The sequence below is a fragment of the Nocardiopsis sp. MG754419 genome, from assembly GCF_018207095.1.
Taxonomy (GTDB): domain Bacteria; phylum Actinomycetota; class Actinomycetes; order Streptosporangiales; family Streptosporangiaceae; genus Nocardiopsis.
In genome coordinates this window covers 1-56,624 of record NZ_QOCZ01000059.1, presented here as the reverse complement: position 1 = coordinate 56,624, position 56,624 = coordinate 1, and the positions used below count along the sequence as shown (strand labels likewise).

Sequence of the window (56,624 nt, the reverse complement as noted above, 5' to 3'; positions counted from 1 at the left end):
CCTCGTGTGCGGGTGTCGCGTGACCCGGGGGCGGGCACGGCGTGGGCGCCGACGCGAGCCTCGGGTGTCTCTCTCGGACGGCGGCGCCGACAGCACCACGGATATCAGGAGTCACACCGCGTCGTCACCCCGCCGGCCCCATCCGGTCACGCGGCGGCCCCGGTCCGACCGCGACTGTCCGAGAGACCTCGGTGACGGACGCGTCGCGGTCCCCACCGTCCGCAGGGAACCACCGGGAGCGCGCGCACGCGTACCTCCCCTCCGAGAAAGGCCTCCGATGCCGATCCCGCACCCCCGCGAACCGTTCGGATCGTCCGGGCGCGAACGCTCCTCCACAGCCGAACGCTCCGGCCCCGACCTGACGCCGGAGGACCTGGTACCGCATCTGCGGGGACTCGCCCGTGATCTGAGGGAACGCGGCACCGGACCGGGCACGACCCCCCGCGAGGGGCGGGTGTGAGACCCGCGAGCACGGTCGGCTCCCACCCCGTCCACCGGGTGGGAGCCGACTCCTGCGACGGCGGTGGTGCCGCCGCGGTCCACACCGGCCCCCGCCCTCCGTCCTCGGGCGGGAACCGGCGGTCTGGGGGTCAGTCGAACAGGGTCCCGCCGAACTCCTCGGCGTCGGCCGCGACGGCGGCGGGCGCGCCGCCCACCCTTCGGGCGCGGGCCCGCCGGACCCGATGCGCGCCGTGCCCGGCCCGGGGCGCGGGCACCTCGACCGTGGTGCGATCGGTCGTCACCGTGTCCACCCGGACCATGCCGAACCCCTGGGCGGTGTACTTGCCGATCCCGGTGAGTTCGAGCAGTGCCAACAGGGTGGCGAAGGTGTCGGTGGGGCTCGGTGTCGCGGCGGTGAGTTCCAGGCGCATCCCGCCCAGCCAGCCGAGCACGGTGCGCTTCTCGGCGTGGTGGTGCTCGGTCAGCCGCACCTCCTCGCCCGGCAGTGGGGAACGCCGGATGAGGGAGAGGGCGGGCAGGGCGCGCTCCAGCCAGGGTTCGGCCAGATCCGGCGGTGCGAACCGGGCCACCGCGCCCACCGCGCCACTGCCGCCGACGATCCCTCCGCCGGAACGGTGCACCGCGCCGAAGAGCCGTCGGGGGGCGGGCCAGATGTGCGGGATGCGCTCACCCGTGGTGTCGCGGATGGTGGTCACCACCGGGGTCAGGGCACGCAGTTCGGCCGTCCGTACCCGGGACCGGCCCTGTTCCCCGGTGAGCATCTCGGTGTAGGTGCGGTCGAAGGTCGGCGTGACCGACAGCGGCTCCAGGAGGTGGTCTCCGATGCGCTGGGGGACGCCGACCAGGTCGACCGGGTCCAGGGCCGGGGGCGTCACGTCGTCCAGCCAGGTGAGGGTCCAGTGGTGGAGCCGGTCCCCCAGGGGGCGGGGCCACCCGTGCATCGCCCAGCGCTTGGCCGCGGTGTGTTCGCGATCGGACTGCGGCCACCAGTGGTTGAGCAGCCCGTGGCAGTCCTCCGGCCGGATCGGGCGCGCCGCGTCCGCCCGGTCCCTCAGGATCACGGTCCACCGCCTGGGCACCGACCCCACCCCTCTTCCGTGGTCGTGACGACGGTCGCCCGCCGCGCTCTCACCGGATACATCTCTCGGACAGTCCGCGCCCTCACCCGGACCTCAGCCGTCCTCGGCCATCTCCAGCAGGCGCAGGACCGTGCGCCAGTTGCGCCCGGTGGTGACGCCCGGCAGGCGCCTGGCCAGCAGGTCCGGGTACTTGGCGTACCGGAGACCGTCACGGTGACGGGTGTAGGCCACATCCGGCCCCAGCGCGACGACCTCGTCCGGTCGGTCGGCGGGGTCCACGTCGGCGAGCACGTCGGGGTCGATGGGATCGGCGGCGAACAGCACCAGGAAGCGGGCGGGGTCCGGTACCTCCAGGGGGTTGTCCGCCACCGTGGCACGCCACCGTTCGACGGTGCGCACCACGATGCCCACGTCCAGGCCCCACGCCTCGGCGATCGCCGTGCGGATCCGCGCGGCCGCGTCCTCGGGTGCGGCCGCCATCCCCTCCGGGGCAGTGAGGACGGCGTTGCCGCTCTGGACGTAGGTGGCCACGTCGGTGTAGCCGAGCCCGGACAGCAGCGCGCGCAGATCCGCCATGCCCACCTTCCGGTGACCCCCGACGTTGATCCCGCGCAACAGCACGATGAGTCTCGTCATGGCCCCTATGGTGCCCGCCCGACGCGCGCTCGGGCACCCGTGCCCCTTCCGTGTCCGCCCCGAACTTGTCCACCGCCGCCTCCGGAGACCACAATGAGCGGGCCCGCACCGATCCACCAGCCGAAGCGGAGGGGACATGCCCCGCCTGAGCCACACCCTGGACCTGGACGCGTGGGAACGTGAGGACGTCGTCGACGCGGTCGACGGTGTGCACCGGGTCCTGCGCAGCGCACGGTTCGACGACGCCGGGGTGCTGGTGGTCCCCGACGAGGCGGAGCTGGAGCGGTTGGAGCGGCGAGCCGAGGAACTCGGTGTGGTCGATCCGCAGGCGCGGAGGGAGCAGGAGGAGCAGCGCGGCGCCCGGGCCGAACGCCTCGCGGAGGAGTTGCGGGAGCTGGAGCGGCAACGCGCCGCCCAGGTGGCCGAGCACGGGCGCCCGAGCACCGAGACCGAGGTCTCCGTCGAGGAGCGCTCCCTGGAGCTGCGCCTCATGGACACCGAGAGTTCCCTGCGCCTGGTGTCGGGCGAGCACCTGACACCAGGCGCCCACTACCTCCTCAGCACGGTCGACGAGGACGGGACGCCCGCCTTCTCCGAGGGCGCCGAGGGGTGGGTGGGCACGGACCTGGCCCTGACCTCCTGGGAGCCCGAGGGCGACTGCACGGTCGACTTCGCCATGCGCGAGGACCCCGAGGCGACCGGTTTCGAGGACCCGGTGACGCGTGGCACCGTGACGCACGACCGGGCCGCCCGGACCCTGACGGCGCGGGGCCGGATGCGCTTCCCGACACCGGTGGGCCTCCTCGGGAAGGACTCCTCCCTACTGCGGGTGGAGGTGAGCGCCCACATCGACCTACCCGGGTGGTACGCGCGGCTGTCGGGGACCGAGGGCCCCGCCCCCGCCCGGTTCGAGGTGAGGCATCCCCTGGTGCGCGCCGTCGGCGAGGCACTGCCGTCGCCCGGACCGAACGGCCGGTGGTCGGTCGCCACCTCGCTGGAGGTGCGCGGCCGCGGGCTCGCCCGCCCGTTGGTGGCCGTCGCCGCCTGGGCCCTGCTGCGCTCGCTACGCCGTTCGCAGGAGATGTCGGTGGAGGCGTGGGTGGCCGAGGTCGAGCGTTCCTGGGCGCGGACGGCGCGGGCGCTGCCCGCCCTGCCGGGTCTGTTGGACGAACTCGCCGTGTCCATGGAGAACGCCCGCCCCCACCGGACCTGAGACCGCCCCCGCCCGTGGCCGGGACCGCCCGTGCGTGTCCGACGGCCCCGTCGCGGGTACCGCACCGGTGGTGTCGGTCCCGCGCCGCGGCAGGGCTCGACCGTCGGCCGAGGCGAACGACACCGTCTAACCCCGGTCGACGCCCCAACCGGTGAGCGAACGCACCCGGAGTTCGGTGAAGCGGGCGTTGTTGCGCTCGGGCGAGAGCAGGCTGCCGATGACGGCGAAGGCGAAGCCGAGGGGAACGGCCACCAACGCCGGGTTCTCCATGGGGAAGAACTGGATGTCGATCCCGGCGGGCAGCACCGACAGGTTCTCCCCCGTGACCGGGTGGGTCTTGCCGGACACCACCGGGGAGAAGAGCATCAACAGCAGGGTGGCCGACAGGCCGCCGTAGATGCCCCACTCCACGCCCCTGGTGTTGAAGCGACGCCAGAAGAGCGTGAGCACGATGACGGGAAGGTTGGCCGCCGCGGCGATCGCGAAGGCCAGACCGACCAGGAAGGCGACGTTCTGTTCCTGGGCCTGGACCGCCAGGGCGATGGAGACGGCGCCCACGAGGCAGGCGGCGAAACGGGCCACGCTCACCTCCTGGGACTCGCGCGGACGCCCCCACATGAGAATGTGGCCGAACAGGTCGTGTGCGATGGAGGTCGAGGAGGCCAGGGTGAGGCTGGCGATGACCGCCAGGATGGTGGCCAGGGCGACCGCGGAGATCAGCGCCAGCAGCACGGCCCCGCCCACGGGGCCGGCCGCGAGCCGGCCCAACTCCTCGGCGAGCATCGGTACCGCCGAGTTGCCCGAGGGGTCCAGGGACATGATCCGTTCCGCGCCCACCAGCGCGGCGGCGCCGAACCCCAGGGCGAGGGTCATCAGGTAGAAGGCGCCGACCATCACGATGGTGCGGTTCACCGACGAACGCGCCGCCCGACCGTCGGGCACGGTGTAGAAGCGCATGAGGATGTGCGGCAGGGCCACGGTTCCCAGGACCAGGGCCAGCCCCAGACTGATGAGGTCCATCTTGTTGAAGAAGGTGCGGGCCGCCTCCCCGGGCACCTCGACGCCGAAGCGCAGGCCCGGTTCCAGGAAGGCCCGCCCCTGACCGCTGGCCTCGGCCGCCTCGGACAGCAGGGCGCGCGGGTCGAAGGAGAACAGGGCCAGCACCATGACGGTGAGCAGACCGGTGGCGGCCAACAACAGCACGGCCTTGACGATCTGCAACCAGGTGGCGGCCTTCATCCCCCCGCACACGACGTAGACGATCATCAGCACGCCCACGAGCACGATCGCGGCGGTGCGGGCCTGGTCGGCGTCCATCCCGAGGAAGGTGCCGCCGTCGTGGAGCCCCATGAGCACCGACGCCAGGGCGCCCGCGCCGACCATCTGTGCGACCAGGTAGAACACGCACACCGTGACCGTGGAGACGGTGCAGGCCATACGGACCCGCATCCGACGCATACGGAAGGCCGGCAGGTCGGCCATGGTGAACCGGCCGGTGTTGCGCATCAGCTGGGCCATGGGCAGCACCAGCAGCCAGGCCACCAGGAAACCGATGGAGTACAGGAACCCGTCGTAGCCCTGGAGCGCGATCATCCCGGCGATACCGAGGAAGGACGCGGCCGACAGGTAGTCGCCGGTGAGGGCGAGCCCGTTCTGTGTGCTGGAGAAGCCGCGGCCGCCGGCGTAGAAGTCGACGGCGCCCTTGGTGGTGCTCCGGGCCCGAAGGGTGATCGCCAACGTGACGAGGACGAACAGCGCGCACAGCCCGATGGTCCAGGCGTGGGCCGCGCCGAAGCGTCCGTCGAACAGCTCGCTCAGGGTGAAGGCGTTCATCGGTTCACCACCCGTGCGCCGATGGCGTCCTCCTCACACGCGCGATCGCGGATCTCCTCGGCCAGCGGATCGAGGGAACGGGCCGAGAAACGACCGAAGGCCCAGGCGAGAACGAAGGTGAGCAGGAACTGCCCGATTCCCAGAACCAGGGCGACATTGATCGAATCGAGGATCTGCACGCGCATGAAATCCCGGGCGTACGCGGAAAGGAGGAGATAGGTCAGGTAACCGCCCAGGAAGACGATGACCAGAAGTGAGAACTGCACGGCGAACCGGCGCCGGAGTTTCACGAAACGCGGATCGACCGACATGCGTTCGCACGTGTGCGTCATGTCGGCCTCGGCTCGGGCGCGTGCGCGCACCGGCCCGTCACCGGGACCGTTGCGCTCCCCCTCGTGCTCCGCACGTCTTCCGGACGTGCCCTCCATGTACTCGACCACGACTCGTCCCCCCGACGATCGTTGTGCGACTTCCGGGCGCCGCTCCCCCACGGCGTCGTCCGGATCCGGCGGGAACGGGTCGGCTCTCGCCGCGTCGATGTGCGCGATTCGCCCGACCTCGTTCCGATCGGGGTTCACACTAACGAGCGCCCGAGCACCGTGTTCACCAAATACACAAATCGGTTGCCGCGAACAGCTCGTCGAAAAAGGAGGAAGAGGAAGGAACTCCGAACACCGTGACGCCGGAGTCGATTTCGCCCGGGGCCGATCCGGCGCGTCTCCGCGTCGCCGCGCGCCGCTCAGGAGGGGCAGGTCATCGGAGGCGCGCGACCCTCCGCACGGCGCGGAGACCCCTCCGTCTTCGCTAGGCTTCGGGGCGACCCCGAACCCATACCGGCGCACCGGATCGACTCCGGTCTCGTCGTTCGTACACGTGTATGATTACGGGGTCCGCACTGTTCACGCGATACCGAAGGGAAATCCCCGCCGTGGTCACCGAGGTCTTCACGCGCAAGTACTGCGACCCCCACGCCGTCCGCGAGGAGAAGGTCGAGGCCTCTGAGGTCATCCAGTTCGCCTGGGAGGGCGCCGTCCGTGAGGTCGACGCCTGCGAGGAGTGCTTCAAGGAGCACGAGACGCGGGTCGAGCCCCTGGTCGACTACTCGCGTCCGGTGAAGAAGCGCCGTGCCAAGAAGGCCACTCCGGCCCAGGACGACCGGCCCGAGAACGACAGCGCCGACGGCGACGACGAGTAGGACGTTCCCCGTCGCCTGACGGCGGGAAGACGGCCTCATCGCGTCAATGGCGAGACGGGGGTCGGCGACACCCCCAGTGGCCGCCGACCCCCGCGTTCGTGTCCGCCCCTCGCGGGGCGGCAGGGACCTCAGTCGGCCCCTCGACGGCGGACCGAGCGGCCGCCGTGGTTCCGGTCCGCCAGTCCGGCCTGGATCGCCTCCGCGACCGGCAGTCGCGCGTGCACGTAGACGCCCGCCTGGGTCCGGATCGCGGCGCCGAACCGCCGCATGATCCGCAGCATCCCGGTGTTGGCCAGTGTGGTCTCGGCCCGCACCTCGGCGAGCCCCCAGTCGGCGGCGATGACCGTGAGCGCCCGCACCAGCGCGGTGCCCACGCCCCGGCCCTGCCAGGAGTCCTCCACCAGGAAGGCGATCTCGCCGACCCCCGGGTCCAGGGTGTACATCAGGTGGGCCAGCGCCACGGGCGCGTCCTCGCCCTCGGGTCGCACCGCCAGGGTGAGACCGCGCTCGGGGTCGCAGAACACCCGCGCCATCCGCGGGGACAACGCGCGGATCCCCGCGAGGTAGCGGTCGCGCATCGTCCGGGGCGAACAGCGGCGGTGCAGATCGCGCAGGGCCGCGGCGTCGCTCTCCGTCACCTGCCGCAGGGACAGCTCCCGCCCGTCCTCGGTGCGCACCACGCGGTCGGTGGGCACGGGGCCGGTGGAGGGCATGACCGAACGCACCAGAGCGTCCGCGCGACTCGTCTCGGTCCAGGTGAAGGGGTGGGAGGCCCGGCGGACCAGGACCCCGCGCAGCGGCCCCACCGGCACCAGCATCACGGTGTCGCGATCCACGTCCCGGGCGGTGAGGTTGGTCCAGCGGGCCTCGTCGGCCCGCAACAGTTCGGCCAGGGCGTCCGGCAGGCGGTTGGGATGGGCGCGCAGCCGGGCGGTGAGCAGCAGGGCTCGGGTGACGTCGTCGCCGACCTCGCGCCTGCCCGCGGGCACGGCCGTCACGGAGCCGTTCGGATGGAGGTCGGACAGCGCCCGCAGCGCGGCACCGTGGTCGCCGGGCAGGTCCACCACGAACTCGTCCACCACGCCGGACACGTCGGTGTGGATGCTCAGACCCACGATGTCGCCGCCCTGGGCGGCGAGCGCCTCCACGACCCCGCGAAGACCACCCGGGCGATCCTCGACCACCGTTCGTACACGCCACAGACTCACGGGCGACCCCCTGGGTGTGGGTGCTCCCTCCGCCGCACCACCGCGCTGTGTCGCGGCGGAGGTTCGCGCACCGACGTGGTTCCCACTGTGGGGGCCGAAGGTTTCCGCGAGATCAACCGCCCGTTGAGTTCACGCTGCGTCCGAGGGAACCGTCCGTGTTCTTGCGCACGGATGTCGATGGAGGTTCCGAGAGCACACGGATCCCCGCACCCACGCGGGATGTTCCGCGGGCCGGCGGGCCCCACAACACGCCCTAGGGACGACCGGCGACGAGCGCACCGTCCTTCCACACCGCCGCGACCTGCGGGACGCCCGGCCGGTAGGCCAGGTAGAGGTGGTTGGGGGCGTCCAGCAGGGTGAGGTCGGCGCGGGCACCGGGGGCCAGGTGGCCCACGTCGGTGCGGCGCAGGGCCAGGGCCCCTCCCTTGGTGGCCGCCCACACCGCCTCGTCCGGGGTCATCTCCATGTCGCGGACGGCCACGGCGATGCAGAAGGCCAGGCTGGAGGTGAAGCACGACCCCGGGTTGCAGTCGCTGGCCAGGGCCACCACCGCTCCGGCGTCGATGAGCGCGCGTGCGTTCGGGTAGGGCTGCCGGGTGGAGAAGTCCACGCCCGGCAGAAGCGTGGCCACCGTGGGGTCGGGGCGGCCTGCCGCCTGTGCCAGAGCGTCCACGTCCTCGCTGGTCAGGTAGGTGCAGTGGTCGACCGACGCGGCGCCCAACTCCACGGCCAGGCGCACCCCCGGCCCCTCCCCCAGTTGGTTGCCGTGCACGCGGGGCAGCAGTCCCCGCTCCATGCCGGCTGTGAGCACACGGCGCGAGGCGTCCTCGTCGAAGGCGCCCCGTTCGCAGAACACGTCCACCCAGCGGGCGTGCGGGGCGCACGCGTCCAGCATGGCCCCGGTGACGAGGTCGACGTAGCCGCCCGGGTCGTCGGCGTACTCGGGGGCGACCACGTGGGCGCCCAGGTAGGTGACCTCGTCGGTGACGCGTCCGGCCACCTCCAGGCAGCGACGCTCGTCGTCGACGGTGAGCCCGTACCCCGACTTGACCTCCAGGGTGGTGGTGCCCTGGGCGTGGGCCTCACGGACGAAGCGGCGCGCTCCGTCCAGGAGCACGGTGTCGGAGGCGGCGCGGGTGGCGGCGACGGTGGTGCGGATCCCGCCCGCGGAGTAGGGGGTGCCGCTCATCCGGGCGGCGAACTCACGGCTGCGGTCCCCGGCGAAGACGATGTGGGAGTGGCTGTCCACGAAACCGGGGACGACGCAGCGTCCGTCGGCGTCGATCCGCACGTCGGCGGCGGGCGCGGCGGCGCTCGGTCCCGCCCAGGCGACGCGGTCGCCCTCCAGGACCAGGGCGGCGTCGGCGATCTCACCGAGCGGCCCCGACCCGAGGGAGGGGTCGTTGGTGACCAGGGTGGCGATGCCGTCGACCAGGACGGTGCCGGGGACGTCGGTGCTCACAGAAGCTCCTTGATCACGGAGTCGAGTTCACGGGCGGTGTCGGGCAGGCGGGTGTGGACGCCGTCGCGCACGGTCCAGGCGCCGTCCACCAACACGTGGCGGACGTCGGTCGCGGTGGCGGCGAAGACCACGGCGTCGGTCGCCCGGGCGGGGTCCGGCCCGGCCAGGCGCACGCTGTCGAGCGGGACGTTGACCAGGTCCGCGCGAGTGCCGGGCACGAGAGCGCCGGCGTCCTCCCAGCCCAGACCGGTGTGGCCGTGAAGGGTGGCGGCGCGCAGAAGCGCCCGGGAGTCCAGGGTGCCCCTGCGGTGCGTGCGCAGGCGCTCGTGCGACTCCACAGCGCGCGCCTCCTCGAACAGGTCGAGGTGGGCGTGCTGGTCGCTGCCCAGGCTCAGGGGGACCGCCCCGGGGGCGGCGACCAGGTCGCCGGTGCGCGGCAGTCCGTCGGCGAGATCGCGTTCGGTGGTCGGGCACAGGCACACCGCCGAACCGTGCGCGCGGACGGTGGCGACGTCGTCGTCGGTCAGGTGGGTGGCGTGCACCAGGGTGGTGCGTTCGGTGAGCGCCCCGGCGTCGGCCAACACCCGTGTGGGGGTGCGTCCGTGAGCGGCCCGGCAGGCGGCGTTCTCCGCCGGCTGTTCGGACACGTGGACGTGCAGGGGCAGGTCCCCGCCCGCGGCGAAGCGGGCCACCTCGGGCAGGTCCGACACAGGTACGGCGCGCACCGAGTGGGCGGCCACGCCGACCCGGGCGTGGTCGGCCTCGATGTGCAGGTCGGCCACGCGTTCGCCCCAGGCATGGACGTCACCGTCGCCGAACCTCAGTTGGGGTCCGGACAACGGCAGGTGGCGTCCGTCCTCGCCCAGGCCCCCGGCCAGGTAGCACACGTCCAGCAGGGTGATGCGGACACCGGCGTCGGCGGCGGCGGCGACCAGGGCGTGCCCCATGGCGTTGGGGTCGTCGTAGCGGCGACCGCCCGAAGCGTGGTGCAGGTAGTGGAACTCGCCCACGGACACGACCCCGGACAGGGCCATCTCGGCGAAGACGGCCCTGGCGAGCCGGTGGTAGGAGTCGGGGTCGAGACCCTCGGAGGCCCGGTACATCACCTCGCGCCAGGTCCAGAAGGAGCCACCGTCGGCGTGCGTGCGACCGCGCAGGGCCCGGTGGAAGGCGTGCGAGTGGGCGTTGGCGAGTCCGGGCAGGGTGAGCCCGCTCAGGTGTTCGGCGTCGTCGGGGCGTGCGGTGCCGGAGCGCACCGAGGTGAACCGGCCGGCGTCGACGGTCAGGAGGACGCCCGGTTCGGGGGCGGCGCCGCCCGTCCACGCCAGCTCGCACCAGAGGCGTCGTGGTCGGTTCATGTGGTCCTTCCCGGGGCGGAGAGCAGGTCGGAGAGGACGTCGGCCAGGGCGACGACCCCGGCGCGGCCGTCCTCCGGGTCGGCCCACTCCCGTGGGGAGTGGGACACCCCGGTGGGGTTGCGCACGTACAGCATCGCGGTGGGCACGTGGGCGGACAGGACCCCGGCGTCGTGTCCCGCGCCGGTGGGCAGGATCGGCACCGGACCGGCCGACTCCGGCACCCGGTCGGCCACGATCCCGGCGAGACGATCGCGCAGGTCGTGGGAGAACTCCACCAGGGGTGTGGTGGACTCGGCCGCCACGGCCAGGGCGACCCCGTGGTCACGGGCCGCTCTGTCGGCGGCCTCGCGTACGCCGTCGACCACCGCGGCCAGAGCGTCCTGGTCGGCGGCACGGGCGTCGAGCCAGGCGCTGACCAGGGACGGAATGGCGTTGGTCCCGTTGGGGGTGATGTGCGCCTTGGCGACGGTGGCCCGTGCCTCGTGCTCCTCGGCGAGGGCTCGGGCCGCCAGGATGGTGTGGGCCAGGGGGAGCATGGGGTCGGCCCGGTCGAGCAGGCGGGTGGTGCCCGCGTGGTCGGCGCGGCCGGTGAAGTCCATACGCCAGCGCCCGTGCGGCCAGATCGAGCTCGCCACCCCCACCGGGTGGGCGGTGTCGGCCAGGGCGCGCCCCTGCTCCACGTGGAGTTCGACGAAGACGTCGAACATCCCGATGAGGTCGGGGTCGGCGCCGATCCCGTCCGGGTCGAGGCCGGCGGCGGCCATCGCCTCGGCCCAGGTCGTGCCCGCGGCGTCGGTCAGGCCACGAGCGCGGGCCGGATCGATCCCCCCGGTCGCCAGGCGGCTGCCGAGGCAGGGCACCCCGAACCGGCCGCCCTCCTCCTCGACGAACACGCCGACCGCGAGGGATCGGTCCGGGGTGAACCCGCGGGAGCGCAGCTCGTCGACGGCGGCCAGAGCGCCGACGACACCGAGCGGACCGTCGAAGGCCCCGCCGTTCGGGACCGAGTCCAGGTGGGAGCCGGTGGCGACCGCACCCGGACCGGGGGCGCCCCACCAGGCCCACAGGTTGCCGTTGCGGTCGGTGCGCACGTCCAGGCCACGGGTGGTGGCCGCCTCGGTGAACCAGGCGCGGGCGTCGGTGTCGGCGCCCGCCCAGGTGTACCGGTGGTAGCCGCCGTCGTCGGCGGAGCGTCCGACGGGCAGCAGGTCGGCCCAGAGCCGGTCGAAGCTCACGCGCCCTCCTTCATGGGCACCCGGATGCCGTGGGTCTCGGCGACGCGCTCGGCGTCCTCGTACCCGGCGTCCACGTGACGCACGACCCCCATGGCGGGGTCGTTGGTGAGCACCCGCTGGAGCTTGGCCGCGGCCAGGTCGGTGCCGTCGGCGACGCTGACCTGCCCGGCGTGCAGGGAACGGCCCATGCCCACGCCGCCACCGTGGTGGATGGACACCCAGGAGGCTCCGGAGGCGGTGTTGACCAGGGCGTTGAGCAGGGGCCAGTCGGCGATGGCGTCGGAGCCGTCCTTCATGCCCTCGGTCTCGCGGTACGGCGAGGCGACCGACCCGGTGTCGAGGTGGTCGCGGCCGATGGCCAGGGGCGCGGAGATCTCACCGGAGGCGACGAGTTCGTTGAAGCGCTGCCCCGCCGCGGCGCGCTCGCCCTGCCCGAGCCAGCAGATGCGGGCCGGCAGCCCCTGGAAGGCGACCCTCTCGCCGGCCATGCGGATCCACCGGGCGAGGTGCTCGTTGTCCGGGAACAGGTCCAGGACGGCCCGGTCGGTGCGGGCGATGTCGGCGGGGTCGCCGGACAGCGCGGCCCAGCGGAACGGGCCCTTGCCCTCACAGAACAGGGGCCGAATGTAGGCGGGCACGAAGCCGGGGAAGTCGAAGGCGCGGGTGAAGCCGCCGCTGCGGGCCTCGTCCCGGATCGAGTTCCCGTAGTCGAACACCTCGGATCCGGCGTCCATGAAGCCCACCATCGCCTCCACGTGCGCGGCCATGGAGGCGCGGGCGCGGGTGGTGAACTCCTCGGGCTTGGCCGCGGCCAACTCCTTCCAGTCTCCGAAGGACACGCCCACCGGCAGGTAGGCCAGCGGGTCGTGGGCCGAGGTCTGGTCGGTGACGATGTCGATGGGAGCGCCCCGGGAGAGCAGCGCGGGGAAGACCTCGGCGGCGTTGCCCAGGACCCCGATCGACAGGGGGCGGCGCTCGTCGCGGGCGCGCACGGCGAGGTCGAGGGCCTCGTCGAGGCTGTCGGCGCGCACGTCCAGGTAGCGGTGTTCGATCCGACGGTCGATGCGGCTGCCGTCGCACTCCACCACGATCGCCACGCCGTCGTTCATGGTGACGGCCAGCGGCTGCGCGCCGCCCATGCCGCCGAGACCGGCGGTGAGGGTGATGGTGCCGGCCAGCGTGCCGGAGAACCGCTTGGCGGCCACCGCGGCGAAGGTCTCGTAGGTGCCCTGGAGGATGCCCTGGGTCCCGATGTAGATCCACGAACCGGCGGTCATCTGCCCGTACATGGTCAGACCCTCGGCCTCCAGCCGACGGAACTCGGGCCAGTTCGCCCAGTCGCCCACGAGGTTGCTGTTGGCCAGGAGCACGCGCGGCGCCCACTCGTGGGTGCGCATGATGCCGACCGGCCGGCCGGACTGCACGAGCAGGGTCTCGTCGCCCTCCAGGTCGCGCAGGGAGGCGGTGATGCGGTCGAAGCTGCGCCAGTCACGGGCGGCCCGGCCGGTTCCGCCGTAGACCACGAGGTCCTCGGGGTGTTCGGCGACCTCCGGGTCGAGGTTGTTGTGGAACATGCGCAGGGCCGCCTCCTGCTGCCAGCCCTTGGCGGACAGGGTGGTGCCGCGGGCGGCGCGGACGGTGCGTGGCAGGCTCATGTCGGTCTCCTTGCGGGGTGTCAGGCGAGCGGGGTGACGGACTCGGCGGCCTCGACGACGGATCCGTCGTCGACCAGGGCCGCCACGGCGGCGATCTCCGGTGCGAGGTAGCGGTCGGGGCCGGGGCCGGGGACCCTCGCGCGCACCAGGCGCAGCACCGCACCGGTGGCCGGTCCGGGTTCCAGGGGTGAGCGCAGGTCCAGGGCGCGGGCCGCGGTCAGGAGTTCCACCGCGAGGACGTGGGTGAGTCCGTCCACCGCGCGGCGCAGTTTGCGGGCGGCGGACCACCCCATGGACACGTGGTCCTCCTGCATGGCCGAGCTGGGGATGGAGTCGACGCTGGCGGGCACCGCCAGACGCTTGAGTTCGGAGACGATGGCGGCCTGGGTGTACTGCGCGATCATGTGGCCCGAGTCCACGCCGGGGTCGTCCGCCAGGAACGCGGGCAGCCCGTGCGAGCGCGCCACGTCGAGCATCCGGTCGGTGCGACGTTCGGCGATCGAGGCCACGTCGGCCACGGCCACCGCCAGGAAGTCCAGCACGTAGGCGACGGGGGCGCCGTGGAAGTTGCCGTTGGACTCCACCCGACCGTCGTCGAGCACGACGGGGTTGTCGATGACGCTGTCGAGTTCGCGCCCGGCCACGGTGAGGGCGTGGGCGAGGGTGTCGCGGGCGGCACCGGCCACCTGGGGGGCGCAGCGCAGCGAGTAGGCGTCCTGGACCCGGTTGCAGTCGGGGCCCCGGTGGGACGCCACGACCGGGGAGTCGGCGAGCAGGGCACGGAGGTTGGCTGCGGAGGCGGCCTGCCCGGGGTGGGGGCGCAACGCCTGGAGTTCGGCGGCGAAGACCCGGTCGGTGCCCAGTAGGGCCTCGACGCTCATGGCGGCGGTGACGTCGGCGACCTTGAGCAGCCGTTCGAGGTCCATGCAGGCCATGACGAGCATGCCGAGCATGCCGTCGGTCCCGTTGATCAGCGCCAGGCCCTCCTTGGCGCCGAGTTCCACGGGGGCGATCCCGGCCTCGTCGAGCGCCCGTTCGGCGTCCTTGAGCTCGCCGGTGGCGTCGCGGACCGTGCCCTCCCCCATCAGCGCGAGCGCCACGTGGGACAGCGGGGCCAGGTCGCCGGAACAGCCCAGACTGCCGTACTCGTGCACCACCGGGGTGATCCCGGCGTTGAGCAGGGCCGCGAGGGTCTCCACCGTGGCGGACCGCACCCCGGTGTTTCCCGTGGCCAGGGTGCGCAGGCGCAGCAGCATGAGGGCGCGCACCACCTCCGCCTCCACCTCGGGGCCGGCGCCGGCCGCGTGGGAGCGGATGAGGGAGCGCTGCAGGCGGGCGCGCAGTTCGGGGGCGATGTGCCGGGTGGCCAGAGCACCGAACCCGGTACTGACCCCGTAGGAGGGGATCTCTCCGGCGGCCAGGGACTCGACCCGTTCGCGGCCCCGCCGGACGGCCTTACGGGTCTCCTCGCCGATGGTGACGCGGGCACGGTCGCGGGCGACGGCCAGGACCTGGGCCGGGGTGAGCGGTGCACCGCCGACGGCTACGGAAGCAACTGCAGTGGACATGCCCCCATTCGACCCCGCGCGCATCCCCGCCGGAAGTGCTGACACGGGAGTTCCGTCCGAAATCCCAGACGCCGAGGAGACGGGCCGTGTGGCACCATCAGGACATGAGTCATGTTCCGGCGGCCACACGGGCGTTGCGGTTGCTGCGCTTCCTGGCGACGCGTCCGGGCCCCATGTCGGCGTCGACGATCGCCTCGGGCCTGGGCCTGCCCCGGTCGAGCGTCTACCAGCTCCTGGAGGCGATGGCCGAAGAGGGGTTCGTGACCCACCTGCCGGAGGAACGCCGGTGGGGGCTGGGTCTGGCGGCGTTCGAGATCGGCTCCGCGTACCTGCGCCATGACGGCATCGAACGTCTGGCGCGGCCCCTCCTGCACCAACTGGCCGAATCCACCGGGGCCACCGCCCACCTGGGCGTCCTGCACGGATCCGACACGTTGTACCTGCTCAAGGAGCAGCCACCGCACGCGCCCACGTTGATCACGGGGGTGGGCGTTCGTCTGCCCGCGCACCTGACGGCGTCGGGGCGGGCGATGCTGGCCCGACTGCCGCGTGCCCAGGTCCGTGCCCTGTACCCGAACACGGCGACCTTCACCGACCGTACGGGGCGGGGACCGCACACCCCGGGCGAGCTGCGTTCACTCCTGGCCGAGGAGGGGCGACAGGGGTGGTCCCTGGAGAACGGCCAGGTGACCGAGGGGTTCGTGTCGGTGGCGGCGGCCGCGACCGACCACAACGGTCGGCCCGCCGCGGCGATCAGCCTCACCGTGCCCAGCGCCCGGCCGGTGACCCCGGGCGCGCTGTCGGCCCGGGTGCGCGACGCCGCCGACGAGCTCACCCGACGGCTGAGCGGCAGGTCAACGTAGCGGCGCGCTGCGCTCCACGATGGACGGCAGGGGGGCGGTGCGCTCCACCATGCGCAGGATGTGCTCCTTGCGGTCCTGGGGCACCTGCACGTAGAACTGCGTGGCCGCTTCGGGGTCGCCCTCCAGGTCGAGGCTCTCGGCGTTCTCGGCCCACCCCGGCAGTTCGGTGTCGGTGCGGTGGGTGTCCAACGCGAACTCGATGAAGTACAGGATCCTGCGGCCCCCCGTGTGCACCTCGCGGATGCGCCGGATCTCCTCCCAGGCGATGAAGGTCCCCTCCCCGGGGAACCACCACTTGCGTTCCTGTAGGACGATGACGCCGTCGCTGTCGGCGCTGATGCCCTGGCGGGTGATGCGCTGGGGCAGCCCGCGCACCAGGAACACGTTGCTCCCGGGGCCGATGAAGAACATGACGAGCCCCGCGAAGGCCCACAGGGACACCGAACCGACCGTGCTGTCCTCCCGGACGACGTGCCACAACATCGAACCGACCACGACGAGGAACCCGAGGGTGAGCGCTCCGGAGAAGTACGCGGCGGTCATCCACATGCGGGTGTTGGGACCACGCAGACTGACGTAGCGGCGCAGGTGGGACACGCTCGCCGGAGATCGGGTCAGGTCCGAGGGGACGCCCCGGACGTCGGAGGAGACGTCCGCGGGTTCGGGGGAAGCCATGCCCCCCATTCTTTCAAGTTCTGGGGGTGCTCTGTGCGGCGACTCACCCTGCCATACGGGGTTTTGTGGCGTTATGTCCGCATCAGAGTTCCGGTCATGACCGAACACCACATATCGAGGGCCGTCGGGCGCTACAGTCCTGACCATGAGACGCGGTACACGTGAGTACGAGACGGCACTCGAAGTGGACGGGGAGCCCTTGGTCCAGGACGGTGTGGTCTACCGGGGACGCACGATGCTCCCCGAGGAGGGGCCGGACCGCTTCGCCCCGCTGGAGCGGTGGGCCAAGGGTGTCGCCGAGAGCCTGGGAACGCCGGTGACGTGGCGGGCCAGTGCCAAGAACGAACCTGAGGAGAGTGGAACGGCCCAGCCGGGAGAGGTTCCTCAGAACCGCCTGGCGCTCTGAGCCCCGCACTTGGCGCACTGGAACTTGCGGTCGTCGCCGAGGATCCAGTCGTGGTCTCCTCCGGTGGGGCACGTGGACATCGACACCATCTCCTCAGGAAGGGGGCTTCGGGGGTGTGTCGGCCATCGTATTTCCCACCAGCCACATCAGTCCCGAGAATGAGAAAAGAACAGGCCCTCTCATGTCCCCGTTTGCGCTGGAGAGCGCTTCGCGAGAACACGTCGGGGCCCGCGCGTTGAGCGGCGGGCCCCGACGGTGAGTACGAGGATCCGGGGGATCAGTTCTGGGCGGCCTTCATGTGGGCCTCCACGGCGGCGCGGTCGGCGCGCAGCTTGGCGAGGGCCTCGTCCAGGATGAGCTTGCCCTCCTCCTCGCTGCGGCGCTCCTTCACGTACGCCAGGTGCGTCTTGTAGGGCTCGGTGCGCGGTGGCGCCGGCGGGTTGGCCTTGTCCTTGCCCGAGGGGAACCCGCATCGGGGGCAGTCCCACTCGTCCGGCACGGCGGCCTCGCTGGCGAAACTGGGGATGACCTCGTGCAGGTTCGCACAGTAGAACGGAACCCTGACGCGCGGTGCGGCCTCGCCCCGCTCCGCCTCGCCCATCGGGCCGGCTCCGACTCGGCTGCCACGGATGGCACTGCCACTACCCACGAAAAACTCCTTCGGCGAACTCGCTCACCGGCTGATTCGGGCGAGCTTGACTGTGGACGAGGGACCGCGACCGGGCGGCGCTACATCCCCCGGTTGATCAGCAGGCCGAGCACGACGATGGTCACGATCCACGCGATGCCGAAGCCGACGGTCATCCGGTCGAGGTTGCGCTCGACCACCGACGAACCGCCGAGCGAGGACGTGACGCCGCCGCCGAACATGTCGGACAGGCCGCCGCCCTTGCCCTTGTGCATCAGCACGAGGAGGATCAGCAGCACGCTGAGAAGCATCACGATGATGGACAGACCGAGGATCACACGCTCACCCGTAGCTCGACCCCGCAGCGGGGGGATGGACACCTCGACCCTCTCGGTCACCACCCGCGACCTGCGACGACACGAGGGTGTCGTCCGGAGGCGAGCCGTGGAAGGAGGAGAGCCGGGGACGTTTTCGGATTTTACCGCGCCCTACGGACACGGGTGGGGAAACCGCGAGGCACGGTGAACCCCTCAGCGAAGTCTAGCCCGAACAGCGCACCCGTCGGGCACCCCGCCCGTCACGCTTGGACATCGGAGCGTGACGGGCGGGACGAAACACGACGTCGGGTCAGCCGTTCTGATCGAAACGGATCACCTTGGCGAACTCGTCGGCCTTGAGGCAGGCGCCACCGACCAGGGCACCGTCGACGTCGTCCTTGGCCATGATGCCGGGGGCGTTGTCGCCCTTGACCGAGCCGCCGTAGAGCACGCGCACCGCGTCGGCGATCTCCGCCGAGTACAGCTCGGCCAGGCGCACGCGGATGGCCGCGCACACCTCCTGCGCGTCCTCGGGGGTCGCGACCTCGCCGGTGCCGATGGCCCACACGGGCTCGTAGGCGATGACGAGGCGCTCGGCCTGCTCGGCGGTGATGTCCTTGAGTGCGCCGTCCAGCTGGGCCAGGACGTGCTCGACCTGGCGTCCCGCCTTACGGACCTCCAGACCCTCGCCCACGCACAGGAGCGGAACGATGTCGTTCTTGTAGGCCGCCTTGATCTTGGCGTTGACCAGGACGTCGTCCTCGGCGTGGTACTCGCGGCGCTCGGAGTGGCCCACCAGGACGTAGGAGCATTCGAGCTTGGCGAGCATCGCACCGGAGATCTCACCGGTGTAGGCGCCCTTGTCGTGGGCGGAGATGTCCTGGGCCCCGAACTTGATCTTCAGCCGGTCACCGTCCACGAGCGTCTGCACGCTGCGCAGGTCGGTGAACGGCGGTAGGACGACGACCTCGGCCTTGTCGTAGTCCTTGTCGTTCAGGGCGAAGGCCAGCTTCTGGACGAGAGCGATGGCCTCCAGGTGGTTGTTGTTCATCTTCCAGTTGCCCGCGATGAGCGGCAGGCGCTTGGACATGGTCGTCACTTCCTTACACACGTCTGTGGGACGGGCCCGAGGGCCCGGGGGTCACTACTGGGCGAGGGCGTCGATGCCGGGCAGGGGCTTGCCCTCGAGGTACTCCAGACTGGCACCGCCACCGGTGGAGATGTGACCGAAGGCCGCCTCGTCGAAGCCCAGGGCGCGCACCGCCGCGGCGGAGTCGCCGCCGCCCACGACCGTGAAGGCGTCGGAGTCGATGAGCGCCTGGGCCAGGGCGCGGGTGCCGCCGGCGTAGGGCTCCATCTCGAACACGCCCATGGGACCGTTCCAGAAGACGGTCTTGGTGTCGGCGAGCTTCTCGGCGAACAGCAGCCGGCTCTCCGGGCCGATGTCCAGGCCCATCCGGTCGGCCGGGATCGCGTCGACCGCGACGGCGGCGTGCGGGGCGTCGGCGGCGAACTTCTCCGCGGCGATCACGTCCACCGGCAGCACGATCTCCACGCCCTCGCGCTCGGCGCGCTCCAGGTAACCGCGGACGGTGTCGAGCTGGTCGGCCTCCAGGAGACTGGAGCCCACCTCGTACCCCTGGGCCTTGAGGAAGGTGAAGACCATGCCGCCGCCGATGAGCAGACGGTCGGCGGTGCCCAGGAGGTTGTCGATGACGCCGAGCTTGTCGGAGACCTTGGATCCGCCCAGGACCACGGCGTAGGGACGCTGCGGGTCGCCGGTGAGCTTCTTCAGGACCTCGACCTCGGTGAGCACCAGACCGCCGACGGCGTGCGCGAGCCTGCCGGGCAGGTCGTAGACACTGGCGTGCTTACGGTGCACCGCGCCGAAGGCGTCACCGACGTACAGGTCGGCCAGCCCGGCGAAGCGGTCGGCGAGCTCGCCGCGCTCGGCGTCGTCCTTGCTGGTCTCGCCGGGCTCGAACCGCACGTTCTCCAGCAGCGCGACGTCGCCGTCGGCCAGGGCGGCGGAGGTGGCGCGGGCCGACTCACCGGCGGTGTCGGTCGCGAACGCGACCTCGGCGCCGAGCAGCTCCCCCAGGCGGGCGGCGACGGGACGGAGCGAGAACTTCGGGTCCGGCGCGCCCTTGGGCCGGCCGAGGTGGGCGGCCACGATGACACGGGCGCCACGCTCGCGCAGCGCGGTGATGGTGGGCAGGGCGGCCCGGATGCGCCCGTCGTCGGTGATGCGCTCACCGTCCAGGGGCACGTTCAGGTCTGCCCGGACGAACACGCGCTTTCCGGAGACGTCGAGGTCGTCGATCGTCCGCATGCTGGTCTCCTCGTTGGGGTTGGTGGGGTCGGAAGGTCACGGACGGCCGGGGGCCCGGACGCGACGGCACCCCCACCGCGCGGGGCGGAAGGGGTGCCGGATCACGCGTGTGCGGTCACGAGCCGTGTGGACCCGTGGTCACAGGTTGGAGCCGACCAGCTTGGCCAGGTCGACCAGGCGGTTGGAGTAGCCCCACTCGTTGTCGTACCAGCCGAGGATCTTCACGGTGTTACCGGAGACCATCGTCATCTGGGCGTCGAAGGTGCAGGAGGGCGAGGTGCCGACGATGTCGGAGGAGACGATCTCGTCCTCGGTGTAGACGAGCACGTCCTTGAGCGGGCCCTCGGCGGCGGTCTTGAACGCGGCGTTGACCTCGTCCTTGGTGACCTCACGGTCCAGGGTCACGACCAGGTCGGTGGCGGAGCCGTCCGGCACCGGGACGCGCATGGCCATGCCGTCGAGCTTGCCGGCCAGTTCCGGGATGACCAGGGCGGTGGCCTTGGCGGCGCCGGTGCTGGTGGGAATGATGTTCTGCGCGGCGGCACGGGCGCGACGCAGGTCCTTGTGCGGGAAGTCCAGGATGACCTGGTCGTTGGTGTACGCGTGCACCGTGGTCATGAAGCCCTGCTGGATGCCGAAGCTGTCCTTGAGGACCTTCGCCATGGGCGCCACACAGTTGGTGGTGCAGGAGGCGTTGGAGATGATGTCGTGGGCGGCGGCGTCGTACTTGTCGTCGTTGACGCCCATGACGACGGTGATGTCCTCGCCCTTGGCCGGGGCGGAGATGATGACCTTCTTGGCGCCGGCCTCGATGTGCTTCCGGGCGTCCTCGGCCTTGGTGAAGATGCCGGTGGACTCGACGACGACGTCGACGTTCAGGTCGCTCCAGGGCAGCTGGGCGGGGTCGCGCTGGGCCAGAACCTTGATGGTCTTGTCGCCGACGCGGATGTAGTCCTCGCCGACCTCGACGTCACCGTCGAGGGTGCCCAGCACGGTGTCGTACTTGAGCAGGTGCGCGAGCGTCTTGGTGTCGGTGAGGTCGTTGACCGCGACGATTTCGATGTCGCTGTCGCCGGCGGCGACCGCGCGCCAGAAATTGCGGCCGATACGACCGAAGCCGTTGACGCCTACACGGATGGTCACGGAACCAATCTCCTCATTTGTCGCACATCAGTTTCACCCGCGCGTCCACGCCACGGGGACCGGCCGTCGGAACGGGCCGGATCGACCACGTTGTCCAGCGTGAACGCATAACAGGTGTTCACAAAGAGCCTAGCGGAGTACCGACGGACAACCGTTCGCACCCCACGCCTGAGAGCCCTTCCACCCCTCGCGGATTCGTCACCCATCCTGGCACTGCGAGACGGAGAGGTCTATACCATTGTCGGAAGTTATCCGGGAGTTTCCGCAGTTAACAAAGGCGAACATGGACGTTGTCCCGTGATGACAGGACCGTCGGGCCCTGGCCAGGGGGTCGTTCGGCTCAGGGGACGAGCATGTCCGGAGTGAGGTTCGCCTCCGTGCCCTCGATGCCCAGGTCACCGGCGCGCTTGTCGGCCATGGCGAGCAGCCTGCGGATACGCCCCGCGATGGCGTCCTTGGTCAGCGGGGGCACCGACAGCTGGCCCAACTCCTCCAGCGAGGCCTGCTTGTGCGCGAGCCGCAACTGACCGGCGGCCACCAGGTGCTTGGGGGCGTCCTCACCGAGGATCTCCAGGGCGCGCTCCACGCGGGCGCCCGCCGCGACGGCCGCCCGGGCGCTGCGCCGCAGGTTGGCGTCGTCGAAGTTGGCGAGCCGGTTGGCGGTGGCGCGCACCTCGCGGCGCATCCGACGCTCCTCCCAGGCCAACACGCTCTGGTGGGCGCCCAACAGGGTCAGCAGCGCACCGATGGAGTCACCGTCACGGACCACCACCCGGTCGACACCGCGCACCTCGCGGGCCTTGGCGTGCACCTTGAGCCGACGGGCGGCGCCCACCAGCGCCAGTGCCGCCTCCGGACCGGGGCAGGTGACCTCCAACGACATCGACCGGCCGGGTTCGGTGAGCGAACCGTGCGCGATGAACGCCCCGCGCCAGGCCGACTCGGAGTCGCACGCGCCACCGGCGACCACGTGCCGGGGCAGGCCGCGCACCGGCCGCCCGTTGTTGTCCACCAGCCCGGTCTGTCGGGCCAGGGACTCGCCCTCCTTGATCACCCGGACCACGTACCGGTTGCCCTTGCGCAGGCCGCTCGGGGAGAGCACGACGACCTCGGACTCGTGCCCGAAGACCTCCGAGATGTCCTTGCGCAGCCGCCGCGCCGCCGCACCCGTGTCGAGTTCGGCCTCGATCACGATCCGACCACCGACCAGGTGCAGGCCCCCGGTGAACCGCAGGATGGTGGACACTTCCGCCTTGCGGCAGCATGGCTTGAGAATCGCCAGGCGGCTCAACTCGTCCTTCACCACGCCGGTCATCGCCATCGCTGCGATCCTCCCCTAGATCCGCCAGGAAATCGGTGTCCTACACCCGACACCGACCATCGTCACCCGACACGGACATCGGGCGACCTACTCAAGGCAGACTACGTGACGCGGGCCTTCAGGGCGGCCCCTGCACGGCGTGTTGCCGATCCCCAACCCCAGGTCACAGACGGCGTGTCGCCCTTCGTGGCGATGTGCGGTCAATTGCTCCCGTCGCCGTCCTCGTCCAACAACGACTCCAGGTGGTCCCTGAGCACGATCGCGTGGTTGTGCTCGGTGTCCTTGGCCGCGTACACCAGCGTCACCGGCCCGCGCCGCGCCGCCTCCAGGAGGGGTGCGACCGTCTCGGGGCGCCGCTCCAGCTCGGCCCGGTAGCGCTCGGCGAACTCGGTGAAGCGGTCGGGGTCGTGCCCGAACCAGGTGCGCAGCGCGGGGCTGGGCGCCACGTCCTTGAGCCAGGTGTCGCCCTCGACCGCGCTCTTGCTCACGCCCCGCGGCCAGAGCCGGTCCACGAGGAAACGCGGACCGGGCGGGAGGTCGTCCTCCTGCCCGGGGTGTCGCTCGGCACGGACCTCGTCGTAGACGCGTTCCAGGTGAATGCGATGATCATCGGCCATGCGAGCGCCCTTCCCGAAGGAAGGGCGACACGAACCCGCGAACGTCTCAGGTTTCGGTGCGCACGTGGGCGCCGGGCCAAAAGTCCGGTTCCTCGGGCTTGGGCTCCTCCGTGCCGGTCACCACACGCTCGAACGCGGCGGCCAGCTTGTCGGGGTCGTGCCGCGGACTCCCGTCGCCCCGGCTCAGGTCGGCCAGTTCCAGACGTCCGCCGAGTTCGGCCACGACCGACAGCAGCGGGGCCGGGTCCTCCACCGCCCCGGCGTCGGCCAGCACCACGTCCACCCCCAGGTCGGGTGCGTGCTCGCGCAGCACCTCCAGGTAGGTCTCGGGGCGGAAGTCGTCGGTCTCGCCCTTCTGCGGCGACAGGTTCAGCGCCACCACCCGCCGGGCCCGGGTGGTCATGAGGGCGTGCGCCAACTCGGGGACCAACAGGTGCGGAAGCACGCTGGTGAACCAGGATCCGGGTCCGAACACCACCCAGTCGGCCTCCCGGACCGCCTTGACCGCCTGGGGGCTGGCCGGGGGTTCCTCCGGCAACAGCGACACCGAGCGCACCCGGCCGTTGGTGCTCGCGCAGGCGACCTGACCGCGCACGGTGGTGAGCTCGTCCGGACGGTCGGGGTCGACCCCGGCCACCTCCGCGGAGATCTCCAACGGCACCGACGACATCGGCAGGACCCGACCATGGGCGCCCAGCAACTGGCCCACCCAGTCCAGGCCGGCCACCGAATCGCCCAACAGCTCCCACAGGGCCACGATCAACAGGTTGCCGACGGCGTGACCGTGCAGGTCCCCCTCGGAACGGAAGCGGTGCTGGAGCACCTGGGTCCACGTGTGACCCCACTCGTCGTCCCCGCACAGGGCGGCCAACGCCATCCGCAGGTCACCGGGTGGGAGTACACCCAGTTCCTCGCGCAGACGCCCGCTGGACCCGCCGTCGTCGGCCACGGTCACGATCGCGGTGACGTCCGTGGTCACCCTGCGCAGCGCCGACAACGAGGCGTACAGGCCGTGCCCGCCCCCCAGCGCGACCACCCGGGGTGGACGTGAGTCCTCATCCCCGTCCGGCGCGGTGCTCTTCGACATGCCTTCGGCCTGCCCCCTCGTCCCGTGGTCCAACGGACGCCCCGACCCCACCACCCCGCGATGGCGTGCGCACGGTCCGGCCACGCCCCCGGCCCGCCGCGTTCGGCCCCCTCGGGGCGCCGGACGACCGACCATGACCGGGCCAATGTAAGGGAAGACGCCACTCTTGGCGACTCGGTTCGCCCACCGGCTCCGGGCCGGGCGCGGGCCGAGGGGCCCTCGGTCACTCCCGGCCGACGTCGCGGTGGACGACGTGCACGTCGACGTCCTGTTCACGGAGGCGCTCGGCGAACTGCTCGGCCATGGCCACGCTGCGGTGCTTGCCGCCCGTACAGCCCACCGCGAGGGTCATGTAGTGCTTGCCCTCGCGCTGGTAGCCGGCGATGGTGAGCTTGAGCACCTCGATGTAGGCCTCCAGCATCTCCTTCGCCCCGTCCTGGGAGAGGACGTAGTCGCGCACCGGCTCGTCGCGCCCGTTCATGGGTCTGAGCTCGGGCACCCAGTGGGGGTTGGGCAGGAAGCGACAGTCCAGCACCAGGTCGGCGTCGACCGGCAGACCGTGCTTGAACCCGAAGGAGACCACGTTGGCGCGGGTGCGCGCCTCGTCGCTCTCCCCGAAGAACCCGATCACCCTGGCCTTGAGCTGGTGCACGTTGAGCTGGGAGGTGTCGATGACCAGATCCGCCTCCCCGCGGATCGCGCGCAGGGTCTCCCGTTCCCGGGTGATGCCGTCGGTGAGCCGCCCGTCGCCCTGGAGGGGGTGGGGCCGTCGCACCCCCTCGAAGCGGCGGACCAGTGCTTCGTCGGAGGCCTCCAGATAGAGCACCCGCGCGGTGATGTCGCGCTTGCGCAGCTCCTCGACCGTGGACAGCAGGTCTTCGGTGAAGGCCAGCGAACGCACGTCCACCACCACCGCCACCCGCGGCACCGCACCATAGGTGCGTCCCGCCAGCTCGATCATCGTGGGCAACAGCCCCGGTGGCAGGTTGTCCACCACGAACCAGTCCAGGTCCTCCAGGGCTCGGGCCGCCGTACTGCGGCCCGCACCGGACATCCCGGTGACGATGACCACCTCGGGTGGCAGTTCCCCACCCAGTTCGACCGTCATGTGTCTCCTCCCCCGTCCGTACTCTGCCTTGCCATCGCCCCTGATGCTTGGCCACCGTGTCCGGCGGGGCCGCCGGACAGGTGCTCGTGCACGACCTCGGCCAGCTTGGGGCCGATGCCGGGCACGGCTGCGATCTCTTCCGCGCTGGCCGCGGCCAGTCGCTTGACCGAACCGAACTCCTTGATGAGGGCGCTCCGCCGGGCCGGTCCCAGACCGGACAGTTCGTCGAGGCTGCTGCCAGTGAGCGCCTTCGCGCGTTTTTGTCGGTGGTAGCGGATGGCGAAGCGGTGGGCCTCGTCGCGCACCCGTTGGAGCAGGTAGAGACCTTCCCCGTTGCGCGGAAGGATCACCGGATCCTCGTCGTCGGGGAGCCACACCTCCTCCAGCCGCTTGGCCAGACCGCACACCGCCACGTCCTCGATGCCCAGTTCGTCCAAGGCGCGCCGCGCCGCCTCGGCCTGCGGCCGGGCGCCGTCCACCACCACCAGGTTGGGCGGGTAGGCGAACCGGCCGGGCGCGGGTTCGCCCTCGGAGGCGCCCTCGTGTCCGTCGTGGTCACCGGTCTCCCCCATGCGGGCGAGTTCGCCGGCACGCGCGCTCTCGTCCAGGTAGCGGCGGAACCGTCGCCTGACCACCTCGTACATGGCGGCCACGTCGTGCTGTTCGTCGCCGCCCTCGCCGCTGCCGCGGACCGAGAAACGGCGGTACTCGGACTTGCGGGCCAACCCGTCCTCGAACACCACCATGGAGGCGACGACGTGTTCGCCCTGCAGATTGGAGATGTCGAAGCACTCGATGCGCAGCGGGGCCTCGGGCAGGTCCAGGGCCTCCTGGATCTCGTTGAGGGCGCGGGAGCGGGTGCTGAGGTCGCCGGCGCGGTGGGTCTTGTGCCGGGCCAGCGCCTCACGGGCGTTCTTGTCGACCGTCTCCATGAGGGACTTCTTGTCGCCCCGTTGCGGCACCCGCAGGTCCACCGTGGAGCCCCGGTGCTCGGACAACCACCGGGCGACGGCCTCGCGGTCGGCGGGTTCGTGGGAGACCAGGACCTCACGGGGCACCGAGGTGCCGGTGCCCTCGGTCTCCTCCTCACCGTCCAACGCACCGTAGATCTGGCGCAGGAAGGTCTGCATGAGCTCGTCGGTGTCGGCGTCGGTGACGCGGTCCACCACGTATCCGCGCCGGCCTCGGATCCGGCCACCGCGCACGTGGAAGATCTGGACCGCCGCCTCCAGGGGGTCCTCGGACATGGCGATGACGTCGCAGTCGGTGGAGTCGGGCAGGACCACCGCCTGCTTCTCCAGAGCGGCGCGCAGGGCCTCGATGTCGTCACGGATCCGCGCGGCCCGTTCGTACTCCTGCTCCCCGGCGGCGTCCCTCATGCGGGTCTCCAGCTCGCGGATGAACCGCCCGGTGTCACCGGCCATGAAGGAACAGAAGTCCTCCGCCAGGTCCCGGTGCTCCTCGGGTGAGGCCTTGCCCACGCACGGGGCGACGCACTTGCCGATGTAGCCGAGCAGGCAGGGACGCCCACTGTTGCGCGCGCCCCGGAACACCCCCGCCGAGCAGGTGCGCACCGGAAAGACCCGCAGCAGCAGGTCGACCGTCTCGCGGATGGCCCAGGCGTGCGAGTACGGACCGAAGTAGCGCACGCCCTTGCGCTTGGCGCCGCGCATCACCTGCACCCGGGGGAACTCCTCGTTGAGGGTCACCGCCAGGTACGGGTAGCTCTTGTCGTCGCGGTACTTGACGTTGAAGCGCGGGTTGTACTGCTTGATCCAGGAGTACTCCAGCTGGAGCGCCTCGACCTCGGTACCGACGATCGTCCAGTCGACGTCGGCGGCGGTGGAGACCATCTGCTGGGTGCGCGGGTGCAGCCCGGCGAAGTCCCGGAAGTAGGAGGACAAACGCGCGCGCAGGTTCTTGGCCTTGCCCACGTAGATGACCTGACCCGCGGCGTCCCGGAAGCGGTAGACACCGGGTTCGGTCGGGATCGATCCGGGTGCCGGTCGCAGGTGAGGAGTCGCAGCCATGACCCCATTCTGGTGGGTCCGGGGGACGATCGGCCACCGGTCCGGCTCACACCGGTCCGTGGACCGGCTCACTTCGGGAAGATCGCCCACCCAAACGTCACGATTGGATATCCACATGGTCTAGGTTGGGCGGGTAACGCCACAACTTCCCGACATCGACGACAAGGGGGCTCCACGCCGTGACCGTTGCGCACTGGATCGCGATCGGCATCGCCGTCGCGGTCTCCATGACCCTGGTGTTCGTGGTGCACTGGCTGCTCAACCACAAGTTGGGCAAGCTCTGGCCGATGGCCCGTTACGTGGTCTCCCGGTCGGCGGTGACCGCCTACACCGCGGCCGCCGTGGTCGGCGCCAACCTGGCGCTGCCCAGCGTGCAGGAGGTGGGCAGAAGCACCTTCGGGACCATCTCCCACGCGATGGACATCCTGATGATCTGCACGCTGACGGCGTTGGGCATCAGTCTGGCCTACGCCGCCACCGACATGGTGCTGCAGCGTCTGTCCCTCAACAACGCGGACGCCGACCGCCGCGCCCGCAGGCTCCAGACCCAGGTACGCCTCCTGCGCCGGGTCATCACCTCCGTCATCGTGGTCCTGGCCATCGCCGCCGTCCTCTTCACCTTCGACGCCGTCAAGGCGCTGGGCGCCGGACTCCTGGCCTCGGCCGGCGTCATCGGTATCGTCGCCGGTGTGGCGGCCCAGTCGACCCTGGGCAACCTGTTCGCGGGTCTCCAGTTGGCCTTCAGCGACGCCCTGCGCATCGGCGACGTCGTCGTGGTCGAGGGCGAGTGGGGCCGGGTCGAGGAGCTGAGCCTGGTCAATGTCACCATCAAGATCTGGGACGAGCGCCGACTGGTGGTCCCGGTCGCCAACTTCACCACCACCAGCTTCGAGAACTGGACCAAGTCCGGCACCAACATCACCGCCAAGGTCCAGTTCCCCCTGGACTGGCAGGTGCCGATCGCCGAGCTCCGTGAGGAGGCCGGCACCCTCATCACCTCCAGCCGGCACTGGGACGGTCGCAGCTGGTCCTGCCAGGTCGTGGACGTCAGCGACACCGGCGAGGTCATGGTCCGTGTGGTCGCCACCGCCGCCGACACCGGCGACCAGTGGAACATCGCCTGCGAGATCCGCGAGCACCTGATCTCCTGGCTGGTCACGCACTACCCGAACTCCCTGCCGCGCAGGCGCACCGAGTTCGTCACCGGCGGCGAGCCGGACGAGTCCCTCTACGCCGCCGAGTTCCCCACCTCCGCCTTCCGCCGCGCAACCGCCGCCTCCGGCGCCACACGCGAGACCAACGGAAGCGCACGTTCGGGCGACCCCGAAGAGGTCTGATCCCCCGCACACGTAGGAGCCCCGCCGGGTCGCGCCCGGCGGGGCTCTTTTTTTCTCCGCGACGTCCAGGACGTGTTCCTCGGGGCCACGCCACGCTTCGACCGTGTTCGGGCTCCCCACGGCCGTGCGGGAACCCTCGGGGCCTCGGCGGCACCCGAACACCCACCCGGTGCCTCGCCGCACCCGGTCTAGTCGAGGATGATGTCGGTCCCGTCGATGCTGACGGTGAACGACTCCAGCGGGTCCTTGGCGGGCCCGGCCACCGGGTCCCCGGAGACGTAGTCGAACTCGCTGCCGTGGCACAGGCAGCGGATCAGCTCGTCCTCCACCTCCTGGACGGTGCATCCTCCATGGGTGCAGGCGGCGCTGAAGGCCTTGTACTCGCCCTTCTCGGGCTGGGTGACCACCAGCTTGCTGTGGCTGAACACCGCACCGCCGCCCTCGGGGACGTCGGTGGTCTGACCGACCACGTGGCCGCGCCGGACCTCCTGCGGTTCGCGGCGGCCCCCGCCGTACCGAACAGGCGCCGCCTGCTCACCCCGCACCCGCATGTCCTCATTCCGGCCACGACCGAACGCTCCTCACCTGCGCCTGTTTATCCACTACGAACTGTAGTAGGCCGGATCGGGTGCCCGGTCCCGACCCCCTACCGAAGACCGTGAGGGGCGGGGCTTGCGGGCGGAAGGGACCAGTGGTGGCGCTCCGGCGACGGATATGGCGGGTACCACCGGCGCGACGACCCGGCCAAGGGCGCCCCGGCCGGTTCCCCGGCCCTGGTCACAGGGCGGTCTCCCGCAGGCTCCGGCGGATGTGGTGCCGGTAGACGGTCGCGGACAGTCGGTGGGCGGCGAGCTCGGCGGCCCGCCCCTCCGGTGCGCGGGCGGACACCAGCGGGGTCGCGGCGTCGACGCCGTCGCCGTCGGGCAGGTCGGACACGGTCATGTGGGGCCTCCTTCCGGGTCTCGGCGAGGGGCCGAGGCCCGTGATGGTCACGGGGTGGTGCGGAACGTGGTGCGCGGAGCCGGGGCGGTGCGCCCGCGCGGTCGCGGGGACGGGCGGGGACGCCGGCGGTGCCGACGGCCCTCGGACGCGGCGGGTGTGCCTCCCTCCGGTGGTTCGTGACGGGAGACCACTCCCGCGAGCGTGGACGCGTCGACCGTGAGCGGGCGGGGCGCCCCCGACCGACGACCGCGCTCATCGTGCGCCCGTGCCGTCATCGCGACGGGCGGGCAGGGGCACGACCTCGCGCACCGCACCCGACGGGAGAGTCCGCGCCATCGACTCCCCCACCGGCGGCACCACGAGGAGGGTGCCGGCGGTGCGCGCCGATCACGCCATGGCGTCCACCGGACTCCCCTGCCCCCTCGCTTCGGGGGTCTCGGGGGCGAGAACGGTGACCTCGGCGCGGAGCGTGTCCAGGACCTCCCGCAGCAATCGCGAAACGTGCATCTGGGAACAGCCCAGGCGTTCACCGATCTCCCGCTGCGTGCATTCGCCGAAGAAGCGCATCCGCACGATGGCACGCGCGCGGGCGTCCAGGCGCGCCAGAGCGGGGCGCAGGGACTCTCTCTGCAGGACCCGTTCGAAACCGGGGTCCTCGATACCCAACCGGGGGTCCGACCCCAGTTCCTCCGCCGTTTCGGGCCGGTCCATCGAATGGGTCCGATAGGCCTCGACCGCCTGCAGGAGTTCGGTGACCTGGCCCTCGGTCAGCCCCATCACCCGGGCCAACTCCTCCCTCGTGGGCCGACGGGAGTGGTCCTGTTGGAAGTCGGCCATGACCCGTCGCAGCCTGATCCGATCCTCCTGGTGCCGCCGGGGAACGTGGACGGCCCACGTGTGGTCTCGGAAGTGCCGCTTGATCTCCCCGTGGACGGTGGGCCGCAGGTAGGCGACGAAGGACGTGCCGCGTCCGGGGTCGAACCCCCGGATGGACTTGAGCAGGCCTTCCATGGCGACCTGCGTCACGTCTTCGATGGGCTCACCCTTGTTGCGGTAGTCCAGGGCGATCCTCTTGACCAGAGGCCGGACCCGCCGGATGAGCCGTTCGCACAGGAGCTGCGCGAACGGCTCATGCCGGTCCAGGTCCTTGAGGCGGGCGAGGAGATCCTCGTCCGACTCCTCTTGCAGGATGACGTCCTCGACCGGCCTGCGGGGCGGGGGGACGGGACCCTGCGCGGTGGCTTCGGTGCGAGACGACGTCTCTACTTCGACGGACTGGAACAACAGAGAACCCCCAGTGCTCTCTCCACTACATGACTCGCCCCGGTGTTTCTTCCGACCGCGGAGCCCAGATGGAACGCACGAGGTCAGAGGGGGACGATGTGGGTGACCATGCCCAGGAATGTCACCCCAAAGCGCTCTCACCCGATTTTTATTGCCGCACGACAATTGTTGCCCGCAAGGGAACCCTGACCAGGGGTTTTGGGATCATGGCGGAGATACATGTGACCCGCCTCACATGCTTGGCTCAGAGGCCTGGCGGGACACATGTCGGGGGTGGAACCGCACCGCGTGCCGGAGCCGGGAGCACCCGGAAGGCGACGCACGCCTTCACGGGGCATCGACGGCGCGCGCGGATCGGCGCGGCGGACCCGCGGCACGGGGGCGCCATCGGTTCCGGCCGCGCACGGTCACCGACACCGGTGGCCTCGCCGGGGCCCGTGGAGCCACCGCACGCCCGGGCGCTCCCGCGGTGGGACCGACGCGACCGGCGACGACGGGGGCGCCCCCACCCCGGGGTCACGGTGGCGTTCCCGCGCACGCCGAAGGAGCACGTGCGGGGATGCATCACCACGCTCCGGCCCACCGCGACGCGTGTCGTGGTGGGCCGGAGCGGGGGTCACCGACCCCTATCGGGGGCCGTACGGGTCTCCGGTACCGGGCGCGGGGCCCTCGGGCGGGAAGGGCCGCTGGTGGCCCTCCACGGGCGGGTACGGCGGATACGGCTCCCGCCATCCGTACGGCGCGGGAGCAGGACCGGGCGGCCCCGGTACGTGCGCGGAACCCGGATACTCCGGCCCCGCGTCGATCCCGCCCTCGGGCCAGAAGACCGCGGTCGCCTCGGCCCCGAGGATCACCGCGTGGGAACGTCCGTACTGGACCACCCTGATCCGGACCCGACGGCCCGGTTGCAGGAAACCCTTCCAGGAGTAGGTGAAGTGCGCCCTGCCGTCGGCGTGCACGGGACTGTCGATCGGCCGTTCACGGGCCACGACCCAGTCGTCCTGGGCCTTGACGTACTCACTGGCCCGTAGCTGGACCTCGGCCCCGGGGTCGACCCCGTCGAGGACGATCCCCACGGACACGTCGTACACGGCTCCGTGCGGTTCGTCCTGACCGACCAGGGCGTAGAACCCGCCCTCGCGGCCCTCGTGATCGACGTCGAACCTGAGACTGCGCCACTCGCCGGGCGGAAGCTTCTGCGACCGGGTCTTGGTGAACTCGCGGTAAAGAGGCACACGGCCCTCTCTGACTCGTGAGCATGCGGGGGCGGAGCGGGCACGGTCCCGGGGACCGGCCGCCACACGCGGCTCGGGGGAAACGGTTCTCAGCGGGGTGAGAGGTATTCAACCGTCGATCGTCGCCCGAAGGAAGGGGTGCGCCCCCGAACCTCGGGGTTCAGGCGGTGAACTCCAGACAGAAGGGGTGTCCGGCGGGGTCGGCGTAGACCCGGTACAGGTTCGCCGGATCCTCCTCGACCCTGGCCAAGAGCCGGGCGCCCCACCGCAGGACCCGCGCCTCCGCGGCCTCGATGTCCTCGACCACGATCTCGAAGTGCAACTGCTGGGGGCGTTCGGGGTCCGGCCAGGCCGGGGACCGATAGGGGTCGACCCGCTGGAAGTCGATCCGGAGTCCACCCCGCTCCCCGATCTTCGCCCACGCGGAGCCGCGTTCGATCACCGGAAGCCCCAGGAGCCCGGCGTAGAAGTCGGCCAGGGAGGAGGGGTCGGGACAGTCGATGGTCACCGCGCGCAGTCGTCCGATCATGCCGCCCACGATGACCGAGCCCGCGCCCGATCGGTCGGGCGCGGGCTCGGTGAGGGCCGTCGGTGGTTCAGAGCATCTTGGCGAGGAACTGTCCGGTGTAGGACTCGGCGACCGCCGCGACCTCCTCGGGGGTGCCCTGGGCCACGACGCCACCGCCACCGGAACCGCCCTCGGGCCCCATGTCGATGACATGGTCGGCGGTCTTGATGACGTCGAGGTTGTGCTCGATGACGATCACCGTGTTGCCGCTCTGAGTGAGTCGGTCGAGCACCCCCAGCAGTTTGCGGATGTCCTCGAAGTGCAGACCGGTGGTGGGCTCGTCCAGCACGTAGACGGTACGTCCGGTGGAACGACGCTGCAGCTCGGCGGCGAGCTTGACCCGCTGGGCCTCGCCCCCCGAGAGCGTGGTGGCGGGTTGACCCAGCCGCACGTACCCGAGCCCGACGTCGGCCAGGGTCTGCAGGTGGCGGCGGATGGCGTTGACCGGCTCGAAGAACTCCAGCGCCTCGGAGATGGGCATGTCGAGCACCTCGGAGATGTTCTTGCCCTTGTACTTGACCTGCAGCGTCTCTCGGTTGTAACGGGCGCCGTGGCACACCTCGCAGGGGACGTACACGTCGGGCAGGAACTGCATCTCGATCCTCAGCGTGCCGTCACCGGAGCACGCCTCGCACCGGCCGCCCTTGACGTTGAAGGAGAACCGCCCCGGCTGGTATCCGCGCGTCTTGGCGTCGGTGGTCTGCGCGAAGAGCTTGCGCACGTGATCGAAGACGCCGGAGTAGGTGGCCGGGTTGGACCGCGGGGTCCGACCGATGGGGCTCTGATCGACGTGCACCACCTTGTCGACCTTGCCCATGCCGTTGACCCGCAGGTGCCGCCCGGGCACGTCGCGCGCACCGTTGAGCTCCTTGGCCAGCGCCTTGTACAGGATCTCGTTGACCAGCGTGGACTTGCCCGAACCGGACACACCGGTGATGGCGGTGAACACGCCCAGCGGGAAGGCGACGTCGATGCCGTGGAGGTTGTTCTCCCGGGCCCCGCGCACCACGAGCTCGTGCCCCCGGGTGAGGGGGCGGCGGCTCTCGGGCAGCGCGATGGAGCGCCGTCCGGCGAGGTAGTCGCCGGTGAGCGAGTCGGTGGAGGTGAACAGTTCGTCGACGATGCCGGAGACCACGACGTGGCCGCCGTGCTCACCGGCGCCGGGGCCGATGTCCACGATCCAGTCGGCGGCGCGGATGGTGTCCTCGTCGTGTTCGACCACGATGAGGGTGTTGCCGATGTCGCGCAGGCGCTGGAGGGTCTCCAGCAGGCGCGCGTTGTCCCGCTGGTGCAGACCGATGGAAGGCTCGTCCAGGACGTAGAGGACCCCCACCAGGCCGGAACCGATCTGGGTGGCCAGACGGATGCGCTGGGCCTCGCCGCCCGACAGCGACCCCGAGGAGCGGGCCAGGCTGAGGTAGTCCAGCCCCACGTCCAGCAGGAAGCCCAGACGGGCGTTGATCTCCTTGAGGACCTGGGCCGCGATGACCATGTCGCGGTCGGACAGCTTGAGGTCGGCCAGGAACGCGGCGCTCTCGCGCAGCGACATGGCGGCGACCTCGGCGATGGACCTACCGCCGATGGTCACCGCGAGCACCACCGGCTTGAGCCGGGTGCCCTCACAGGTGGGGCAGGGCACGGTGCGCATGTAGCCCTCGAGGCGTTCGCGCGTGTGATCGCTCTCCACCTCGGAGTGGCGGCGTCGCACCCACGGCACCACGCCCTCGAAGTCGGTGTAGTAGGAGCGGCTGCGCCCGTACCGGTTGCGGTAGCTGACGTGGACCTGGGTGGGGTGTCCTTCGAGGATCGCCTTACGGGCCTGTTTGGGCAGCCGCTCCCAGGCGGTGTCCAGGTCGAAACCGATCGCCTCGCCGAGCGCCTTGAGGATGCGTTCCCAGTAGCCGCCGTTGGGCCCCCCGGACCAGGGGGCGATGGCGCCCTCGGCCAGGGTCTTCTCGGGGTCGGGCACGAGCAGGTCGGCGTCGACCTCCATGCGGGTGCCCAGACCGGAACAGTCGGCGCAGGCGCCGTAGGGGGCGTTGAAGGAGAAGGAACGCGGTTCGAGCTGTTCGAAGGAGAGGTCGTCGTAGGGGCAGTAGAGGTGCTCGGAGAAGACCTTCTCGCGCTCGGGGTCCTCGGCGTCCAGGTCGACGAAGTCCAGGACGATGGTGCCCCCGGCCAGCTTCAGGGCCGTCTCGACCGAGTCGGTGAGCCGGCCCAGGGAGCTCGGCTTCACGCTGAGCCGGTCCACCACCACGGCGATGTCGTGCTTGTCGTAGCGGCCCAGTTTGGGCGCCTCGTCCAGACGGACCGCGTCGCCGTCGACCATGGCGCGGGTGTAGCCCTTGGACTGCAGGTCCTTGAAGAGCTCCACGTACTCGCCCTTGCGTCCGCGCACGACCGGGGCGAGCACCTGGAAGCGGGTGCCCTCGGTCATCTCCATGACCCGGTCCACGATCTGCTGGGGGCTCTGCCGGGCGATCTCGCGGTGGCACTCGGGACAGTGCGGCACCCCCACGCGCGCCCACAGCAGACGCAGGTAGTCGTAGACCTCGGTGATGGTGCCGACGGTGGAGCGCGGGTTGCGGCTGGTGGACTTCTGGTCGATGGAGACCGCGGGCGAGAGGCCCTCGATGAAGTCGACGTCGGGCTTGTCCATCTGACCGAGGAACTGCCGTGCGTACGCCGAGAGCGACTCGACGTAGCGTCGTTGCCCCTCGGCGAAGATCGTGTCGAAGGCGAGCGAGGACTTGCCCGACCCGGACAGACCCGTGAACACGATCATGGAGTCGCGGGGCAGGTCGAGGGAGACGTCCTTGAGGTTGTGCTCCCGTGCTCCACGGACCACCAGTTGTTCGACCATCGAGTGAGACATCCTTCGGCTGTGACGCACAGGACGTCGAACCACGTCGCATGACGTCGGCTGACCCGTGTGCGGCTTCGCGGTACGGCGGTCGCGGGCCCGTCCGGGCCGCGGCGGCCTCGGATCCGGGCCGCTTCGGAGGGATGAGGGGAGAGTGGCTCCTCCCCCGTCCACAAGACTAACGATCGCCCGTGACGGTTTCTTCCACCACGCAGAAGTGGTGGTGCCCCTGACGCCGGAGCGTCAAGGGCACCACCACTATAGACGAACAGCCGTTCGAAATCGCGGCGTTCTCTCGAACTTTCTCGGTCGCGGGGCCCTTCCCGCGGCCGGTCCGGTCAGGAGCGGTCGGCCGGGCGGTCCACCTCGACCTCGATCTGCTTGTCGGAGTCGGACCGGGACTTGATCAGGCTGCCCACGATGGTGATGGTCATGATGCCGAGGATCACGGTCAGCGAGGTGCCGATACCGACCTCGATGACGTGCACACCGTTCTCGTGCAGGGCGTGCAGGATCATCTTCACGCCGATGAAGACCATGATCGCCGACAGACCCCAGCTGATGTAGGCCAGGCGGTCCATCAGACCGGCCAGTAGGAAGTACAGCTGACGCAGGCCCATGAGGGCGAAGGCGTTGGCGGTGAAGACGATGTAGGCGTCCTGGGTCAGACCGAAGATCGCCGGGATGGAGTCGACGGCGAACACCAGGTCGATGACGCCGATGGCGACGATGACCAGCAGCATCGGGGTGACGTGGCGGCGACCGTCGAGCTTCACGGTGAGCTTGGCGCCGTGGTAGTCCTTCGTCACCGGCCAGAAGCGCTTGACCAGGCGGACCACCGGGGTCTGCGTGAAGTCCTTCTCCTCCTCGTCACCCTTGAGGTGATCCCGGATGATCTTGTAACCGGTGTAGATGAGGAAGACGCCGAAGAGGTAGAAGACCTCGCTCCAGGCGTTGATGACCTGCGCGCCCAGGACGATGAAGATGCCGCGCATGACGATGGCGATGACGATGCCGACCAGCAGGACCTCGTGCTGGTACTTCTTGGGGACCGCGAAACCCGTCATCAACAGATAGAAGACGAACAGGTTGTCGATGCTCAGGCTCTTCTCGGTGACGAACCCGGCGAAGTACTCGGCTCCCGAGGTCAGCCCGCCGAAGTACATGACACCGAAACCGAAGACCACGGCGATGCCGATATAGAAGACCGCCCACCAGGCGGCCTGCTTCATCCCGAATTCCTTGGGGCCCTTGGTCTTGCTCCACGGGTGGTCGACGATGATCAGATCCAGGGTCAGGATCAGGATCATGACCGCGATCGTGGCAGCCCAAATCCACAGGGGAACGTTCACGGACGGATTCTCCTCCGGTCGGTACGCGCGAGCGTTGTGCGCGCACGGTAATGAACCGGAGGTCTCTCCCGCCCGCACCCGAACGGTGCGGACCGACGGAACCGGGAATACGTCGTTGTACTCCGTGATGACGGCGCCGCCGCGACAGGGATACTCCCCTCACGTGGTGAAGCAGGCGCGTAAAGCGCACCCGAACAGAGTACGCGATACGAACCGATCCTCAGGATGCCATGAACCGTGTCCCCGGGGAAGTCACCGGGGCGGAGGTATCGCACAGACGTCGGGGACACATGCAACAGACCGCGGCGATATCCGTCGCCGATCCCGCCCCAACGGTCCGGGGGTTCCTCGCGGAGCGGGCTCACCATCGCGCCACCGCCTTGTAGACGGCGCACGCCGACTCCACCGCGTCCTCTTCGGTGGGCAGCGTCCGCGCCGCCGCGCGGGAACGTGCGCGCAGGTCCTCGGCCAGGGCCGGGTCGTCGAGCACCCGCCCGACCGCCGCGGCGAACGCGCGGGCGTCGCCCGGGGGCACCATCAGCACGGTGCCCGCGTACAGGTCGGGGATGCCGCCCACCCTGGTCGCCACCACCGGCAGCCCGGCGCGCAGGGCCTCCATGATCACCAGGGAGGGCCCCTCCCACAGGCTCGTGAGGCAGAACACGTCGGCGGCGGCCAGCAGGTCCGCCACGTCCGCGCGCCGCCCCAGCATGCGCACGTCCACGTCCATCCCGGCGGCCGCGTCGTGCAGTTCCCCCCACAACGGCCCGTCCCCGGCGATCGCCACCACCGGTTCGGGGACCCGGTCGGTGATCGCCGGCGCCGCCTCCAGGAGCACGTCCAGGCCCTTCTGCTCGGCGAGCCGCGCCACCGTGAGCAGCAGGGGGCGCTCCGGCAGCACCGCCAGGTCGCGGCGGGTCTCCTCCCGCCCCTTGAGCGGCCGTCCCGTCTCCGGGGCGGCCACCACCGCCCTGCGCGCGTCCTCGGCGCCGGCCGCGCGCAGGCGTTCCACCAGGTCACCGGAGACCCCGAGCACCGTGTCGGCGCGCAGCGCCACGATCTTCTCCAGTACCGGATAGGCCGCCGCCAGGGGACCGTCCACCGACGGCGGGGCGTTGTGGGCGGTCACCACCAGAGGCCGCACCCCGGCCAGCGCGCACAGGGCCCCGGCGCGCAACCCGTGCGCGTGCACCACGTCCGCGGCGCCCAACAGGGCGCGCAGTCGCAGCACCACCCGAGGGTCGGACCACGACGGTGCGGCGCCGATCCGTGCCGGTGCGAAACGCATCCCCGCCTCACCGAAGGCGAACTCCCGCTCGGCCTCGGGGGGCCCGACCACCACCACCCTGTGGCCGCGTCGGAGCAGCCCCTCCCCCAGCGACCGCACGTGGCGTCCCACCCCTCCGGTGCTGGTCCCGATCACCAAGGCGATCCTGCCGTTCACCGTGTCTCCTTCCTGCGTTCGAGTACGTCACGGGTCCGACCGAGGACCACGCGCACCGCCGTACGGTCCACCAGCGCGGCCACCGCACAGAAGACCACCAGGGCCGACATTCCGGAGGCCAGCGCCGCCCCCACCGCCGCCCCGACGCCGGTCGGTTCCAGCACGTGCGCCACGGCACGGCCGCCGAGGATCCCGGCGACCCCTCCGAGCAGCGCGGCCGTCAGGGAACGCGGAAGCCCGGCCAGGGCGTCCCGTCCGTGCACGCGCACCACACCCGCGCACAGCAGGAGCGCGCCCAGGGACAGTCCCACCGTGGTCCCCGCGCCGAGCCCCGCGATGGCCCACCCCGCGGGCGCCGCCCACACCAGGGCGCCCGCGCACGCCATGACGACCAGCCACCCCACGACCTGGGCGGTGGCCGCGAGCCGACCGTGGTGGGAGGCGTACAGTGCCCTGCTCAGCAGGGCCACCAGCGCGAAACCCACCACCCCCGGGGCGTAGGCGAGCAGGGCCCGTTCCAGGGGCGGGGGGTCGACCCGCGCGAAGACGAGCGCCACCGGGCCCGCGGCCGCCGCCAGACCGGTACCGACCGCGGCCGTGATCACCACGGTGGCCCTCGCCGCGGCCGCCGACAGTCGGGCGAAACCGTTCCGGTCGTCCTCGGCGTGCGCCACCGCCAACGCCGTGAAGGCGCTGGTGGCGATGGGCACCGCGATCACGCCGTAGGGCAGGGTGAACAGCGCCCACGCGTAGCTGTACAGCACGGCCGCGCCCGCGCCACCGCCCCAGTTGGCCAGGGCCACCGCGAGCAGCAGGGACACCTGCATGGCCACCAACGGCAGCAGGGACGCCAACGCCAGGGCGCGCACCCGCTCCCCCACGCCCGGGGGGAAGGTGAACCGGGGTCGGACGCGCAGGTCCAGGCCTCGGGCGGGCACCAGCGCGGTGACGAACAGCGCCACCACCCCGACCGTGGTCCCCAGGGACAGGGTGAGCTCCGCCGACAGGGGCAGGTCCGTCAACCCCTGCCGGTGGTCGGCGCCGAGAGGAACGAACGCCAGGTAGGCGGCGATCACCACGAGGCTGGAGACCAACGGGGCCAGTGCCGGCCCCAGGAAGCGCCGGTGCGCCTGCAGCACCCCGTAGAGCACGGCCGCCAACCCGTAGAAGACGATCTGGGGCGCGAACACCACCAGCATGCGGGCGGCCAAAGAGAGCAGCGCGGTGTGGTCGCACCCGGTGCCCGACCCCAGCATCAGCGCCATCGTCGGAACCGACGCCAGCGCCAACAGGGCGGCCAGCGGCAGCGACAGCACCAGTACCCAGGTGATGAGCGCCGAGGTGGTGTGCCGCACCTGCGCGCGATCGCCCCGGTCGACGGCGGCGGCCAGCACCGGCACCACCATGGCGGTCAGGGCGCCGCCGATGACGATCTCGAACAGGACCGCCGGCAGCTGGTTCGCGGTGACGTAGGCGGTGCCCAGGCAGGTGTCGCCGACCGTCTGGGAGAAGACGACCGTGCGGCCGAAGCCGGCCAACCGCGCCCCCACGGTGACCACGGCGATGAGCGCGGCCGCCGCGGCGACCCCCCGCGTCACGTCGGCACCGTGGACGCCCCCGGGGCGGTCTCCTCTGCCTCCGTCCGGCCCCAGTGGTCCAGGTGGCGCAGCACCGGCACCCGCTCGATCACCCGGGAGAAACTGGTGACCTCTCCGGCCAGGGTCAGACCGACCACAACGCCGAGCAGGGCGAGCCGCACGAGTCGGGGCGCACGGACCACCGCGGCCACGCCCAGGGCCGCGCCCAGGGCGTTGGCGCCGGCGTCACCGAGCATGCAGCGTTCGGCCAGCTCGTCGGGGAGCAGGGCGACCGAGGCGCCCACCACCGGTCCGACCAGCGGTGCGGCGGGGGTGGCCAGCGCGGGGGCGGCGGCCAGCAGTGCGAACTTCACGGCGCGTCCGGGGCGCAGATCGAGGAGGTTGACCAGGTTGGCTCCGGCGGCGATGAGGGCGCCATCGACCAGGGTGTCGCCCGGTCCGCGGCGGAGCAGGGAGGCGGCGGCCAGGCCGATGGCGCCGATCCCCACCATCTTGACGACACCGGTCGTGACCCGCCCCCGTGCCAGGGCCCCGAGGTGGCCGCGCAGACCTCGGGCCTCGGCCGACCCGACCAGGTCGTCGTAGGCGCCGAAGGCGGCGGCGCCGGCGGCGGCCAACGCGGAGGCCGCGCGCACCCTCGGGTGCACGCCCGGGGTGAGTGCCGCCGCGGCGCACACGCCCGAGGCCAGCGCGGGCCCCTCGTGGAGGGTTACGGTGCGGCCGCGGAAGTTCACGCGCTCCCACAGACCGTCGCGCCGCCGGGTCAGCCAACGGTAGGCCCCATGGGCGGCCAGTCCGCCCAGCGCGGCACCGGCCGCTCCGCGCACCGCCAGGGTCACCGCCGAGGCGGGCACGGGACTCACTCCCCGTTCCCGGAGCCGGCGCGTCGGGCCTCGTCACGGTCGTCGGAGGCGGCGTCGGCGTCGACCTCCGGGTCCTCCTCCGGGTCGATCCGGGGCTCGGGGAGCGGGTCCGGCAGGAAGCCCGACGTGCCCTCGCCGACGCCGTAGGCGCCGCGACCGCCCTCCAGGGACTCGGCCAGGGAGAGCATGACCACGACGTCGCCGGCGGGCCGGCCGGCCACGTCCACGGTGCTGAAGGCGGGTTCCTCGGCCAGGGCCCGGTGGAGCAGACCCCCCTCACGACCGGACTCGACGCCACCGGTCAGCACCGTGGCCTCCGCCTGTCGGCTCATCGCGCCGGTGAGTTCGTTCAGGGCCGTGGTGACGGTCTCGACGTCGCCCTCGATGGGCCCGTCGGGCGCGACCACGAGCAGGGCGTCGGCGGAGCCCGCGGGAGATCCGTGCAGGGTGATCAGGCCGCCCTCCGCGAAGGCGGCCAGGACGGCGCCCGCGTCGTGACCGCCGTCGGCGCCCTCGCCGTCCTCGGCCTCGTCCTCCCGGTCGGTGTCCTCCTCGTCCCGCGCGTCCTCGTCCTCCGGGATCTCGTCGGAGGCCAGCGCCCGGCCGAGTTCGGTCCCGGCCTTGGTGTAGGGACCTCCGGTGAGGTCACCCGGGGTGTCGGAGACCTGCAGAGCGAGCTCGTCGACGAAGGTGGAGCCGCCCGTGTCCAGGAACGCGTCCTCCACCGACACCTGACCGGCGATCCGCGCACCCGCGTCCTCGGCCCGCGTGCCCAGCGCACGCACCACGTCCTCGTCGGCGCCGGGCGCGGCCACCACGACCAGGTCCACGTCGTGCAGACGGTCGGTGAGCACGTCACCGGCCGACGCCTCCACCAGTTGGTCGGCGCCGTTGTTGAGCAGTTCGGCCTCGTCGCGTTCGACCCGCAGGTCCTCGCTCTGGCCGCGCAGGTCGGCGGTCTCGGACTGGAGCGTGTTGAGCAGCGGGTCCTGGAGCATGGTCGTGCCCAGGACGAGTCCGACCGTCAGGGCCAGGAACACCGCGACGATGGAGACCAGGTGGTAACGGAAGTCGATCACGTGAGCAGCCCCGTCAACGAGTAGACGAACGCGTCCCAACGCGCCGCCAGGAAGGTGAGGTAGACCTGGCCCGCCGGTGAGCAGTACGCGGCGACCACGATGGTGAGCAGGCACGCGGCCACCAGGGCCAAGAGTGCCCACGGCGAGATGCGCGAGCGGTACAGCCGACTCACCCCCTTGGCGTCGACGAGCTTGCCGCCCACGCGCAACCGGGTGAGAAAGGTGCTGGCCATCCCCGAACGTCCCTTGTCCAGGAACTCCTCCAGGGTGGCGTGGGTGCCCACGGCGACGATGAGCGCGGCCCCGGTACCGTCGGCCAGCATCATCGCGACGTCCTCGCTCGTGCCGGTGGCGGGGAAGACGACGGCGTCGTGGCCCAGGTCGCGCAGGCGCTGCAGGCCGGGGGCGCGCCCGTCCCGATAGGCGTGCACCACGAGCTCGGCACCGCCGGCCAGGGCACGGTCGGAGACCGAGTCGAAGTCGCCGACGATGATGTCGGGGCGGAATCCGGCCTCGATGACCGCGTCGGCGCCTCCGTCGACGGCGACGATGACGGGCCGGAACTCGCGGATGTAGGGGCGCAGCGCCGCGATGTCCTCGCGGTAGTGGTAGCCGCGCACCACGATGAGCACGTGGCGCCCCTCCATGCTGGTGCCGATGGCGGGGATGCCGATGCCGTCCAGCAACAGGTCGCGTTCGCGCTGCAGGTAGGCCATGGTGTTGGCGGCGAAGGCCTCCAGCTGGGTGGCCAGTCCGGCGCGGGCGTGTTCCATGGCGGCGTCGACGGACGCGCGGTCCTGGCGGACCCCGCGGGCCACCACCTCCTCACCCCGGTACAGGGTGTCGCCCTCCACCCGCAGCCGCTCACCCTCGCGCACCCGCGTGAACACCTCGGGGTCCACGTCGTCGATGAGGGGGATGCCCGCGCCCACGATGAGTTCGGGGCCCTGGTTGGGGTAGCGGCCACTGATGCCGGGGGCCACGTTGAGCACGGCGGACACACCACAACCCACGAGGGCCTCGGCGCTGACGCGGTCGAGGTCGACGTGGTCGATCACGGCGATGTCGCCGGGGCGCAGGCGTTTGGTCAGGTTCTTGGTACGACGGTCCGAACGGACGGGAGCGACCAGCCCGGCGGAGGATTCCGCCCCCGAGCGGCGGAATCGCAGTGTGGCTCTGAACGCATCCGATACCTTCATCGGTGGCATACTGTCAGACCTTGTTCACCCGGAGTCACAACAGTAGGCCGATCGGCGTTTTCGGGACAAAAGGTCGCCGGTGCCCGAATTCGGGCACCGGCGACGGGAAACGTCCAGGCGCGGAGGTCCGGCGAGAACCGACCGATCAGGCGGCCGGGTAGGCCCGCTCGGGATCGGCGTTGGTCAACAGCTCCTCGGCGTGCGCCCGACCCAGTTCCGAGTCCTCCAGGCCCGCGAGCATCCGCGACAGTTCGCGCACCCGCCCGTCCCGGTCCAGGCGCACCACGCCGCTCTCGGTCACCAGACCCTCCGTGGACTTCTCCACCACCAGGTGGGCGTCGGCGAACGCCGCGACCTGCGGAAGGTGCGTGACCACGATGACCTGTGCGCGCTGGGCCAGGCGTGCCAGTCGGCGGCCGATCTCCACGGCGGCCTTGCCGCCCACGCCCGCGTCCACCTCGTCGAACACGAACGTGGGCACCGGGTCGGCACCCGCGAAGACCACCTCGATGGCGAGCATGACCCGGGACAGCTCACCCCCGGAGGCGCCCTTGTTCAGGGCCAACGGCGGCGAACTCGGATGCGGGGCCAGCAACAGCTCCACCTCGTCGCGCCCGTGCGGGCCGAACTCCTCGCCCGTGGTGATGCGCACGCTCACCCGCGCGTGCGGCATCGCCAGCGCGGTCAGTTCCTCGGTGACCGCCACGCCGAACCGTTCGGCCGCCGCGCCACGGATCTCCGTGAGGCGGGTGGCCGCCTCGTCCAGCCGTGCCGCCAGCTCCTCGGCCTCGGTGCGCAGGGCGTCGATGCGTTCGTCGTCGCCCTCCAGGTCGGCCAGGCGTTTGGCCGCGTTCTCGGCCCAGGCCAACACCTCGTCGGTGGTCTCGCCGTACTTGCGGCTCAGCTGGGTCAGCAGGGCGCGACGCTCCTGCACCACGGCCAGCCGTGCGGGGTCGGCCTCCACCGACTCGGCGTAGGAGGCCAGTTCGGTGGCGGCGTCCGTGATGATGTAGGACGCCTCGTCCAGCCGGGCGCCGATCCCCGCCAGGTCGACGTCGTGCTCGCTCACCGAGGCGACCGACTGACGCGCGGCCGACAACAGGCCCACCACGTCGGCCTGCACGTCGGCGGCGGCGGGATCGCCGGTGAGCGCCTCGTGCGCGGTGGTGGAGGCCACCCGCAGACCGTCGGCGTGCGCCAGTCGCGTCTCCTCCGCCCACAGTTCGGCGTCCTCGCCCGGCAGCGGCTCGGCTGCGGCGATCTCCTCCACCCCGAACCGGAGCAGGTCGGCCTCCTGGGCGCGCTCGCGCGCCCGCTCCACCAACTCCTCCAGTTCCGCCGCGACCTCCCGGTGACGGCGATAGGCCGCCGAGTACCGCTTGATCGCCTTGGCCAGATCGTCGCCGGCGAAGCGGTCCAGTGAGGAACGCTGGCGGTCGGCGCGCAACAGGCGCTGCTGGTCGGACTGACCGTGCACCGCCACCAGGTCGTCGGCCAGGTACGCCAACAGGCTCACGGGCGCGGAACGACCCCCCAGGGTGGCGCGCGAACGCCCCTCCGCCGACACCGTCCGGTTGAGGATGAGGATGTCGTCGTCGATGTCACCACCGGCCTCGAAGACCCGGTCGGCCACCCGTCCGCCCTCGGGCACCGTCAACCGGCCCTCCACCACCGCGCGGTCGGCTCCCGGACGGACCCGCTGAGGATCGGCACGCCCGCCGAAGAGCAGGCCCAGGCCCGTGACGACCATGGTCTTACCCGCGCCGGTCTCACCGGTGACCACGGTCAGCCCCGGTGACAGCTCCAACACGGCGTCTTCGATGACACCGAGACCTTGGATGCGGACTTCTTCGAGCACCGAACCCTCTCCTGAATAGTTGTCGCCCTGTGCGTGTGCCGAGGCCGATCGTTCAGCGTTCGCGCCCGGCACGCCCCCGCCATCCGGTGACCGGCAGACCGAACTTGGCCACCAACCGGTCGGTGAACGGCGCGCGGTGCAGCCGGGCCAGACGAACCGGCGTATCGGCACGGGTGATCTCGATTCGTGCCCCCGCGGGCAATTCGACCATACGCCGTCCGTCGCACCAGAGCACGCCCGGTGTGGTGTCGGGCAGGACCTCCAACGCCACCGTCGCCTCCGGACCCACCACGAGCGGACGGGCGAACAGGGCGTGCGCGCTGATCGGCACGACCATCAACGCCTCCACGTCCGGCCACACCACCGGACCGCCCGCGGAGAAGGCATGAGCGGTTGATCCGGTGGGGGTCGCGCACACCACACCGTCACAGCCCCAGCTGGAGAGGGGACGCCCGTCCACCTCCAGGACCATCTCCAGCATCCGACGCGACTCGGCCTTCTCCAGGGTCGCCTCGTTGAGCGCCCAGGAGCGCACCGGGGGCGCACCGTCGCCGCGGCCTCCGTTGAAGACCGCCACGTCCAGCGTCATCCGTTCCTCGACGACGTACTCCCGCCGCACGACGCTGCGCACGGTGGCGCCCAGGTCCTCGCGTTCGGCCTCGGCGAGGAACCCGACGTGCCCGAGGTTGACGCCCAGCAACGGCGCCCCGGCGGGGCGGGCGATCTCGGCCGCCCGGAGCAGGGTGCCGTCGCCGCCCAGCACCATGATCAGTTCCACGCCCTCGGCGGCCCGGGCACCCTCCACCGGCTCCACCGGGGAGAGCTCACAGCCCACGGCCGCCAGGTCATCGATCTCGTTCTTGAGCATGCGCACGGTCAACCCGGCCCCGCTGAGCCGTTCGTGCACCAACCGGGCGCTGCGTACAGCCGCGGGTCGACCGGTGTGGGCCAGCAGGAGAACGCTGCGTCCGCTGGTCATCGCCGTCCCCTTACGTTCACTCCTCGACGGGAGTCTGGTGCCGACCGGATGCCTCGACCGGACCCGGCCGGGTCACGTTACCGGACACCTACGACCCCGGGCCACGCCCTCAGGCGGGCCCCTCCTCGATCGCCCGCTCCAGTCGGTCGGGGTCCAACGGGGCCGCACCGGACCGCATCCACAGGAAGTACTCGACGTTGCCGGAGGGTCCGGGCAGGGGGCTGGCCGTCACGTCGACCACCCCCAGGCCCAGGGTGAACGCGTGCGTGGCGACGTCGGTCACGGCCTCGGCCCGCAACGCCGGCTCGCGGACCACACCGCCCGCGCCCACCCGGGTCTTGCCGACCTCGAACTGGGGTTTGACCATCATCACGAAGTCCGCCGCCGGGTCCACGGAGCGGCGCAGGGGGTCCAGGACCAACGTCAGGGAGATGAACGACAGGTCGCCCACGACCAGGTCGGGGCGGGGTTCCTCGATCTGTTCGGGGGTGAGCTCACGGACGTTGACCCGCTCCATCACCGTGACCCGCTCATTGCTGCGCAGGACCCAGGCCAACTGGCCGTAGCCGACGTCGACCGCGGTGACGCGCGCGGCGCCCCGGCGCAGCAGCACGTCGGTGAACCCGCCGGTGGACGCTCCGGCGTCCAGGGCGCGCCGCCCCTCCACCGGGAGGTCGAAGGCGTCCAGGGCGCCGATGAGTTTGTGGGCTCCCCGGGAGACGTACGGCGGTTCCTCGGAGGGGGTGCGCACCACGATGGGTTGGTCGGTCCCGACCTGGGTGGCGGCCTTGGAGGCGAGCATCCCGGCCACCCGGACGAAACCGTTCTCGATGATCTCGGCCGCGTGACCGCGGGAGCGTGCGTGACCGCGGCGGACCAGTTCCGCGTCGAGCCGACTACGTTTTGCCATGGTCACCTAGGGTACCGGGAGCTATCGCCCGCTCTGGGACCCCTGTCCGAGAGCGCCCAGCACACCCGACAGTTCCTGCTGCAGGGTGTCGAAGACCGCCACGTGTTCGTGCGTGGGCAGGGAGTCCAGTCCGTCCAGCCGTTCCCTGGTCGCCCGCAGGGTCTGTTCGGCCAACGCCTGCGCCTGCTCGTCGCCGCCCATACGACCCCCGTCCGTCGTTTCCTGTCACCGGTCGGGGCGCGGAGGACCCCCGGTGTCGTGGTGCATCGACCCTATCCATCCCGGGTGCGCACCGGGTCACTTCTTGGTGCTCTTGCCCTTGGTGGTGCGTTTGGCGGCGGGGCGCGGGCGGGTGCTCTTGGCGGTGGACTTGGGGCCGGTCTTGGACTTGCTCCGGCTGGTGCTCCGCTCACCCCGGGCGGTCTCGGTCGAGGTGTCCTCGCCCTCGTCCTCGTCCGTGGTGTCGTCGGCCGTCCCGGTGTCCTCGACGGCCTCGGGGGCGATCTCGGTCTCCGTGGCGTCCTTCGCGGTGTCCTCGCGGTCCTCGGACTCCGGTGCGGCGCTCTCCTGCGGGGCGGGTTCGACCTCGGCCTCGGCCCGCGCCGACGCGGAGGTCGCCGGGGTCTGGGCCTTCACCGGCGCGGAATCCGTGTCTGTCTCCGCCGTGGGCTCCGCGTGTTCCGCCACGGCGGGCAGGGCCGAGGAGGCACCTCCGCGCGGGGCCAGCACACGCTCCACGGCGTGCCGGGCGGCCATCCGACGCTCCAGTTCCACGACGCGGCGCACCACCCGCTCGTACTCACCGCGCGGCACCATGTCCATCTGTTCCAGGGCGCGCCCCACCTCGGCGCGCACCAGGTCGGCGATGGCCGACCGGTTGGCCTGGCTGGTCTCGATCAGCTCACCGGCCAGCGCCTGGATGTTCTGCCCCACACGGGGCGGCGGACCCTGCGCGGCCTCCGTCGCGGGCACGACCGGAGCCTGGGCCCCGTCGGCCCGCAGCAACGCCTTGGCGGCGGCGACGGCCTCCTTGCGGGAAAGCTCGGTGAGGCCATTGGCGGCATCGAGGTAGGTGCGTACCGCGTCGACGACCATGATGACGTGCTCCTTGATGGGACCGCGGGAGGAAACGAACGAAATGAGGGCGCGGGTGAGGGAGGGGCCTCGTGCCGGGGGTCGACGCCAACGCTACCGCTCCCACGGCCCGTGTGACACGCGAACCGGCAACCCCCGCGACCGACACACCACCCGACTCGGGACGATCCCTGCCCAACCACCCGTGCCCTGACGTCGATCCCGAAGCGGATACGGCATCATGACCCCATGAGCAGCATCGACGCGTGCCTGCACGGCATCGCCCGGGCCAACGAGCGCATCCTCGACGAACCTCTGGACCGGCGGCGCGAACACATCCGCGAACGCACCGTCAGCGTGATCGTCCCGGACCTGGACACCGCCTTCGACATGCGCCTGACCGTCGACGGACTCACCGACGTCACCCACCGCGCCCTGTCCACGCCCGTCCCCACTTCCCAGGTCACGGTCACCGTCTCCAGCGATGACCTGGTCGCCCTGGCCGAGGATCGGCTCAACCCCGCCGTGGCCCTGTTCAGTCGTCGGGTGAAGGTCGACGCCACTCTCGGCGACCTGCTGCACATGCGCCGTCTGCTCTGACACCGCCCGCCGCGCGACGCCTCGACGGCCCCGTGCGGGACGGTACCTTTCTGGGATGCCTCGCCGACCTCTTGACCTGGCCCCCCTCCGCGGCCTGCGCTACGCCGCACCGGACGTCGACCGTTTTCTCGACGACGGGTTCGATCTCGCCCGACTCCTGGCCCCGCCCTACGACATCCCCGACGCGGAGGAGGCCCGAGAACTCCAGGCCTCGGACCCGCACAACGCGGCGAGGGTCACACTCCCCTTCGAACTGTCCCGACAGAACGCCGCCGCCCACCGCTACCACGGCGCCGCCGCCCTGCTCCGCAGCTGGATCGACGACGGGTACCTCGCCCAGGACCCCGAGCCAGCCCTGTACGTGTACGAGCAGGTCACTCCGGACGGCGTGCTCCAGCGCGGACTCATCGGCGCCCTCGCGCTCCCCGAGGACGGCGCGGACGCACCGGCGGTGCATCCGCACGAGGACGTGGCCGAACCCCCCGTGCGCGACCGCTTCCTGCTCATGGGCACGGCCCGCGCCAACCTCGAACCGATCTTCCTGGTGTACCGGGGCGCGGAAGGAGCCGCCTCCGCCGCCACCGAGGACGCCACCCGGGGCACACCCCTGATCTCCACCCGGACCGGAGACGGCGCACAGCACCGCCTGTGGGCCGTCACCGACCCGGCCGTGCACCGACGGATCGGCGACGATCTCGCCTCCCGTTCGGCCCTGATCGCCGACGGACACCACCGTTACGCGGCCTACCGCAGGCTGCGCGCCGAGCACACCGATCCGGGGTGGCGGTACGGGTTGGCGCTGCTCGTGGACAGCGACGCCCACCCACCGCGGCTCGGCGCCATCCACCGGGTCCTGCCCGGCCTGGACACCTTCCGGGCGCTGGCCGCCGCCCGCACCGTCGCCACGGTCGACCCCCTGCGCGACGCCGATCCCGCCCGCCTGGACACCGTGGTCTCCCCCGCCCTGCTGGTGGTCGCCGCCGACGGAAGCGCCCATCTGGTCCACGACTTCGACGAGCGGGCACTGACCCGGGCCATGCCGGACCGCTCGGCCGAGTGGCGGCACCTGGCCACCGCCGCCCTGCACGAGGTCCTCATGCCGCTGTGGGAGCACCCCGAGGAGCGTGTGCGCATGGTGCACGACGACGCGGCGGAGGCCGTGACCGCCGCCCGCGCCGAACAGGGCACCGCGGTCATCGTTCCACCACTGCACGTGGACCAGGTCTACGCCGTCGCCGACCGCGGCGAACTCACCCCCCGCAAGTCCACCTCGTTCGGCCCCAAACCCCGCACCGGTCTGGTCATGCGGGTCCTGGACGGTCCCTAGGGACACTGCGGAGGTGTGCGAGGTACGGGCACGGTCACCTCGCCGGCACGGACCCGGCGAGGGTCGAGCGCGGACGTACCGAGCCCGGACGCGGCCCGCCTGCGACGCAGCACACACCCCGCTGGGAAGACCCGCGGCGCGCGGCACCATAGCCTGGAGACGATCACCACCGCCCCACGGAAAGACGGACCGACCTCCATGTCCCTCCAGGCAGCCGACCGCCCGCTCAACGAGCTCCACGACGCGATGCTCCTGGACCTGGACGGTGTGGTCTACATCGGCGCCGAAGCCGTCTCCGCCGCCCCCGAGGCGATCGGCAAGGCCCGTGCCGCGGGCGCCCGGGTCGCCTTCGTCACCAACAACGCCGGACGCACCCCGGCCCGGATCGCCGAACACCTCACCCACATCGGTGTGCCCGCCGCCCCCGAGGACGTCGTCACCTCGGCCGAGGCCGCCGCCCGTCTGATCGCCGACCGGTTCCCCGCCGGGGCGGAGGTGCTGGTGGTCGGCGACACCGGCCTGCGTCAGGCCGTGCGCCGGATGGGGCTGCGACCCGTCACGGTCGCCGACGCGTCGACGGTGGCGGTGGTGCAGGGGTTCTCCCGTTCCCTCAACCGCGACCTCCTCGACCAGGGCGCCCTGGCGGTGGCGCGCGGTGCCTTCTACGTGGCCAGCAACGCCGACTCCACCGCCCCCGGTGAGTGGGGCATCACCCCCGCCAACGGCTCCTTCGTCCGGGTCATCGCGCACGCCACCGGCGTGGAACCGGTGATCGCCGGCAAGCCCATGCGCCCCCTGCACGAGGAGGGCATGCTCCGTACCGGAGCCACCGACCCCCTCATCGTCGGCGACCGACTGGACACCGACATCGAGGGGGCCACCACGCACGGCGCGGCCGGCCTGCTGGTGCTGTCCGGGGTGGTCACCCCGCGCGACCTGGTGGCCGCACCGCCCCACCAGCGCCCCCGCTACGTGTCCTGGGACGTCTCGGGCATGAACGAGACGCACCCCGGTCCGGAGCAGCGTGAGGGACGCATCGTGTGCGGTGGTCGCAGCGTCACCGCACACGCTGGTGCGGTGGAACTGTCGGGGGACGGCTCCCGGTTGGACGGTCTGCGCGCCCTGTGCGCAGCGGTCTGGGCCGACGCGTCCATCGACCCCGCCGGAGACTCGGTCACCGCCGCCCTGGAGACCCTGGGCTGGTAGAGCGGTCCCGGACCACCGGGACCGCGGCGCGGAACGCCTCACCGTTCGGCCTCGGGCACGGGGGCGACGGTGACGACCTCCACCTCCAGGACACTGCGCACCCCATGCCGTCCGGGCCAGATCCGGCGACGCAGCGCCCCCGTGACGCGGAGCACCTCCCCGACCCGGCGGTCGCCGATCCATTCGATGATCGCCTCGTCGAAGGAGAACAGGGTCAGTGAGTCCATCCGCGCCCCGCGGCGGCGTGGGTCCGTGGGCCTTGCCACCCCGATCCGCCAGGTGACCAGGCGGTCGCCGCTGGGCAGTTCCCGCAGCGTGGGCGCGGCGGTGATCCGACCGATGACCAGGACCTGGTTGAGGTGCCCCCGGTCCCGGTCCGGTTCCCGGTCCACCGTCGAGCCGTTGGTACCGGGCCGCGCGGTGGCCTCGGCCGGCTCGGCACCGGCCGTGGGGGCGGGCTCCGCGTGCGACGCCGTCGTGGGCACGTCCGTGGCACCGGTAGCCGTCCGCGAGCAGGGATCCGGTCGCGCCGTCGGGCCCGCCTGCGGAGGTGGTCCCATCGTGGCGGTCCGCCCGCCGGAACGCTCCGTCCCTCGGGCAGGCGTGGCGGGACTCGTGGAAGCGGAGTCTCGGACACGGGTGCCCTGGAACCCGGAGGCCGCCCCTCGGGCGGGGCCGCCCCGGGCACCGGGCAACGACGGTTCCGTGGTGAGAAGGGACGCGAACGCGGGCAGGGGCGGAAGGACGAAGGGGTGTCGGATGTGCACGAGGGACCTTCCCGGTTGTCGAGGGTGACCTGGTGCGCGCGCTGGTACCAGGATCCCCGGCGGGAGGGGCGGGGAACAGGGGGTGCGAAAATCTGTGGACGACCAGGTGACCCCCGCCACGCAGCGGTGAGGTCCTTGCCCTAGAGTCGGGTTCGGTCCGGTCGAGGACCGCACGACGTTCGCAGAAGAGGGGTGCCCGGACGTGCACAAGGACGTGAACGCCGACGACCTGCCCGAGGGGATCACCCCGTTGGGCGACGAGATCTACGCCATCGACACGATGTTGGCCGGGTACCCGGGTGTGGTGTCCGCCTACCTCATTCGCACCGAGCGGCCGTGCATCGTGGAGGTCGGCACCGCTGCCTCGGCACCGGTCCTGCGCGACGCCGTCATCCGGCTCGGTCTGGCCCCGGAGGACCTGGCCACCATCGTGGTCACCCACATCCACCTGGACCACGCCGGCGGAACCGGTGACATGGCGGCGCTCTTCCCCAACGCCGAGATCGTGGTGCACGAGCGCGGAGCCCGTCACCTGGCCGACCCGAGCCGGCTCATGGCCAGCGCGAAGATGGTCTGGGGCGACCGGTTGGAGACCCTCTTCGGGCACATGCGCCCCACGGACGCCGCCCGGATCCGCTCGGTCGCCGAGACCGGGGACATCGACCTCGGTGCCGGACGGGGGTTGGTGTCGCACTACGCGCCCGGCCACGCCAAGCACCACATGGGGCTGGTCGACACCGTCACCGGTGACCTGTACGTCGGCGACGCGCTCGGCGTGTACAACCCGCTCACCGGCGACCTGCGGCCGGCCACTCCGCCGCCCGACTTCGACATGGACGCCTGCCTGCGCACCCTCCGACTGTTCGGGGACGTCGGCGCCCAGCGCCTGATGTTCTCCCACTTCGGCGCGGTCGACGGTGTCGGCGAGAAGCTGGACCGGGCCGAGCGGGAACTGCACCTGTGGGTGGAGACCGTGCGTGCCTCCCAGGACTCGGGCGGGGACCTGGACCACGCCATCGCGATGGTGCGGGACAAGGTGATCTCCCGTTACAAGCCGCTCCCGCCGGACGCCTCACCGGACGCCGCGGCCGTGCTCGACATCCTCAGCGGCGCCGAGGCCAACGTCGGGGGGATCGTGCACTGGCTCGACCGACTCGAACAGGAACAGGCCGAGGCCGCGCAGAAGGCGGCGGAGGAACGCGCCTGACCGCACGGGTGGGCCGGGTCGAAAACCGATGGCCGCCTCGCTCCGCCGTCACCTAGGGTTCCCGGCATGACGACCGACATCCGTCCGCTGCGGCGCGCGGACATCCCCCAGGCCTTCCGCCTCCTTCGGGCCTCCCACCCCTGCAGGGTGCTCACCGAGGCCCTCATACTGGAAAGCTTCGACCACCCCCTGACCTTCTACCGGGACCGTCGCTTCGTGGCGGTGGAGGGCGACGAGGTCGTGGGATACGTCCTGGCCCGTCTGCACGACGACGACAGGGGCCTCGCCCACGGACGCACGTTCCTGATGGCCGTGGCCCCGAGCCACCTCGACGGCGCCCTGCACGCTCGTCTGCTCACGACCGCCGAGCGACACCTGGTCGCCCACGGCGCCACCACTCTGAGGGCCGAGGCGGCGCAGGAATCCGTCCAGGTCGGTGGGGAACGCCTCCGCGAAGTCCTCGCCGATCACGGCTACGCACGCACCGAGAGCGCTCGGATCCTCGGTCTGGACCTGAGCTCGCCGCCCGAACCACCGGCGGCCCCGGAGGGAAGCACGCTGCGGACCTTCGCCGAGTTCGACGATCCCCGACCGATCTACGAGATCGATCGGATCACCAGTGAGGACGAACCGGGCGAGGACGAGGGGGCCTTCCCCACCTACACCGAGTGGCACGAGACCCTGTGGAACCACCCGCTGACCGACAAGGACCTCAGCCTGGTGCTGTTGGTGGACGGGGTCCCCCGCACGATCTCCTGCTACCGGTCCGATGGTGCCGACCGTATGGAGTCGGGGATGACCGGCACCCTGCCGGGAGACCGAAGCCGGGGGTTCGCCGCCCACACCAAGGCCCACGCCCTCCGGCGCGCCTGGGAGAAGGGCATCCGGCACGCCTTCACCGGCAACCACGCGGGCAACGGGCCCATGCTCGCCATCAACGAGCGGCTCGGATACACCCTGGTCGGTACCGAGGAGACCCACCTCAAGCGCTGAGACGGACGCGTCTGCCGGGTCAGCTCTCGCGCGCCCCGGGCAGTGCGAGCTCACGCAGGAGGTGGGCGTACAGACCGTCCGCCCAGGACAGCTCGCTCTCCGGCGGCAGCCGGTCGAAGGCCCGCACCTCGACCGTCTCGAAACGACCGGTCAACGGCCGCAGGTCGTGCACCCGAGCCTGGGTGACGACCGTCGTGTGCCCCGTGGCCAGGACGTAGTAGCCCACCGCACGGACCTCACCGAGGGTGGCACCGGCCTCCTCCCGACATTCACGGCGGGCCGTGCCCTGGATGTCCTCGCCGGGTTCCCTGTGCCCTCCCGGGAACTCCCAGGCCCGGTCACGATGGCGGACCATCAAGGGACGCTCCTCCAGGAAGGTCAGGCACACGACCGAGTCGTGGTCGAGTGGAAGTTCCCCCAGACGCACGATCGCGCCGCCGAGTGGCACGGGGCCACCCGACGACGCGTCACCGTGTGCGGAGAAGGTCAGTCCCGACCCCGCCGTTCCCGGGGCTGCTCCGTCGACTCTGCGGCATCGTCGGCCTCCTCCTCGACGTCGGTCCAGACGATGCCGTCCTCGACGTCGATGTCGACCAGTTCCACACCCTCGAGGGCGGCCAACCGCTCGTCGGCGTCGGTCACGCCTTCGCGGTCCACCGCCGAGGCCCGGGCGAAGTATTCGCGGGCGTCCTCGGTGCGCTCCAGCTCCTCCAGGACGTCGGCGTAGGCGTAGAACAACCGGGCCACGTAGGGGCGGGCACGGCGTTCCTTGAGCTCCGGCACCTGGAGCTCGGCCAAGGCCGCCTTGACGTCGCCCATGTCCCGTCGGGCACCGGCGGCGACGATGCGCAGCTCGATGCGGTCGTCGGCGTCCAGCTCCTTGCCGGACGGGTCGTTGGTGATCTCCAGGGCGCGCTCGGGCCGCCCCAGACCACGCTCGCAGTCGGCCATGATGGCGAGGAAGTTGTCCCGACCGCTCATCCGACGTGCGGCACGGAGGTCCGAGAGGGCCTCCTGCCACTTGCCGACCGTGTAGGCCGCGATACCGGACGCCTCACGGACGGTGGCCAGGCGGGAGGCCTTACGGCGCGCGTAGACGGCGTGCTTGTAGGCCCGCTCGGGGTCCTCGTCGACCAACAGGCCGGCGGCGACGATGTGCTTGCCGACCAGCTCCGCCAGGGACTTGGGCAACGAGTGGAGGTCGCGCTTGGTCTCGGCGTCGATCTGGTCGAAGGTCGCCTCCTCCGGCAACGACGGAGCGGCGTCCGCCGGGTCCCGGTCCTCGCGAGGCGGACGGCGGTCGTCACGTCGGAAGTCCCGACCACCACCACGACGGTCGTCGCGACGGCCGTGACCACCACGGTCATCCCGACGGTCACCACCACGGGGGCCGCCACGCCGGTCGCCACCGCGGTCGTCGCGCCGGTCGTCGCGGCGGAAGTCCCGACCACCGTCACGACGGTCGCCACCGCGGTCGTCACGTCGGTCGCGGTCACCGCGGTAGCCCCCACGGTCACCGCCCCGGTCATCCCGGCGATCCCGGTCACCACGGAACCCGCCACGGTCATCGCGTCGGTCGCGGTCTCCCCGGTAGCCGCCACGGTCGTCACGTCGGAAGTCCCGACCACCGTCACGACGGTCACCGCCGCGGTCGTCACGTCGGTCGCGGTCACCGCGGTAGCCCCCACGGTCACCGCCGCGGTCGTCGCGGCGATCTCGATCGCCACGGAATCCGCCACGTCGGCCGTCGTCGCCGCGGTGGCCACGTCGATCATCGTGGCCTCGGTCATCCCGGGAGCCCCTGTAGCCGGACCGGGAGCGGGAGTCGTCACCGCGTCCACGTCCACCAGGCTCGCCGGAGCGGTTACCGCTGTGGTCGTTAGCTCCGGAGTCCTCGCGGTCTCCCGATCGGCTGTCCTCAGTCATCCAACCCGTCCGTCAACACTCAAAAGCGCTGCCACCTCGACCAGTAGCAGCGCGTAGTAGTACTCGTGCCTTCCAGCTTACGACATGGGACGAACCCGGATCACCAAACTCGAATCCCATCACCGTGCGCTTGTGCACAGCCGAAGCGAGCAGGTTATTCACAGGCCCCCACCACTCGATGGCCTTGAAGCCACGATCGTGGTCCCATCGAGGTCGGGGGCGTCTCGGCTCTCACCCGCACCACCATGCCCGGAAACGACCCACACCCTCTAGGGCGCGGACCCCGACCGTGCTTCGCCCGCACATCGTCCCACCGCCACAGCGACGAAGAGAGTCACGTGCGAGCGCCGCAGGAGAAGCAGGTCGCAACTGTCGAGAAGACCCCGTCGGAATGGGGCAGGCACTGTCTCCCACCAGGCGGGGTCCTCCGCCCCCTGAACCGGGGTCATGGCTCATCCCCCACACCGACCCCCGCCCTCGGGTTCCGGGCACAAAAAAAAAGGGGGGCCCCAACAGGACCCCCCCTTTTCCAAAAAAAACCGTGGCAGCGACCTACTCTCCCACCCCACCACAGGGCAGTAC

Annotated in this window: 53 protein-coding genes; 12 read left to right on the top strand and 41 right to left on the bottom strand. The window is 71.4% G+C overall.

The window, feature by feature from the left end; all coding sequences use genetic code 11:
• The first annotated feature begins 277 nt into the window (after nt 1-277).
• Nucleotides 278-460: a hypothetical protein gene (locus DSY14_RS13780; RefSeq protein WP_211716933.1), complete on the top strand. Its 183-nt coding sequence runs from the start codon at nt 278-280 to the stop codon at nt 458-460.
• 130 nt (nt 461-590) lie between these two features.
• On the opposite strand, the gene cas6 is transcribed toward DSY14_RS13780, so the two are convergent.
• Entirely contained in the window at nt 591-1,541 is a 951-nt protein-coding gene (gene cas6 / locus DSY14_RS13775) for a CRISPR system precrRNA processing endoribonuclease RAMP protein Cas6 (protein ID WP_211716932.1), read from the bottom strand.
• Between the two features lie 93 nt (nt 1,542-1,634).
• Entirely contained in the window at nt 1,635-2,177 is a 543-nt protein-coding gene (locus tag DSY14_RS13770; protein ID WP_249187832.1) for a DUF1697 domain-containing protein, read from the bottom strand.
• A 136-nt stretch (nt 2,178-2,313) separates the two neighbouring features.
• Here DSY14_RS13770 and DSY14_RS13765 point away from each other — a divergent pair, with 136 nt between their 5' ends.
• Nucleotides 2,314-3,390: a hypothetical protein gene (locus DSY14_RS13765; RefSeq protein WP_211716931.1), complete on the top strand. Its 1,077-nt coding sequence runs from the start codon at nt 2,314-2,316 to the stop codon at nt 3,388-3,390.
• 126 nt (nt 3,391-3,516) lie between these two features.
• Here the strand turns inward: DSY14_RS13765 and DSY14_RS13760 are convergent, their stop codons facing one another.
• Complete coding sequence (locus DSY14_RS13760; protein WP_211716930.1) at nt 3,517-5,223, bottom strand: cation acetate symporter; 1,707 nt, start codon at nt 5,221-5,223, stop codon at nt 3,517-3,519.
• Nucleotides 5,220-5,663 carry a DUF485 domain-containing protein gene (locus tag DSY14_RS13755; RefSeq protein ID WP_374224011.1) on the bottom strand — a complete coding sequence of 148 codons (444 nt, stop codon included), beginning with the start codon at nt 5,661-5,663 and terminating at the stop codon, nt 5,220-5,222. The genes DSY14_RS13760 and DSY14_RS13755 overlap by 4 nt, the downstream gene beginning before the upstream one ends.
• Nucleotides 5,664-6,151: 488 nt before the next feature.
• Here DSY14_RS13755 and DSY14_RS13750 point away from each other — a divergent pair, with 488 nt between their 5' ends.
• Complete coding sequence (locus DSY14_RS13750) at nt 6,152-6,418, top strand: hypothetical protein (RefSeq protein ID WP_211716929.1); 267 nt, start codon at nt 6,152-6,154, stop codon at nt 6,416-6,418.
• Nucleotides 6,419-6,546: 128 nt separating this feature from the next.
• Here DSY14_RS13750 and DSY14_RS13745 read toward each other — a convergent pair whose 3' ends face one another.
• From DSY14_RS13745 to hutH, 6 genes are all read right to left on the bottom strand, one after another.
• Complete coding sequence (locus tag DSY14_RS13745; RefSeq protein ID WP_211716928.1) at nt 6,547-7,626, bottom strand: GNAT family N-acetyltransferase; 1,080 nt, start codon at nt 7,624-7,626, stop codon at nt 6,547-6,549.
• 253 nt (nt 7,627-7,879) lie between these two features.
• The gene (hutI, locus tag DSY14_RS13740; protein ID WP_211716927.1) at nt 7,880-9,088 is read right to left on the bottom strand and encodes an imidazolonepropionase; all 1,209 of its coding nucleotides are present in this window, start codon (nt 9,086-9,088) and stop codon (nt 7,880-7,882) included.
• Nucleotides 9,085-10,446: a formimidoylglutamate deiminase gene (locus DSY14_RS13735; RefSeq protein WP_211716926.1), complete on the bottom strand. Its 1,362-nt coding sequence runs from the start codon at nt 10,444-10,446 to the stop codon at nt 9,085-9,087. Before DSY14_RS13735 ends, hutI begins: the two co-directional genes overlap by 4 nt.
• Nucleotides 10,443-11,681, bottom strand: a complete 1,239-nt coding sequence (locus DSY14_RS13730) for an allantoate amidohydrolase (RefSeq protein ID WP_211716925.1) — start codon at nt 11,679-11,681, stop codon at nt 10,443-10,445. The genes DSY14_RS13735 and DSY14_RS13730 overlap by 4 nt, the downstream gene beginning before the upstream one ends.
• Entirely contained in the window at nt 11,678-13,336 is a 1,659-nt protein-coding gene (gene hutU, locus DSY14_RS13725) for a urocanate hydratase (protein ID WP_211716924.1), read from the bottom strand. The genes DSY14_RS13730 and hutU overlap by 4 nt, the downstream gene beginning before the upstream one ends.
• A 20-nt stretch (nt 13,337-13,356) precedes the next feature.
• Nucleotides 13,357-14,904, bottom strand: coding sequence for a histidine ammonia-lyase (gene hutH, locus DSY14_RS13720; RefSeq protein WP_211716923.1), 1,548 nt, complete (start codon nt 14,902-14,904; stop codon nt 13,357-13,359).
• Nucleotides 14,905-15,008: 104 nt separating this feature from the next.
• On the opposite strand from hutH, the gene DSY14_RS13715 reads away from it, so the two are divergent.
• Entirely contained in the window at nt 15,009-15,767 is a 759-nt protein-coding gene (locus DSY14_RS13715) for an IclR family transcriptional regulator (RefSeq protein WP_211716922.1), read from the top strand.
• Here DSY14_RS13715 and DSY14_RS13710 read toward each other — a convergent pair.
• A complete protein-coding gene (locus DSY14_RS13710) occupies nt 15,759-16,442 on the bottom strand; it encodes a hypothetical protein (protein WP_211716921.1) in 684 nt (227 codons plus the stop codon). The two genes, DSY14_RS13715 and DSY14_RS13710, sit on opposite strands and share 9 nt — an antisense overlap.
• Before the next feature lie 145 nt (nt 16,443-16,587).
• Between DSY14_RS13710 and DSY14_RS13705 the strand changes: the two genes are divergently transcribed.
• Entirely contained in the window at nt 16,588-16,848 is a 261-nt protein-coding gene (locus DSY14_RS13705) for a hypothetical protein (RefSeq protein ID WP_211716920.1), read from the top strand.
• A gap of 277 nt (nt 16,849-17,125) precedes the next feature.
• Here the strand turns inward: DSY14_RS13705 and DSY14_RS13700 are convergent, their stop codons facing one another.
• The 10 genes from DSY14_RS13700 to uvrC form a co-directional block, all read right to left on the bottom strand.
• The gene (locus tag DSY14_RS13700) at nt 17,126-17,497 is read right to left on the bottom strand and encodes an RNA polymerase-binding protein RbpA (RefSeq protein WP_211716919.1); all 372 of its coding nucleotides are present in this window, start codon (nt 17,495-17,497) and stop codon (nt 17,126-17,128) included.
• A gap of 80 nt (nt 17,498-17,577) precedes the next feature.
• Entirely contained in the window at nt 17,578-17,814 is a 237-nt protein-coding gene (gene secG / locus DSY14_RS13695; RefSeq protein ID WP_211716918.1) for a preprotein translocase subunit SecG, read from the bottom strand.
• A gap of 289 nt (nt 17,815-18,103) precedes the next feature.
• Nucleotides 18,104-18,883, bottom strand: a complete 780-nt coding sequence (tpiA, locus tag DSY14_RS13690) for a triose-phosphate isomerase (protein ID WP_211716917.1) — start codon at nt 18,881-18,883, stop codon at nt 18,104-18,106.
• Nucleotides 18,884-18,937: 54 nt separating this feature from the next.
• A complete protein-coding gene (gene pgk, locus DSY14_RS13685) occupies nt 18,938-20,125 on the bottom strand; it encodes a phosphoglycerate kinase (protein ID WP_211716916.1) in 1,188 nt (395 codons plus the stop codon).
• A gap of 138 nt (nt 20,126-20,263) precedes the next feature.
• On the bottom strand, nt 20,264-21,268 hold the full coding sequence (gap, locus tag DSY14_RS13680; protein WP_211716915.1) for a type I glyceraldehyde-3-phosphate dehydrogenase: 1,005 nt from the start codon (nt 21,266-21,268) through the stop codon (nt 20,264-20,266).
• 340 nt (nt 21,269-21,608) lie between these two features.
• Entirely contained in the window at nt 21,609-22,589 is a 981-nt protein-coding gene (gene whiA / locus DSY14_RS13675; protein WP_211716914.1) for a DNA-binding protein WhiA, read from the bottom strand.
• A 200-nt stretch (nt 22,590-22,789) separates the two neighbouring features.
• On the bottom strand, nt 22,790-23,206 hold the full coding sequence (locus DSY14_RS13670; RefSeq protein ID WP_211716913.1) for a DUF488 domain-containing protein: 417 nt from the start codon (nt 23,204-23,206) through the stop codon (nt 22,790-22,792).
• Nucleotides 23,207-23,252: 46 nt separating this feature from the next.
• A complete protein-coding gene (gene yvcK / locus DSY14_RS13665) occupies nt 23,253-24,293 on the bottom strand; it encodes a uridine diphosphate-N-acetylglucosamine-binding protein YvcK (RefSeq protein ID WP_249187830.1) in 1,041 nt (346 codons plus the stop codon).
• 223 nt (nt 24,294-24,516) lie between these two features.
• On the bottom strand, nt 24,517-25,401 hold the full coding sequence (gene rapZ, locus DSY14_RS13660) for an RNase adapter RapZ (RefSeq protein ID WP_211716912.1): 885 nt from the start codon (nt 25,399-25,401) through the stop codon (nt 24,517-24,519).
• Complete coding sequence (gene uvrC / locus DSY14_RS13655; RefSeq protein WP_211716911.1) at nt 25,398-27,431, bottom strand: excinuclease ABC subunit UvrC; 2,034 nt, start codon at nt 27,429-27,431, stop codon at nt 25,398-25,400. The genes rapZ and uvrC overlap by 4 nt, the downstream gene beginning before the upstream one ends.
• 179 nt (nt 27,432-27,610) lie before the next feature.
• Between uvrC and DSY14_RS13650 the strand changes: the two genes are divergently transcribed.
• The gene (locus DSY14_RS13650; protein ID WP_211716910.1) at nt 27,611-28,768 is read left to right on the top strand and encodes a mechanosensitive ion channel family protein; all 1,158 of its coding nucleotides are present in this window, start codon (nt 27,611-27,613) and stop codon (nt 28,766-28,768) included.
• Nucleotides 28,769-28,956: 188 nt separating this feature from the next.
• Here DSY14_RS13650 and DSY14_RS13645 read toward each other — a convergent pair whose 3' ends face one another.
• The 17 genes from DSY14_RS13645 to DSY14_RS13565 form a co-directional block, all read right to left on the bottom strand.
• Complete coding sequence (locus DSY14_RS13645; RefSeq protein ID WP_374224010.1) at nt 28,957-29,313, bottom strand: Rieske (2Fe-2S) protein; 357 nt, start codon at nt 29,311-29,313, stop codon at nt 28,957-28,959.
• Nucleotides 29,314-29,545: 232 nt separating this feature from the next.
• On the bottom strand, nt 29,546-29,710 hold the full coding sequence (locus DSY14_RS13640; protein ID WP_211716908.1) for a hypothetical protein: 165 nt from the start codon (nt 29,708-29,710) through the stop codon (nt 29,546-29,548).
• A 387-nt stretch (nt 29,711-30,097) separates the two neighbouring features.
• Nucleotides 30,098-30,994 (bottom strand): SigB/SigF/SigG family RNA polymerase sigma factor, encoded by an 897-nt coding sequence (locus tag DSY14_RS13635; RefSeq protein ID WP_211716907.1) that lies wholly within the window; start codon nt 30,992-30,994, stop codon nt 30,098-30,100.
• Nucleotides 30,995-31,620: 626 nt separating this feature from the next.
• A complete protein-coding gene (locus tag DSY14_RS13630) occupies nt 31,621-32,229 on the bottom strand; it encodes a hypothetical protein (RefSeq protein ID WP_211716906.1) in 609 nt (202 codons plus the stop codon).
• Between the two features lie 160 nt (nt 32,230-32,389).
• Nucleotides 32,390-32,758: a VOC family protein gene (locus DSY14_RS13625; RefSeq protein ID WP_211716905.1), complete on the bottom strand. Its 369-nt coding sequence runs from the start codon at nt 32,756-32,758 to the stop codon at nt 32,390-32,392.
• Nucleotides 32,759-32,825: 67 nt separating this feature from the next.
• Nucleotides 32,826-35,660, bottom strand: coding sequence for an excinuclease ABC subunit UvrA (uvrA, locus tag DSY14_RS13620; RefSeq protein ID WP_211716904.1), 2,835 nt, complete (start codon nt 35,658-35,660; stop codon nt 32,826-32,828).
• Between the two features lie 338 nt (nt 35,661-35,998).
• Nucleotides 35,999-37,012, bottom strand: coding sequence for a TerC family protein (locus DSY14_RS13615; protein ID WP_211716903.1), 1,014 nt, complete (start codon nt 37,010-37,012; stop codon nt 35,999-36,001).
• A gap of 361 nt (nt 37,013-37,373) precedes the next feature.
• On the bottom strand, nt 37,374-38,456 hold the full coding sequence (locus DSY14_RS13610) for a glycosyltransferase family 4 protein (protein WP_211716902.1): 1,083 nt from the start codon (nt 38,454-38,456) through the stop codon (nt 37,374-37,376).
• A complete protein-coding gene (murJ, locus tag DSY14_RS13605) occupies nt 38,453-40,054 on the bottom strand; it encodes a murein biosynthesis integral membrane protein MurJ (RefSeq protein WP_211716901.1) in 1,602 nt (533 codons plus the stop codon). The genes DSY14_RS13610 and murJ overlap by 4 nt, the downstream gene beginning before the upstream one ends.
• Complete coding sequence (locus tag DSY14_RS13600; protein WP_307851219.1) at nt 40,051-40,908, bottom strand: hypothetical protein; 858 nt, start codon at nt 40,906-40,908, stop codon at nt 40,051-40,053. The genes murJ and DSY14_RS13600 overlap by 4 nt, the downstream gene beginning before the upstream one ends.
• Before the next feature lie 5 nt (nt 40,909-40,913).
• Nucleotides 40,914-41,996, bottom strand: coding sequence for a copper transporter (locus tag DSY14_RS13595; protein WP_211716900.1), 1,083 nt, complete (start codon nt 41,994-41,996; stop codon nt 40,914-40,916).
• Nucleotides 41,993-43,195 carry a putative cytokinetic ring protein SteA gene (gene steA, locus DSY14_RS13590; RefSeq protein WP_249187828.1) on the bottom strand — a complete coding sequence of 401 codons (1,203 nt, stop codon included), beginning with the start codon at nt 43,193-43,195 and terminating at the stop codon, nt 41,993-41,995. The genes DSY14_RS13595 and steA overlap by 4 nt, the downstream gene beginning before the upstream one ends.
• Nucleotides 43,196-43,340: 145 nt before the next feature.
• On the bottom strand, nt 43,341-45,053 hold the full coding sequence (gene recN / locus DSY14_RS13585) for a DNA repair protein RecN (RefSeq protein WP_211716899.1): 1,713 nt from the start codon (nt 45,051-45,053) through the stop codon (nt 43,341-43,343).
• Nucleotides 45,054-45,105: 52 nt separating this feature from the next.
• Nucleotides 45,106-46,032 (bottom strand): NAD kinase, encoded by a 927-nt coding sequence (locus tag DSY14_RS13580; RefSeq protein ID WP_211716898.1) that lies wholly within the window; start codon nt 46,030-46,032, stop codon nt 45,106-45,108.
• A 109-nt stretch (nt 46,033-46,141) separates the two neighbouring features.
• Nucleotides 46,142-46,942, bottom strand: a complete 801-nt coding sequence (locus DSY14_RS13575; RefSeq protein WP_211716897.1) for a TlyA family RNA methyltransferase — start codon at nt 46,940-46,942, stop codon at nt 46,142-46,144.
• A gap of 21 nt (nt 46,943-46,963) precedes the next feature.
• Nucleotides 46,964-47,143 carry a hypothetical protein gene (locus DSY14_RS13570; RefSeq protein WP_211716896.1) on the bottom strand — a complete coding sequence of 60 codons (180 nt, stop codon included), beginning with the start codon at nt 47,141-47,143 and terminating at the stop codon, nt 46,964-46,966.
• A gap of 96 nt (nt 47,144-47,239) precedes the next feature.
• A complete protein-coding gene (locus tag DSY14_RS13565) occupies nt 47,240-48,037 on the bottom strand; it encodes a membrane fusogenic activity family protein (RefSeq protein ID WP_211716895.1) in 798 nt (265 codons plus the stop codon).
• A gap of 228 nt (nt 48,038-48,265) precedes the next feature.
• On the opposite strand from DSY14_RS13565, the gene DSY14_RS13560 reads away from it, so the two are divergent.
• The 3 genes from DSY14_RS13560 to DSY14_RS13550 all read left to right on the top strand — a co-directional run bounded on the left by DSY14_RS13560 (nt 48,266) and on the right by DSY14_RS13550 (nt 51,149).
• The gene (locus DSY14_RS13560; RefSeq protein ID WP_211716894.1) at nt 48,266-48,616 is read left to right on the top strand and encodes an SCP2 sterol-binding domain-containing protein; all 351 of its coding nucleotides are present in this window, start codon (nt 48,266-48,268) and stop codon (nt 48,614-48,616) included.
• 55 nt (nt 48,617-48,671) lie between these two features.
• On the top strand, nt 48,672-49,943 hold the full coding sequence (locus DSY14_RS13555; RefSeq protein WP_211716893.1) for a DUF1015 domain-containing protein: 1,272 nt from the start codon (nt 48,672-48,674) through the stop codon (nt 49,941-49,943).
• A 198-nt stretch (nt 49,944-50,141) separates the two neighbouring features.
• Complete coding sequence (locus tag DSY14_RS13550) at nt 50,142-51,149, top strand: HAD-IIA family hydrolase (RefSeq protein WP_211716892.1); 1,008 nt, start codon at nt 50,142-50,144, stop codon at nt 51,147-51,149.
• Between the two features lie 38 nt (nt 51,150-51,187).
• Here DSY14_RS13550 and DSY14_RS28750 read toward each other — a convergent pair whose 3' ends face one another.
• The gene (locus tag DSY14_RS28750) at nt 51,188-51,634 is read right to left on the bottom strand and encodes a single-stranded DNA-binding protein (RefSeq protein WP_307851218.1); all 447 of its coding nucleotides are present in this window, start codon (nt 51,632-51,634) and stop codon (nt 51,188-51,190) included.
• 484 nt (nt 51,635-52,118) lie between these two features.
• Here DSY14_RS28750 and DSY14_RS13540 point away from each other — a divergent pair, with 484 nt between their 5' ends.
• Together DSY14_RS13540 and DSY14_RS13535 are read left to right on the top strand one after the other, a co-directional pair.
• Complete coding sequence (locus DSY14_RS13540) at nt 52,119-53,123, top strand: MBL fold metallo-hydrolase (protein ID WP_211716890.1); 1,005 nt, start codon at nt 52,119-52,121, stop codon at nt 53,121-53,123.
• 66 nt (nt 53,124-53,189) lie between these two features.
• Nucleotides 53,190-54,116: a GNAT family N-acetyltransferase gene (locus DSY14_RS13535; protein WP_211716889.1), complete on the top strand. Its 927-nt coding sequence runs from the start codon at nt 53,190-53,192 to the stop codon at nt 54,114-54,116.
• 19 nt (nt 54,117-54,135) lie between these two features.
• Here the strand turns inward: DSY14_RS13535 and DSY14_RS13530 are convergent, their stop codons facing one another.
• Both DSY14_RS13530 and DSY14_RS13525 read right to left on the bottom strand, forming a co-directional pair.
• A complete protein-coding gene (locus DSY14_RS13530; protein WP_211716935.1) occupies nt 54,136-54,543 on the bottom strand; it encodes an NUDIX domain-containing protein in 408 nt (135 codons plus the stop codon).
• A gap of 59 nt (nt 54,544-54,602) precedes the next feature.
• Nucleotides 54,603-55,367: a M48 family metallopeptidase gene (locus tag DSY14_RS13525; protein ID WP_249187827.1), complete on the bottom strand. Its 765-nt coding sequence runs from the start codon at nt 55,365-55,367 to the stop codon at nt 54,603-54,605.
• On the opposite strand from DSY14_RS13525, the gene DSY14_RS13520 reads away from it, so the two are divergent.
• The gene (locus tag DSY14_RS13520; protein ID WP_211716888.1) at nt 55,311-56,099 is read left to right on the top strand and encodes a hypothetical protein; all 789 of its coding nucleotides are present in this window, start codon (nt 55,311-55,313) and stop codon (nt 56,097-56,099) included. The two genes, DSY14_RS13525 and DSY14_RS13520, sit on opposite strands and share 57 nt — an antisense overlap.
• Nucleotides 56,100-56,624: the final 525 nt, after the last annotated feature.

Coding starts and splice junctions, on each gene's coding strand:
- hutU (WP_211716924.1), bottom strand. CDS start 13,336: ATGAGCCTGCCACGCACCGTCCGCGCCGCCCGCGGCACCACCCTGTCC.
- DSY14_RS13625 (WP_211716905.1), bottom strand. CDS start 32,758: ATGATCGGACGACTGCGCGCGGTGACCATCGACTGTCCCGACCCCTCC.
- DSY14_RS13715 (WP_211716922.1), top strand. CDS start 15,009: ATGAGTCATGTTCCGGCGGCCACACGGGCGTTGCGGTTGCTGCGCTTC.
- whiA (WP_211716914.1), bottom strand. CDS start 22,589: ATGGCGATGACCGGCGTGGTGAAGGACGAGTTGAGCCGCCTGGCGATT.
- yvcK (WP_249187830.1), bottom strand. CDS start 24,293: ATGTCGAAGAGCACCGCGCCGGACGGGGATGAGGACTCACGTCCACCC.
- DSY14_RS13780 (WP_211716933.1), top strand. CDS start 278: ATGCCGATCCCGCACCCCCGCGAACCGTTCGGATCGTCCGGGCGCGAA.
- DSY14_RS13670 (WP_211716913.1), bottom strand. CDS start 23,206: ATGGCCGATGATCATCGCATTCACCTGGAACGCGTCTACGACGAGGTC.
- rapZ (WP_211716912.1), bottom strand. CDS start 25,401: ATGACGGTCGAACTGGGTGGGGAACTGCCACCCGAGGTGGTCATCGTC.
- DSY14_RS13760 (WP_211716930.1), bottom strand. CDS start 5,223: ATGAACGCCTTCACCCTGAGCGAGCTGTTCGACGGACGCTTCGGCGCG.
- DSY14_RS13560 (WP_211716894.1), top strand. CDS start 48,266: ATGAGCAGCATCGACGCGTGCCTGCACGGCATCGCCCGGGCCAACGAG.
- DSY14_RS13770 (WP_249187832.1), bottom strand. CDS start 2,177: ATGACGAGACTCATCGTGCTGTTGCGCGGGATCAACGTCGGGGGTCAC.
- uvrC (WP_211716911.1), bottom strand. CDS start 27,431: ATGGCTGCGACTCCTCACCTGCGACCGGCACCCGGATCGATCCCGACC.
- DSY14_RS13550 (WP_211716892.1), top strand. CDS start 50,142: ATGTCCCTCCAGGCAGCCGACCGCCCGCTCAACGAGCTCCACGACGCG.
- DSY14_RS13555 (WP_211716893.1), top strand. CDS start 48,672: ATGCCTCGCCGACCTCTTGACCTGGCCCCCCTCCGCGGCCTGCGCTAC.
- DSY14_RS13765 (WP_211716931.1), top strand. CDS start 2,314: ATGCCCCGCCTGAGCCACACCCTGGACCTGGACGCGTGGGAACGTGAG.
- DSY14_RS13535 (WP_211716889.1), top strand. CDS start 53,190: ATGACGACCGACATCCGTCCGCTGCGGCGCGCGGACATCCCCCAGGCC.
- DSY14_RS13705 (WP_211716920.1), top strand. CDS start 16,588: ATGAGACGCGGTACACGTGAGTACGAGACGGCACTCGAAGTGGACGGG.
- DSY14_RS13565 (WP_211716895.1), bottom strand. CDS start 48,037: ATGGTCGTCGACGCGGTACGCACCTACCTCGATGCCGCCAATGGCCTC.
- DSY14_RS13640 (WP_211716908.1), bottom strand. CDS start 29,710: ATGACCGTGTCCGACCTGCCCGACGGCGACGGCGTCGACGCCGCGACC.
- DSY14_RS13735 (WP_211716926.1), bottom strand. CDS start 10,446: ATGAACCGACCACGACGCCTCTGGTGCGAGCTGGCGTGGACGGGCGGC.
- uvrA (WP_211716904.1), bottom strand. CDS start 35,660: ATGGTCGAACAACTGGTGGTCCGTGGAGCACGGGAGCACAACCTCAAG.
- pgk (WP_211716916.1), bottom strand. CDS start 20,125: ATGCGGACGATCGACGACCTCGACGTCTCCGGAAAGCGCGTGTTCGTC.
- DSY14_RS13570 (WP_211716896.1), bottom strand. CDS start 47,143: ATGGGCGGCGACGAGCAGGCGCAGGCGTTGGCCGAACAGACCCTGCGG.
- tpiA (WP_211716917.1), bottom strand. CDS start 18,883: ATGTCCAAGCGCCTGCCGCTCATCGCGGGCAACTGGAAGATGAACAAC.
- steA (WP_249187828.1), bottom strand. CDS start 43,195: ATGAAGGTATCGGATGCGTTCAGAGCCACACTGCGATTCCGCCGCTCG.
- DSY14_RS13580 (WP_211716898.1), bottom strand. CDS start 46,032: ATGACCAGCGGACGCAGCGTTCTCCTGCTGGCCCACACCGGTCGACCC.
- DSY14_RS13710 (WP_211716921.1), bottom strand. CDS start 16,442: ATGGCTTCCCCCGAACCCGCGGACGTCTCCTCCGACGTCCGGGGCGTC.
- hutH (WP_211716923.1), bottom strand. CDS start 14,904: ATGTCCACTGCAGTTGCTTCCGTAGCCGTCGGCGGTGCACCGCTCACC.
- DSY14_RS13575 (WP_211716897.1), bottom strand. CDS start 46,942: ATGGCAAAACGTAGTCGGCTCGACGCGGAACTGGTCCGCCGCGGTCAC.